The 57671-nt window shown below is 27.3% G+C and carries 44 protein-coding genes, 1 pseudogene, 1 riboswitch and 1 other annotated feature; of the genes and pseudogenes, 38 read left to right on the top strand and 7 right to left on the bottom strand.

From position 1 onward, the window contains the following. The first annotated feature begins 164 nt into the window (after positions 1–164). Together H9660_RS04810 and H9660_RS04805 are read left to right on the top strand one after the other, a co-directional pair. Complete coding sequence (locus H9660_RS04810) at positions 165–818, top strand: deoxynucleoside kinase (RefSeq protein ID WP_191749081.1); 654 nt, start codon at positions 165–167, stop codon at positions 816–818. A gap of 179 nt (positions 819–997) precedes the next feature. Further along, complete coding sequence (locus H9660_RS04805) at positions 998–1438, top strand: hypothetical protein (protein WP_191749079.1); 441 nt, start codon at positions 998–1000, stop codon at positions 1436–1438. 26 nt (positions 1439–1464) lie between these two features. On the opposite strand, the gene H9660_RS04800 is transcribed toward H9660_RS04805, so the two are convergent. Further along, positions 1465–1962, bottom strand: a complete 498-nt coding sequence (locus H9660_RS04800) for a flavodoxin family protein (RefSeq protein WP_191749077.1) — start codon at positions 1960–1962, stop codon at positions 1465–1467. Between the two features lie 269 nt (positions 1963–2231). Between H9660_RS04800 and H9660_RS04795 the strand changes: the two genes are divergently transcribed. The 15 genes from H9660_RS04795 to H9660_RS04725 all read left to right on the top strand — a co-directional run bounded on the left by H9660_RS04795 (position 2232) and on the right by H9660_RS04725 (position 25345). Then, positions 2232–3638 carry an MFS transporter gene (locus tag H9660_RS04795; RefSeq protein ID WP_191749075.1) on the top strand — a complete coding sequence of 469 codons (1407 nt, stop codon included), beginning with the start codon at positions 2232–2234 and terminating at the stop codon, positions 3636–3638. A 304-nt stretch (positions 3639–3942) separates the two neighbouring features. After that, positions 3943–5226: an MFS transporter gene (locus H9660_RS04790; protein WP_191749073.1), complete on the top strand. Its 1284-nt coding sequence runs from the start codon at positions 3943–3945 to the stop codon at positions 5224–5226. Between the two features lie 182 nt (positions 5227–5408). After that, the gene (locus H9660_RS04785; protein ID WP_191749071.1) at positions 5409–7511 is read left to right on the top strand and encodes an alpha-glucuronidase family glycosyl hydrolase; all 2103 of its coding nucleotides are present in this window, start codon (positions 5409–5411) and stop codon (positions 7509–7511) included. A gap of 142 nt (positions 7512–7653) precedes the next feature. Beyond that, positions 7654–9321: a type 2 periplasmic-binding domain-containing protein gene (locus H9660_RS04780; protein ID WP_207729412.1), complete on the top strand. Its 1668-nt coding sequence runs from the start codon at positions 7654–7656 to the stop codon at positions 9319–9321. Between the two features lie 71 nt (positions 9322–9392). After that, positions 9393–10352: an ABC transporter permease gene (locus tag H9660_RS04775; RefSeq protein ID WP_191749069.1), complete on the top strand. Its 960-nt coding sequence runs from the start codon at positions 9393–9395 to the stop codon at positions 10350–10352. A 12-nt stretch (positions 10353–10364) separates the two neighbouring features. Next, positions 10365–11270, top strand: coding sequence for a carbohydrate ABC transporter permease (locus tag H9660_RS04770; protein ID WP_191749067.1), 906 nt, complete (start codon positions 10365–10367; stop codon positions 11268–11270). After that, positions 11270–12388, top strand: coding sequence for a family 8 glycosyl hydrolase (locus H9660_RS04765; RefSeq protein ID WP_191749116.1), 1119 nt, complete (start codon positions 11270–11272; stop codon positions 12386–12388). The genes H9660_RS04770 and H9660_RS04765 overlap by 1 nt, the downstream gene beginning before the upstream one ends. 17 nt (positions 12389–12405) lie before the next feature. Beyond that, positions 12406–13953 (top strand): glycoside hydrolase family 43 protein, encoded by a 1548-nt coding sequence (locus H9660_RS04760; protein ID WP_207729411.1) that lies wholly within the window; start codon positions 12406–12408, stop codon positions 13951–13953. Positions 13954–13973: 20 nt separating this feature from the next. After that, entirely contained in the window at positions 13974–15842 is a 1869-nt protein-coding gene (locus H9660_RS04755; RefSeq protein ID WP_191749065.1) for a sialate O-acetylesterase, read from the top strand. 72 nt (positions 15843–15914) lie between these two features. Further along, a complete protein-coding gene (locus H9660_RS04750) occupies positions 15915–17708 on the top strand; it encodes a sensor histidine kinase (RefSeq protein ID WP_191749063.1) in 1794 nt (597 codons plus the stop codon). Next, positions 17701–19293, top strand: a complete 1593-nt coding sequence (locus H9660_RS04745; RefSeq protein WP_191749060.1) for a response regulator transcription factor — start codon at positions 17701–17703, stop codon at positions 19291–19293. Before H9660_RS04750 ends, H9660_RS04745 begins: the two co-directional genes overlap by 8 nt. A gap of 61 nt (positions 19294–19354) precedes the next feature. Continuing rightward, positions 19355–20410, top strand: coding sequence for an aldose epimerase family protein (locus H9660_RS04740; protein ID WP_191749058.1), 1056 nt, complete (start codon positions 19355–19357; stop codon positions 20408–20410). A 64-nt stretch (positions 20411–20474) separates the two neighbouring features. Next, entirely contained in the window at positions 20475–21554 is a 1080-nt protein-coding gene (uxuA, locus tag H9660_RS04735) for a mannonate dehydratase (protein WP_191749056.1), read from the top strand. Next, a complete protein-coding gene (locus H9660_RS04730; RefSeq protein WP_191749054.1) occupies positions 21541–23151 on the top strand; it encodes a mannitol dehydrogenase family protein in 1611 nt (536 codons plus the stop codon). Before uxuA ends, H9660_RS04730 begins: the two co-directional genes overlap by 14 nt. A gap of 67 nt (positions 23152–23218) precedes the next feature. Further along, positions 23219–25345 (top strand): glycoside hydrolase family 3 C-terminal domain-containing protein, encoded by a 2127-nt coding sequence (locus H9660_RS04725; RefSeq protein ID WP_191749052.1) that lies wholly within the window; start codon positions 23219–23221, stop codon positions 25343–25345. 186 nt (positions 25346–25531) lie between these two features. Here H9660_RS04725 and H9660_RS04720 read toward each other — a convergent pair whose 3' ends face one another. Continuing rightward, on the bottom strand, positions 25532–27436 hold the full coding sequence (locus H9660_RS04720; protein ID WP_191749050.1) for an NAD(+) synthase: 1905 nt from the start codon (positions 27434–27436) through the stop codon (positions 25532–25534). A 275-nt stretch (positions 27437–27711) separates the two neighbouring features. On the opposite strand from H9660_RS04720, the gene H9660_RS04715 reads away from it, so the two are divergent. The 7 genes from H9660_RS04715 to H9660_RS04685 all read left to right on the top strand — a co-directional run bounded on the left by H9660_RS04715 (position 27712) and on the right by H9660_RS04685 (position 34704). After that, positions 27712–28137: an NfeD family protein gene (locus H9660_RS04715; protein WP_191749048.1), complete on the top strand. Its 426-nt coding sequence runs from the start codon at positions 27712–27714 to the stop codon at positions 28135–28137. Positions 28138–28140: 3 nt separating this feature from the next. Continuing rightward, entirely contained in the window at positions 28141–29097 is a 957-nt protein-coding gene (locus H9660_RS04710) for an SPFH domain-containing protein (RefSeq protein WP_191749047.1), read from the top strand. A gap of 195 nt (positions 29098–29292) precedes the next feature. Further along, positions 29293–30231 carry an amidase domain-containing protein gene (locus H9660_RS04705; RefSeq protein ID WP_191749045.1) on the top strand — a complete coding sequence of 313 codons (939 nt, stop codon included), beginning with the start codon at positions 29293–29295 and terminating at the stop codon, positions 30229–30231. 368 nt (positions 30232–30599) lie between these two features. Continuing rightward, positions 30600–30752, top strand: coding sequence for a zinc-ribbon domain-containing protein (locus tag H9660_RS04700; RefSeq protein WP_191749112.1), 153 nt, complete (start codon positions 30600–30602; stop codon positions 30750–30752). 307 nt (positions 30753–31059) lie between these two features. Then, positions 31060–31209, top strand: a complete 150-nt coding sequence (locus H9660_RS04695) for a hypothetical protein (RefSeq protein ID WP_191749043.1) — start codon at positions 31060–31062, stop codon at positions 31207–31209. Positions 31210–31554: 345 nt separating this feature from the next. Beyond that, complete coding sequence (locus tag H9660_RS04690) at positions 31555–33459, top strand: acyl-CoA dehydrogenase family protein (protein ID WP_191749041.1); 1905 nt, start codon at positions 31555–31557, stop codon at positions 33457–33459. 45 nt (positions 33460–33504) lie between these two features. Further along, positions 33505–34704, top strand: a complete 1200-nt coding sequence (locus H9660_RS04685; protein WP_191749039.1) for an FprA family A-type flavoprotein — start codon at positions 33505–33507, stop codon at positions 34702–34704. 75 nt (positions 34705–34779) lie between these two features. Here H9660_RS04685 and H9660_RS04680 read toward each other — a convergent pair whose 3' ends face one another. Continuing rightward, positions 34780–36672, bottom strand: a complete 1893-nt coding sequence (locus H9660_RS04680) for an FAD-dependent oxidoreductase (RefSeq protein ID WP_191749037.1) — start codon at positions 36670–36672, stop codon at positions 34780–34782. 195 nt (positions 36673–36867) lie between these two features. On the opposite strand from H9660_RS04680, the gene H9660_RS04675 reads away from it, so the two are divergent. Further along, complete coding sequence (locus tag H9660_RS04675) at positions 36868–37746, top strand: helix-turn-helix domain-containing protein (protein ID WP_191749035.1); 879 nt, start codon at positions 36868–36870, stop codon at positions 37744–37746. A gap of 106 nt (positions 37747–37852) precedes the next feature. Continuing rightward, positions 37853–38869 (top strand): oxidoreductase, encoded by a 1017-nt coding sequence (locus H9660_RS04670; RefSeq protein WP_191749110.1) that lies wholly within the window; start codon positions 37853–37855, stop codon positions 38867–38869. A gap of 63 nt (positions 38870–38932) precedes the next feature. Here H9660_RS04670 and H9660_RS04665 read toward each other — a convergent pair whose 3' ends face one another. Both H9660_RS04665 and H9660_RS16185 read right to left on the bottom strand, forming a co-directional pair. After that, positions 38933–39397, bottom strand: coding sequence for a GreA/GreB family elongation factor (locus H9660_RS04665; RefSeq protein ID WP_191749033.1), 465 nt, complete (start codon positions 39395–39397; stop codon positions 38933–38935). A gap of 143 nt (positions 39398–39540) precedes the next feature. Further along, complete coding sequence (locus H9660_RS16185; protein ID WP_207729410.1) at positions 39541–41190, bottom strand: M20/M25/M40 family metallo-hydrolase; 1650 nt, start codon at positions 41188–41190, stop codon at positions 39541–39543. 228 nt (positions 41191–41418) lie between these two features. Here H9660_RS16185 and H9660_RS04650 point away from each other — a divergent pair, with 228 nt between their 5' ends. The 5 genes from H9660_RS04650 to H9660_RS04630 all read left to right on the top strand — a co-directional run bounded on the left by H9660_RS04650 (position 41419) and on the right by H9660_RS04630 (position 46226). Next, positions 41419–41961: a cysteine hydrolase family protein gene (locus tag H9660_RS04650; protein ID WP_191749031.1), complete on the top strand. Its 543-nt coding sequence runs from the start codon at positions 41419–41421 to the stop codon at positions 41959–41961. Positions 41962–42137: 176 nt separating this feature from the next. After that, the gene (locus H9660_RS04645; protein WP_191749029.1) at positions 42138–43109 is read left to right on the top strand and encodes an alpha/beta fold hydrolase; all 972 of its coding nucleotides are present in this window, start codon (positions 42138–42140) and stop codon (positions 43107–43109) included. 361 nt (positions 43110–43470) lie between these two features. Then, a complete protein-coding gene (locus tag H9660_RS04640) occupies positions 43471–43812 on the top strand; it encodes a zinc ribbon domain-containing protein YjdM (protein WP_191749027.1) in 342 nt (113 codons plus the stop codon). 47 nt (positions 43813–43859) lie between these two features. Next, positions 43860–44110: a binding site (T-box leader), on the top strand. Positions 44111–44162: 52 nt separating this feature from the next. Continuing rightward, positions 44163–45527, top strand: a complete 1365-nt coding sequence (gene brnQ, locus H9660_RS04635; protein ID WP_191749025.1) for a branched-chain amino acid transport system II carrier protein — start codon at positions 44163–44165, stop codon at positions 45525–45527. Between the two features lie 279 nt (positions 45528–45806). After that, positions 45807–46226, top strand: coding sequence for a PPC domain-containing DNA-binding protein (locus tag H9660_RS04630; RefSeq protein ID WP_191749022.1), 420 nt, complete (start codon positions 45807–45809; stop codon positions 46224–46226). Between the two features lie 289 nt (positions 46227–46515). Here the strand turns inward: H9660_RS04630 and H9660_RS04625 are convergent, their stop codons facing one another. Further along, positions 46516–47025, bottom strand: coding sequence for a flavin reductase (locus H9660_RS04625; RefSeq protein ID WP_191749020.1), 510 nt, complete (start codon positions 47023–47025; stop codon positions 46516–46518). Positions 47026–47074: 49 nt separating this feature from the next. After that, positions 47075–48115 (bottom strand): tRNA dihydrouridine(20/20a) synthase DusA, encoded by a 1041-nt coding sequence (dusA, locus tag H9660_RS04620; protein ID WP_191749018.1) that lies wholly within the window; start codon positions 48113–48115, stop codon positions 47075–47077. Between the two features lie 189 nt (positions 48116–48304). Between dusA and H9660_RS04615 the strand changes: the two genes are divergently transcribed. The 7 genes and pseudogenes from H9660_RS04615 to H9660_RS04585 all read left to right on the top strand — a co-directional run. Then, positions 48305–49729 (top strand): 6-phospho-beta-glucosidase, encoded by a 1425-nt coding sequence (locus H9660_RS04615; protein WP_191749016.1) that lies wholly within the window; start codon positions 48305–48307, stop codon positions 49727–49729. Positions 49730–50095: 366 nt separating this feature from the next. Next, on the top strand, positions 50096–50854 hold the full coding sequence (locus H9660_RS04610) for an SDR family NAD(P)-dependent oxidoreductase (protein WP_191749014.1): 759 nt from the start codon (positions 50096–50098) through the stop codon (positions 50852–50854). A gap of 145 nt (positions 50855–50999) precedes the next feature. Next, a complete protein-coding gene (locus tag H9660_RS04605; protein WP_191749012.1) occupies positions 51000–53009 on the top strand; it encodes a molybdopterin-dependent oxidoreductase in 2010 nt (669 codons plus the stop codon). 147 nt (positions 53010–53156) lie between these two features. Continuing rightward, complete coding sequence (locus H9660_RS04600) at positions 53157–54527, top strand: MATE family efflux transporter (RefSeq protein WP_191749010.1); 1371 nt, start codon at positions 53157–53159, stop codon at positions 54525–54527. Between the two features lie 107 nt (positions 54528–54634). After that, a riboswitch (purine riboswitch) is annotated at positions 54635–54736 on the top strand. Positions 54737–54838: 102 nt separating this feature from the next. Continuing rightward, positions 54839–56146 carry a nucleobase:cation symporter-2 family protein gene (locus H9660_RS04595; protein WP_423739000.1) on the top strand — a complete coding sequence of 436 codons (1308 nt, stop codon included), beginning with the start codon at positions 54839–54841 and terminating at the stop codon, positions 56144–56146. A gap of 113 nt (positions 56147–56259) precedes the next feature. Continuing rightward, on the top strand, positions 56260–57144 hold the full coding sequence (locus tag H9660_RS04590; protein WP_191749009.1) for a hypothetical protein: 885 nt from the start codon (positions 56260–56262) through the stop codon (positions 57142–57144). Between the two features lies 1 nt (position 57145). After that, positions 57146–57671, top strand: a pseudogene (locus H9660_RS04585) (hypothetical protein); the annotation flags it as partial.

Here is a 57671-nt window from a genome sequence, read left to right as displayed (position 1 = left end):
TGAATATTTTAATACATTTCAAAAATTTCAACAATTATACAATATATAGTGCAAAGAAAAATATTAATACAATATGTAGTGATGAAAGCAAAAGTCAAGACTTGAAAGTGATTTTTTTATTATGTAATATATATAAAGATAAAAAATTAAAGGATAGGTGAAGCATGTTGATAGTTGTTGGCGGAATGATTGGACTTGGTAAAAGTTCTGTTGCTGAAATATTAGGAGAGCATTTTAAATCAGATGTATTTTATGAAAGTGTAGATGATAATCCTATATTACCATTATTTTATAGTGAAAGCGAAGAAGAAATTCAAAAGAAGAGATATCCTTTTTTATTACAACTTTATTTTTTAAATACAAGATTTAAAAGTATAAAAGAAGCACTTGTTCATAATAATAATGTTTTAGATAGATCTATTTATGAGGATTGGTATTTTGCTAAAAAAAATATGGAACTTGGAAGAATTAACGAATTAGAAATGAAAACATATGAAGATCTTCTTCATAATATGTTAGAAGAATTAGAAGAACTTCCAAAGAAAGCTCCAGATATAATGGTTTATCTAAAAGGATCTTTTGAGACAGTTTTAAATAGAATAGCCTTAAGAGGTAGAGAATTTGAAATAGATGAAAGTCTAAAGGAATATTATCATTTCTTATGGAAGGATTATGATGCTTGGGTTGAAAATTATTATAATGCCTCTGAAGTATTAATTATAGATATGGACACAATGGATGTCGTAAATAATGAAGCTGATAAACTTAAACTTATAGAATTAGTTGAAGAAAAACTTAAGGAAGTAAGAAAAGCATAAAAATTTCCTTCAGTTTGCAAAGAGATAAACATTGTATGACGGTGACTTGGAGCGCATGCGACGGAACAAGGAATATAATGTTTATCTCTTTTTTTATTTAGAAAAATGTTAGAATTACTTAAAGGTATTTGTAAGATATTAATGGTATTATAAAGTAAAGATATACTAGGAGAGGTTTTATGGAAGAGAAATATAAAGAAAAATTAGAAATGAAAATTAAGAAAATAGCTTTAGTTGTAGTTATGATGGCAAATATATTTTTTTGTTTACTAATAAATTTTAGTGAAATTTTGAGTGGAGTATCTATTGGAAGTAAAAATATTATAGTATCTATAGTATATTTAGTAGTCTGGATTTTAATTATTTTATTATCTAGTTATTTAAAAAGTAAAAAGTTATTAAAGTTATTTTTAGGATATTGGATATTGAATTTAGTATTATATTTTTTTGTTACACTATTATTAAAATTTGAGATTTATATTTCTATTCTTGTTCTTTTGGTAGTAGTGTTTATTGGGCCTATGCAAGGAATTTATTTAAGTAATAGCTTGGTTATAATAAGTATAATAGGTGTTTTAATGAGTATTTTTATAGCTTATTTTATAAGAAAAACTCCGTAAGGAGTTTTTTTAGATTAAAGATTAAATTAAATATTCTTATTTAAAAATATTTCTTTTGTTTTTAAAGCTATACGTTCTCCAAATATCTCAAACATTTTTTTACTCTTCTCAAAATTTTCATCTATTGCAACAGGACCTAAATGAATAAATGGCTTGCCAAGAGCTGATCCTCCTGAATAAACAATCATTCCTTTAACCATTAAATGATTAATAAGAGTTAGTAGAGCAATGTCTCCTCCACCTTGCGCATAGTGAGCTGTAGAGAATACAGCACCTAGTTTTCCTTCTAAATTATATTTATTGCCTTCATCAAACCATTTCTTTAGTTGCCAACAAGTATTAGCCATATATGTAGGTGTTCCAAATATTACAGCTTTACTTTCTAGCAAAAAATCATCATCAATATTCTCAAGATCAAATATCCCCACTTCAAAATCAGAAACTTTTTTAATTCCTCTTGAAATTACATTAGCCATTTCTTTTGTATTTCCAGTTTTACTAAAATATAAAATTGATATTTTCATTGTATCTCCCCCATAATAAATATATAAATAGTATAGATTTTTTTAGATATTTTTACAAATAATAAAAATTATAGAAAAATAGTGATATTATATATATAAATACTCTAAAGAAAAATAAAAAAGAAATTTTAAGAAAATATGAACAAATTAAAGATAATTTAATAAAATTAATCAAAATTTAATTTTATCTTTCTTTTTATAGATTTCCAATTGAGAAAAATAGGGGTATTATATATAAATTAACGAAATTTTTACAAGGAGATGAAATTATGAAAAAAGAGTGGGCAATATTATTGGTAGTTTTACCTATGACATTTATGACAACGCTAGATAGTAGTATAGTAAATGTTGCCTTACCAACTATGGCTAGAGAGCTTGGAACAAGTATGGCTGGAATAGAGTGGATAGTAACAAGTTATCTTATAACAATTTGTGCATTAATTTTACTATTTGGTAGATTTGGAGATATAATTGGGAAAAGTAGAGTATTTAGGTTTGGAATAGCAGTATTTACAATAGGATCTTTACTTTGTGGATTATCTAATTCGCTTATAATGTTAATTATATCAAGAATAATTCAAGCAATAGGTGCAGCAGCAGCTATGGCTACAAACCAAGGAATAATTACAGAAACTTTTCCACCTTCAGAGAGGGGAAGAGCTTTAGGAATGACAGGAACAGCAGTTGCACTTGGAACTATGGTTGGTCCTACATTAGGAGGATTAATTGTATCTGTTGCTCCATGGGAATACATATTTTTAATAAATATACCTATAGGAATTATAGTTTATATTTCTGTATTAAAGACATTAAACTTCAAAAAGGTTGAGAATAAAATTCCTTTTGATTCTAAAGGAACAATTTTATTTATTATTTCAATTATATTACTTTTCTGTTCAATAAATTTTGGACAAAGTGTTGGATTTACTAATCCTATTATAGTAGGAGCATTTATTGTTTCAATTATATTATTAATTATTTTTGTTAAGGTTGAGGAAAAGATAAAATCTCCAATGTTAGATATTGATATATTTAAAAATAAGCTATTTTCTTTAAGTATATTTTGTGGATTTACATCCTTTGTCTCAATTGGAGCTATGAATATAATTTTACCTTTTTATCTTCAAGATGTACTAAAGCTTAGTCCGAGTTTTGCAGGTCTTATGATGACTGTTTCACCGATAGTTTTAGCAATAGTTGCACCTTTAAGTGGGTATTTATCTGATAAGATTGGAAGTGAAAAAATATCAGCATTAGGTTTAAGTATTATGACATTAGGATTATTTTCACTAGCTATTTTTAAGGAAAATACACCATTAGTTTTAGTTGCAATTCTTATAGGGTCAGTATCCCTTGGAAGTGGTATGTTCCAATCGCCTAATAATTCTTTAATAATGTCAACTGTAGATAGAAGTAAACTTGGAATTGCAGGAAGCATAAATGGATTAATAAGAAATTTGGGAATAACAACAGGTATAGCATTATCTACAAGTATTTTATATTCTATAATGAGTGGAAAGGCAGGATATAAAGTATCAGGATATATAGAAGGTAGAGCAGATATATTTATATTTGCCATGAGATTTGTATTTATAGGAATTGCTGCTATTTGTTTAGTTGGAGCCATACTTACTTTATTAAGAATTATAAGAAAACAAGACACAGTTAATAATTAATAATGAAGAATGTAAGGTAAAAACTGCTCCAAGCAGTTTTGAATAATTAAAGATTAAGAGGTTGTTTTAGACAATCTCTTAATTTTTTTGATATAAATTAATGATTTAAAATAATATTTGAATAAATATATTAACATTTATTGCTAAATTTTATTAAAATCTATTTACGTGTGTAACAATGTTATAATATAATAATACTATATTATGATTACTATCTATTTATTAAAGAATTAAACAAAACAATGTTTTATTTAAATGATAGTAAGAGTAAATAGAATTTATGATTAGTATAAAAGGGGGCAATATGAAATTTAATCTTTTAAAAGAAAAAAACTTTTCACTTTTAATGTTTGGAAAAATTACATCTTTAATTGGATCTTATATGCAGAGTTTTGCATTATCTTTATTTGTTTTAAGCACTACAGGATCAGCTACAAAATTTGCATCTATTCTTGCAGTATCTCTAATACCAACTTTGATTGTATCACCTATTTCTGGGGTTATTGTAGATTGGTTTTATAGAAAAAATATATTGATTTTTTTAGATTTAGCAAGTGGAATAGCAGTAAGTATATTTGCTATTATTTATTTTATTACAGGAGAAATGTCTTTAATTAATATTTACATTTTAGTTATAATACTTTCGTTAATTTCAACTCTAGATAATCCAACTCTTCAAACTATAATTCCAACTATAACTAAAAAGGAAGACTTAGTTGAAGCAAATGCATTAAATTCTTTATTAATGGCCATTGGAAATATAATTTCACCAGCTATTGCAGCTTTAGTTTATGGAAGTTTTGGATTAGAAGGTGTTTTTATAGTAAATGCTATTTCATTTTATATTTCTGCTATTTCAGAAGTTTTTCTAGTGATTCCGAAAAATATAAAATCAAAAGAAAAACTATCATTTAGTAAATTTACCTCAGAGTTTAAAGCTGGGATAAGTTTTATATTAAAGAAAAGAGATATTATAAATATTGTAAGTTTAGCTGTAATATTAAATTTTGCATTTGGATCATTTTCTATAGGATCAGCATATATTTGTAAAATTATTTTAAAGGTATCAGATTTTCAATATGGAATAGTTGATACTTTTGGTGTTATAGGAATGATTATATCAACATTCATTGTAGGGTGGTTTTCAAAAAAATATTCTTTAGGAAAAAATTTGTATATAAATTTGATGATAGCATCAGTACTTTTAGCTGGATATGCTATTGTAGCTTTAAAACCGTTAATAGCTAATGAAAATTTAACTTTTTATTTATATATACTAATGTTAATAATTACTTTATTTATGTGTCTATTTATTGGGATTTCAAATACATGTTTAAATGCTGGAATGCAATCTATAGTTCCATTAGAGTTCTTAGGAAGAGTATATACAGTTGTTTCAACAGGATGTATGATAGCATCACCATTAAGTAGTATGGTATATGGGTATCTTTTTGATAAAGTTAGTGTTTCAAGCATATTTTTAATTTCTTCAGGAGCAATGATAATAGCAATGTTATTATTTAAAAAATCTTTACTTGCGATTAATCTTGAGAAGGATGAAAATGAAGTTTTAATTGATATTCAGTAAATTTTAAATTAATAATATATTTAATTTTAAAATACTAATAATTTTACGAAACTAAAATTATTAGTATTTTTTTATATAAAATCGTTGATTGTAAATATAATACATAAATGTTAATGTTTATTGTAAGAAGTGTATAGTAATAATTTTTGATTTATTAAATATTTAATCAGGGAGGAATTTAAATGATAGATAAAAGTAATGATATGTATTTAGCTTGGCTAAATTATAAAAAAATCACAACATCTGGATGCAAGGAATACTTAAAAAATATATTTATAGCATTAGAATCAAAAAATAGTATTATAAAAAGTACATTATTAGAGTTAGAGAAGGCATTAAAGGAAAGTTATTATGAAGAAATTACTCAAAATTTATATGAGGATGAAAGTGATATAGAAGCTAATAAGTATATAAAATTAGAAGTTAAAAATATTAAATCACTGAAGAAAAATGGATATAAAATTGAACAAAAATTTTTAAAAGAAAATAAAAGCTTTATAAGTATTTCAGCAGGTGATGAAAATGGAATTTTATATGGAGTATTTCATTTATTAAGATTATTAGCCGAAAATGAGGAGATTAGTAACAAAACTATAATAGAAAATCCAGAAAGCGAATTAAGGCTTATAAATCAATGGGATAATATAGATGGAACTGTGGAAAGAGGATTTGCAGGAAGTTCTGTATTTTTTGAAAGTATAAGAAATAAAGATAAAGTAAAAGAGATAATGAGAGTTATAGGAATACCCGCTAGTAGTGATTTAATAAGAGAAGCATTTAATGATGGATATAGGATTTCAGAGGATTTAGATAGAATTAATGATTATGCGAGGCTTTTAGCATCTATAGGAATAAACGGTATAGTTATAAATAACACTAATGTTCATAAAGAAGAAACCTATTTTATTGATAATAAAATAGCTATGGTTAAAGTAATAAATGATATTATGACTAGATGGGGAATAAAGGTTTATCTTAGTATTAATTTTGCAGCGCCTATAACACTAGGAGAACTAGATACAGCAGATCCACTAGATATAAAGGTTATTAAATGGTGGGAAGAAAGAGTTAAATTTGTATATGATAATATAGTAAATTTAGGTGGATTTATGGTTAAAGCTGATTCAGAAGGAAGACCAGGGCCTTTTACTTATGGTAGAAATCATTCAGATGGAGCAAATATGTTAGGTAAGTCTTTAAAGCCTTATGGAGGAATTTTGATATGGAGGTGTTTTGTTTATAATTGTAAACAAGATTGGAGAGATTATTCAACAGATAGAGCTAAAGCAGCATTTGATTGTTTTAATCCACTTGATGGAGAATTTTTAGAAAATGTATTTTTACAAATTAAAAATGGTCCTATGGATTTTCAAGTAAGGGAGCCTATTTCACCTTTGTTTGGAGTAATGGATAAGACAAACAAGATATTAGAATTACAAATAACTCAAGAATATACAGGTCAACAAAAAGATGTTTGTTTTCTTATTCCATGGTGGAAAGAAGTTTTAGATTTTAAAATTTGTAATAATGTTGAGGCTTCAACTGTTAAAGATAGGATTAAAGGAGTAGCTGGAATTTCTAATATTGGAGCTGATTTAAATTGGACGGGAAATTTGTTAGCACAAGCAAATCTTTATGGATATGGAAGATTAATTTGGAATAGTAAGATAACTAGCGAAGAGATAGTAGATGAATGGATTAAACTTACTTTTGGTGATAATAAAATAGTTTTAAATAATATTAAATTTATTTTATTAAATTCATGGAAAGCTTATGAAAATTATACTGCACCATTAGGTATTGGTTGGATGGTTTCACCAGGACATCATTATGGACCAGATATTGATGGATATGAATATTCTCCATGGGGAACTTATAATAGAGCAAATTGTAATTCAATAGGAATTGATAGAACAATAAAAAGTGGGACAAGATATATAGAGCAATATAAATCGCCATTAAAAGAAATATATGAAGATATAAATAATTGCCCGGATGAATTATTACTATTTTTCCATAATGTAAAATATAATCATAAATTAAAGAATGGAAATACAGTTATTCAGCATATATATAATTCACATTTTGAAGGTTATGATTTAGTAGAGAGATTTTTATATAAATTAGATGAAATAAAGGCTCTTATAAATGAAGAAATTTATAATCATATTAATGATAAATTAAGAGAGCAATTATTAAATGCTAGGGAATGGAGAGATAGAGTAAATACGTATTTTTATAGAATTTCGGGAATAAAAGACGAAAAAAATAGAAAAATTTATTGACCTATACTTTTTGGTATTTTTAACTATAATTTAAAAGGTTGTAATTAAAAGTAATAGTGTTAATATTTAATTAATAGATTTAAATCTATAAAAATTACGCGCGTGCAATGTAAACGAAAACAATGGTGAGGGGATTTTAATAATGAAAAGAAAAAGGTTATTAAGCTTAGTTCTAACTTCAATGATGTCTTTAAGTATTTTTGCTGGATGCTCTAGCAAAGGAACAGATGAAAATCCTAATGTAAATAGTGAGGGAATAAAAGAATTTACAGCTTTTTTTGCAGTAGCAGGAAAAGAAATAACCGAAGATAATAGGGTAAAGGCTGCAATTGCAGAGAAAATTGGAGCAAAAGTTAATGAGCAATGGTTAACAGGACAAACAGCTAAAGAAAGAATTGGAGTAATGATAGCTGGTGGGGAATATCCAGATTTTATAGATGGTGGAGATGGAACACAAGCATTAGTTGATGCTGAAGCTCTTATTCCGTTAGAAGATTATTTTGATAAATATCCAAATATTAAAAACTTATGGTCTGAAGCAGATTGGAATAAAGTTAGAAAAGAAGATGGACATATTTACTATATACCTCAATTTTCAAATGTAAAAAGAAAAGATATGACTACAACACATAATGATGAAGCTTTCTGGATACAAAAAGCCGTTTTAGAATGGGCAAACTATCCAACTATAAAAACTTTAGATGAATATTTTGATTTAATTCAAAAGTATAAAGAAGCTAATCCTGAAATAAATGGACAACCTACTATAGGATTTGAAATATTATCAGATGATTGGAGATATTTCTGTTTAGAAAATCCACCACAATTCTTAGCTGGTTACCCTAATGATGGTAAAGCAGTTATAGATCCAGAAACTATAACTGCAACAGCTTATGAGACTATACCAGAAGCAAAACAATATTATGAAAAGCTTAATGATATGTATAGTAAGGGAATTATAGATCCAGAAACATTTACTTCATCTTATGATCAATATATATCTAAAATATCTACAGGTAGAGTATTAGGTATGATAGATCAACATTGGCAATTCCAAACAGCTGAAAGTTCATTAATCCAACAAGGTTTAGATGAAAGGACTTATGTACCACTAGGTTTAACAATAGATCCAAATGTAGAATCTCAATATAGATCTAAGCCGGCTATAAATGTAGGTGGTGGACTTGGAATAACAATAAGCTGTAAGGATGTTGAAGGTGCATTAAAGTTTATCAATGATTTATTAAGTGAAGAAGTTATGGTCTTAAGATATTGGGGAGAAAAGGACGTAGATTATCAAGTTGATGCAGATGGAATATTCTCTAGAACTCAAGAACAAAGAGATAATAATAAGATTGAAGAATGGAGAGCTAAGAATGTATGTAACTATAGCTACTTCCCACAATATACAGGATTATTAGAAGATAATAAAAATGCAGTTTTACCAGGACAACAACCAAAAGAATTCTATGATGGTTTAAATGATGTTGATAAGAAAATACTTGATGCATATGGATATGAAAAGTTTACAGACTTTTTACCAGAACCAGCAGAAAAGAATCAACCATGGTTCCCAATCTATTCTTTTGCAAGCACTTTAACAGCTGATTCAGAAGCGGGAATAGCTATGCAAAAAATGGATGAAATAAAGAAAAAATGGCTTCCTACAGTTATTATGACAGAACCAAGTAAATTTGAAGCTACATGGGATGAATATCAAACAATATTTAAAAATGAAGGTAATGTAAAAGCATACGAAGAAGCATTGACACAAGAAGCAAAAAGAAGAGCAGAATTATTCTCAGAATAATAAAAAAAAGAGGGGAGTCTTAATAGATTCCCCCTTATTTAAATAAAAATAAATGATAAGGAGACTTTTGTATGCAATTAGAAGCGAAAAGATCAAAAATTAACATAGAAAAAAAGCCCACTAAAGATTTATGGAAAAAAATAAAGAAGCAAAAGACATTAGTGTTAATGTCCATACCATTTTTAATATATATATTTATATTTTGTTATGCACCTCTAATAGGATGGCTTATGGCATTTCAAAACTTTAAACCAGCAAAAGGTTTATTTGATCAAACCTGGGTTGGGTTAAAACAATTCAAGTTTTTATTTTCAGATCCTACTTTTGTAAAAGTAATAAGAAATACCTTAGCTATGAGTTTAATTAACTTAACTTTAAGCTTTGTATGTTCTATAGGTTTTGCACTATTACTAAATGAAGTGAAAAATATACTTTCAAAGAAATTTGTACAAACTATATCATATTTACCTCACTTTTTATCATGGATAATTGTAACTGGAATAGTTGCACAAGTATTATCAACTGAAAATGGAATAGTAAATCAATTATTAATGTGGACCCATATTATAGATAGACCAATAAATTTCTTTGCAGAGACTAAGTATTTCTGGGGTATAGTTGGTGCAGCCAATGTCTGGAAGGAAGTAGGTTGGGGAAGTATAATTTATCTATCAGCTATTACAGCAATAAATCCAGATCTTTATGAAGCAGCAGAAATAGATGGTGCAGGTAGGCTTCAAAAAATGTGGAATATAACTCTACCGGGTATAAAACCTACAATATTTATATTATTAATAATAAATATTGGAAATATATTAAATGCTGGTTTTGAAGTTCAGTACTTATTAGGTAATGGATTAGTTCAAGACGTATCACAAACTATAGATATATTTGTATTAAAATATGGAATAAGTTTAGGAAATTACTCATTAGCTACAGCAGCAGGTATATTTAAGAGTATGATAAGTATAATATTGATTTTCTTAGCTAATAGATTTGCAAAATCCATGGGAGAAGAAAGATTATTTTAAGGGGGAGTTTTTATGCTAAATATACAATTAAAAAGAAAAAGCAAGGGAGATATTATATTTGAAGTATTTCTTACAATATTTATGATTTTATTTGTAATAGTAACCTTATATCCTATATTAAACACTTTAGCTATATCTTTTAATGATGGAATTGATGCAGTAAGAGGCGGAGTTTATTTATGGCCAAGAATGTTTACATTAAAAAACTATGAAACAGTTTTAAGTAATGCAAATTTAAAACAAGCAGCTTTTATATCAGTATCAAGAACAGTAATTGGAACAGTTACTCATGTGTTTTTAACAGCAATGTTAGCTTATATATTAAGTAGAAAAGAATTTGTATTTAAGAAACAACTTTCATTTATATATGTATTAACTATGTATGTAAGTGGAGGAATGATACCAGGATATATTTTAATAAAGAAATTAGGATTATTAAATAATTTCTTAGTTTATATTGTACCTGGATTAGTTAGTGCTTTTAATATGATAGTAATAAGAACATATATAAATGGATTACCAGATAGTTTAGTAGAGTCAGCAAAGATTGATGGAGCAGGTGAGTTTAGAATATTTATGCAAATAATACTTCCATTATGTAAACCTGTTTTAGCAACAGTTGCTTTATTCGTAGCTGTAGGTCAATGGAATTCATGGTTTGATGCAATGTTATATTGTTCAGCAAGTCCTAAACTTACAACACTACAATATGAATTAATGAAATTATTATCTTCAACTACAATGCAGGGTGGAGGTACAGGAACTATAGAAATGTTAAAGAATGGTGGAGGTATGGTTACGCCAGCATCTATAAGAGCAGCTATAACTATAGTAACTGCATTACCAATTGTTTGTTTATATCCATTCTTACAAAAATACTTTGTTTCTGGATTAACTATTGGAGGTGTTAAAGAATGATGAAAGAAAAAAATGAAGATAAATATACAAATTTATTTTTAGAATATGGGTATTCTTTAGATGAAATAGAAAGTAGATTAAATGAAATATATTATACGGTTTTTTATGATGAAAAAGAAAGGTTTTATCATATTTTAGATGAAGAGACTGCATGCTTTATAGATACTGGAAATAATGATGCAAGAACAGAAGGTATGTCCTATGGAATGATGATGTGTGTTCAAAGAGATATGAAGAAAGAGTTTGATTCATTATGGAATTTTTCTAAAAAGTATATGTATCTTGAAGATGGAATAAATGCAGGATATTTTGCATGGTCAGTAAGTCCAGAAGGGGTCAAGTACTCAGATGGTCCAGCACCAGATGGTGAAGAATATTTTGCAATGGCATTATTTTTTGCATCTCACAGATGGGGAGATGGGGAAGGCATATATAATTACTCAAAAGAAGCAAAGGATTTATTATATACTTGTGTTCACAAGGGAGAAAATAATGATGGATATCCTATGTGGGAACCTAAAAATAAGCTTATAAAATTTGTACCAGGTTGTAATTTTACTGATCCATCATATCATTTACCACATTTCTATGAATTATTTTCGCTTTGGTGTTATGAGGAAGATAAGGAATTTTGGAGGGAAGCAGCAAAAAATAGTAGAGATTATTTGAAGAAAGCTTGTCATCCTGTTACTGGGCTAGCACCTGAATATGCTCATTATAATGGAGAGCCATTTATGAGAGATAATAGACAAAGATATTATAGTGATTCATATAGAGTTGCAGCTAATTTAGGTTTAGATTATGAGTGGTTCAAATCATCAGAGTGGGAATCGGATTGTGCAGATAAAATTCAAAAATTCTTTTGTGAAACAGTAAAAGGACAAGATGATTTAGTTTATGAAATAGATGGAACAATTATAAATGAAAAAGCTATGCATCCAGTTGCTATTATAGCTACAAATGCAATGGCATCCTTAGCAAGCAAAGGAAAATATAAAAAAGAATGTGTAGATAGGTTTTGGAATACACCTTTAAGAAAAGGCGATAGAAGATATTACGATAACTGTTTATATTTATTTTCTTTTCTAGCTTTGAGTGGAAATTATAAAATTTGGTGATAATAGAGAGGTAAAAAATGTGTGCATTAATGAAAAATCCAATACTAAAGGGATTTTATCCGGATCCATCAATATGTGTAGTAGAAGATGAATTTTATATTGTGAATTCTACTTTTGCTTATTTTCCTGGGGTGCCAATTTTTAAGAGTAAGGATTTAGTAAATTGGAAACAAATAGGGAATGTACTGGATAGAAATTCTCAATTAAATTTAAATAATGTAGGACACTCACAAGGTATTTATGCTCCTACAATACGTTATAATAATGGAATATATTATTTGATAACCACAAATGTTTCTCATGGAGGAAATTTTATAGTAACAGCTAAAGATCCTAGTGGTCCATGGTCAGATCCATATATAATTGAAGGAGCAGAAGGAATTGATCCAAGTTTATTCTTTGATGAGGATGGAAAATCATATTATATAGGAACTAGGCCAAATAGGGATGGAGTTAAATATAATGGAGATTGGTATATTTGGGTTCAGGAAATAGATTTAGATAATATGAAGTTAATTGGTGAAAGTCATGATATATGGAATGGAGCCATGAAAAATGTTATTTGGCCAGAGGGACCTCATTTGTATAAAAAAGATGGATATTATTATTTAATGATAGCAGAAGGTGGAACAGGTCCAGATCATTGTATTACTGTTGCAAGAAGTAAAGGTATTTATGGGGAGTATGAAAATAATCCTAAAAATCCAATAATAACACATAGACATTTAGGGAAAGATTATTTTATTAAATATGTTGGACATGGTGATTTGGTAAAAACAAAAGATGATAATTGGTTTATTATAATGCTTGCTAGTAGACAATTAAATGGATACTGTAGTACTGGAAGGGAAACCTTTTTAGCGAAAGTAGATTGGGAAGATGGTTGGCCAATTATTAATAAGGGAAAAGGAATATTGCAATTAGAGCAAGAAATTTCAACTAAAGAATTAAAGTTAGAAGAAAAAGAAAAATGTTATCATTTTTACGGAGATAAATTAGATTATAGATTTTTATTCTTAAGAAATCCAAGTGATAATTTATATTCATTAAATGAAAGAAAAGGCGCATTAAGGTTATATCTAAAAGAAGAAAATTTAAATGGTTTGGGAAATCCTGCATATGTAGGTGTGAGACAAGAAGAATATAAATTTTTAGTATCTACAATGATTGAATTTAATCCTAAAAATCAATATGAGAGTTCAGGATTAGCAGTAATTCAAAGTAATACTTATAATTTAAGATTTGAGTATTCTTTAGCAAATACAGAGAAGGTTCTTAGAATTGTTTCATGTGTTGATGGTAAAGAAGAAACTATAAATGAAGTATTTTTAGATAGTGCTAATCTAGCTCTTAAGATAATTAATAATAATCAAAAGTTAGATTTTTATTACAGTACAGATGGAAATAAATATTATTTATTAGAAGAGGATTTTGATGCTAGATATTTAAGTACAGAAGTAGCAGGGGGATTTGTTGGATGTACTATAGGTATGTTTGCTACAAGTAATGGTAATAAAAGTAATAATTATGCTGATTTTTTATGGTTTGAATATAATAATATTTAATTTAGAAAGGATAAAGGGCTATGAGCGATATTAGATTATCTAGTATATTGAGCGACGGAATGGTTATTCAGCGGGGAGATAAAACTAAGATTTATGGAAAAGCAAAAGAAAATATAAAAATAGAAATAGAATTTTTAGGTGAAAATTATGAAACATATTCAGACGATGAAGGAAATTGGTCAGTTTTATTAGGACATTTAGATGCTGGTGGTCCTTATAATATGAAAATATCAGGAAATGATGAGTTAATAATTAAAAATATATTAATTGGTGATGTTTGGGTATGTAGTGGACAATCTAATATGGAGTTACCTATAGAAAGAGTATTAGAATTATATGAAGATGAAGTATTAGAATATTCAAATGATAATATAAGACAATTTTTTGCAAGTAAAAATTATAATTTTGACGGACCGCAAGAAAATTTAGAGAGTGGATTTTGGAAAGCATTAAATGAGAAAACAGCATTAGATTTTAGTGCTGTTGGATATTTTTTTGCTAAAGAATTATATGAAAGATATAAGGTACCAATAGGATTAATTGCAACAGCAGTTGGGGGAACTCCAATTGAGTCCTGGATTAGTGAGGAAAGTTTAAAAAATTTAAATAGATTTGACGAATTAATTTTAAATTGTAAGAATAAGGAATATGTTAGAGATAAACAGAAAGCAGATGAAAAAAGAATTAATGAGTGGTATAAGAATTTAGAGTTAAAGGACGTTGGATTAATAAATAAATGGTATATAGAAGATTTAGATGATTCTTCATGGGAAGAATTTGTTATTCCAGGGATGTTTAGAGATACAGTATTAGATAAAGTAAATGGAGCAGTTTGGTTTAGAAAAGAAGTTTTTATTCCTAAACATCTAATAGAATTTAGTTCTAAATTATACTTAGGAAGTATTGTAGATGCTGATCAGGTATATATAAATGGAGAATTAGTTGGAAGAACAGAATATAGGTATCCTCCAAGAAATTATTTGTTAAGAAAGAATTTGTTTAAAGAGGGAAAGAATATTATAACTATAAGAGTTATAAGTAATACAAGTATAGGTGGATTTATAAAAAATAAACCTTATAAAATAGTGTTTGATAATGAAGAAATAGAACTGTCTGGTGGATGGAAATATAAAATAGGATTCAAAACAAATAGATTTTATGACAGAACTTATTTTGAATACATGCCAACTGGATTCTATAATTCAATTATTTATCCATTAAGGAATTATAGTATATCTGGAGTAATATGGTATCAAGGAGAATCTAATACAGGTTATCCAGATGATTATGAGAAGTTATTTGAAATATTAGTTAAAGAATGGAGAGAAAATTGGAGTTTAGGTGATTTTCCATTTTTATATGTACAATTAGCTAATTATTCTGAGCCTTCAGAAGTTGGTAAACATTATGGTTGGGCAAGACTTAGAGAAGCACAGAGAAGAGGATTAAAAATTAATAATACTGGAATGGCTGTATCTGTAGATATTGGAGAAAAAAATGAATTACATCCATTTAATAAAAAGGAAGTAGGAAGAAGATTATCATTAATAGCAATTAATAAATTATATAATGAAGACATAGTTTTTAGCGGGCCTATATATAAAGAAATAAAAAAGGATAAAAATAAAATAAAAATATATTTTGATAATAATAAAAGTGAATTATTAAGTATAAAAGGAAATTTAAATAATTTTGATATATGTGGAGAAGATGATATATATTATAAGGCAAGTGCTAAGATAATAGATAATTATGTAGAGGTTTGGAGTAGAAAAGTAGAAAATCCTAAAAATGTAAGATATGCATGGGAAGATGCTCCTGAAGATATAAACTTTTATAATAAAGATGGATTACCAGCATCACCATTTACTACAGAAAGTTTCTTTTAAAGAGGTTTTTATATTATAATAGTATTAACAAATATTTACTTGTTAATTTTTTTAAGGGTAAAGGATAAAGAGATGAAATTTAAAAACTTTCTAAATTATTGTAGTATAAAATCTAAATTATTAATTATATTTATTTTTTGTGTATTAATTCCTATGTTTATTACTAATAGTTTAATGTTATATACAGTTAGAAATAATCAAAAAAAGGAACAAAAGATAAATATATACCATGTAATAGACAGAGTAACCTATAATTTAAATGGAGTTATTGAAGAGTGTATGATGCTTACAAATCATATAAATTCAGATGAAAATTTAAATAATATAATATCAACAGAGTATAATGCTCCAGTAAAATATTATGAAAAATATTTTGACCTTTTGGGAAATACTGCAATAAAAGATTATTATAATCCTCAACATATATACAAAATTACGGTCTATGTTGATAACGATAGCATAATAAATAGTGCTAATATTTCGAAAATAACACCAAAAGTAAGAGAGAGAGAATGGTACAAGCAGTATGTTGAAAATGGTGAAAGTACTACTATTACAATAGAATATGATAAAGATAGAGAGTTATTTGCTGATAATAATCCTTGTAGAGTTATAAGTATTGTAAGAAAATTAGATTATTATAAAGATAATAAAGAAAAAATAGTAAAAATAGATATAAATTACAATACATTATTAAGTAATATAATAAATGAGCAATTAGATGAAAGTTTATATATAGTAAATAAGGATTTAATATTATTAGCTAATAAAGGACTATATTTTCCAAAAGATGATTTTAAGAAAATAGATATAATAAACAAAAAAGATATATTAATAAAAGAAAAGTTGAAATTAAATCAATCAAAAAGTGATTGGGAAATTATTTTTACTGATAAGAATAATGGAATAATAAATGGTTTTAAAAATTCAAGTAAACTTTTTTTATATTTAACTTTATTTAACTTAGTATTACCAACTATAGTAATAAGTTTAATATCAAAATCTTTAATAAATAGAGTTAAAGTAATTAATAATTATTTAGATAAAGTTAAAAATGAAGAGTTTTACGAAATAGATAATATTGATGGAAATGATGAAATTGGTACTTTGATAAAAAGCTATAATTTAATGGTTTTAAAAATTAAAGAATTAATTGAAGTTGTTTTTAAAGAAGATGCAGAGAAGAAAATTCTTCAATTATCAAAAAAACAAGCAGAACTTAAAGCACTTCAAAGCCAAGTTAATCCGCATTTTATGTTTAATACTTTAGAAACAATAAGGATGAGAAGTATTATAAAAAAAGAAAATGAAACAGCAGAAATAATAGAAAAGTTATCTGTTTTACTTAGAACAACAATAAATTGGGGGAACGACAATATAACTATTGAGGAAGAAATGAAGTTTGTCAATAATTATATTGATATCCAAAGATATAGGTTTGGTGAAAAACTATCTTATAGTTCTTATATTATGGAGGACTGTAAGAACTATAAGATACCAAAATTATCATTGCTAACCTTTGTTGAAAATGCATGTATTCATGGAATAGAAAAAATATCATATAATGCGGGGATTAGTGTATCTATTTTTAAAAATGAAGAATATTTATGTATGGAAATTTCAGATACTGGAAAAGGGATTTCAGAGGATATTTTAGATACTATAAGAAAACGTATAGAAAAATTTAATTTTGAATCGTTAAATGAAGAAAAAAGTATAGGTATATTTAATGCATATATGAGAATGAAGATGTATTTCAATAATAATATAAGTTTTGAGATAGATAGTGAGCAAAATCAAGGAACAGACATTACGATAAAAATATATATGGAGGAGTTTAAAAAGGGAGAGGAATTTTATGATTAAAACTTTAATAGTAGATGATGAGCCATTTATCAGGCAGGGATTAAAGGTTTTAATTGATTGGGAAAAGTATGGGTATGAAATTATAGATGAATCTGAAAATGGAATAAGGGCTATGGAAATAATAAAGGAAAAAGAAATAGAACTTGTAATTACAGATATAAAAATGCCTCAAATGGATGGATTAGAACTTATAGAGTATGTATATAAAAATATAAGTAAAAAAATTAATTTTATAGTTTTAAGTGGGTTTTCTGAGTTTGAATATGCTAGAAAGGCAATGAAATATAATGTTAGAGATTATCTTTTAAAGCCTATACAAAGAGAAGAGCTTATCAATTCTTTAGTTAAAATACAGGAAAGACATAATAATATAATTTTGAAAAAAGAAGAAAAAGAAAATAATGAAAAACTTATTTATGATAAATATTTAAGTGAGTTAATATCAGGTAGATACGATGAAAAAAGTTTAAACTATATAAAAAATAGATTTAATCCGAGTTGTGAAATTAGATATATAAATATAGAAGTAAATTATAATAATGAAAGATATTTTAATATGACACATGAGGAAAAAAGATTAGGTCAGCATAATTTGTATAAGAGAATATTAGATTGGTTAGGAAAAGATTATTATAATGTTATATTTGATGTAATTAATGAAAAAGATTGTTATGATATAGGATTTATTTATGAAAAAAGATTATCAAGAGAAAAGTGCATTAGTGAAAAGGAATATATAAGAAATCTAATTGATTATGTAAAAGAAGGTTATAAATATGAATTCTATATTTATATAGGGCAACAGGTTAAATGTATTGAAGAACTTGAAATATCATATAAAACATCGATTATAGCTAAAATGTTTTCTAATTTTTCAATAGATAGCAAAATATCATATTATGATGACATAATGAATAATAGTGAAAGCTATAGCATTGAAAAAAAATATATGGATGATTTAATTAAAGCTATTGAAGAAAATGATAAAGAACAAATAATAGAATGTGTTGATAAGTTTTATAATAGTTTTAAAAATCATTTTATAGATTTAGATATTATAACAATAAATATAGATTACTTACTATGCAATCTTATAAATATAGCAAGAGGTATAGACGAAAAAGTAGATCAACAAAAAATTATTCAGTATATAAGTTTGGGAGTTTTTAAGGAGAATATAAGTAGAGGAAGCTCTAAGCATTTAAAGGAATTTTCTTTAGAATTTTCCAATTATTTAGTCCAAATAAGACAAAAAAATTCTCAAGGTATATTAGATCATATAGATAGAGAAATATCAGTACATTATATGGATAAGTTAAGCTTAAAATCATTAGGAGAAAAATATTATATTAATAGTGCATATTTAGGACAAATATTTAAAAAGAAATATAATATGTCATTTAAGGATTATTTAAACGTTTATAGAATTGATAGAGCAGAAGAAATATTAATGAATAGTGATGATAAGATATATAAAATTGCAGAGCAGGTTGGATATAATAATACAGATTATTTTATAAGTAAGTTTGTTCAATTGAAGGGGGAAACTCCATTGCAATATAGAAAAAAAATAAAGAGTAAATAATACACATATATATTAATATGTATGTTTTTTTATAAATTTAAAATAGGTGGTGAAGGTAATTATGACTATAGATGAAAAGTTTTTTGGAAAAACCAAAAGTGGTATTAAAGTTAAAAGTTATATTTTAACTAACAAAAATAAAATGGAAGTAAAAATTATAACTTATGGTGGAGCCATAGTAGAAATTAAGGTTCCAGATAAAGAAGGCAATTTTGATGATGTCATTTTAGGTTATGATACTATTGAAGGATATGAGAATGGTAAAAAGTTTCATGGGGCTTTAATTGGAAGATGTGCAAATAGAATAAAAAATAGTAGATTCAATATTAATGATAAAATATATGAATTAGAAGCAAATGATGGAGAAAATCATCTCCATGGAGGAAGGTTTGGTTTTGATAAAGTAGTATGGGATTCTGAAATATTAGATAATGAAAAAAATATATTGAAATTATCATATTTAAGTAAGGATATGGAAGAAGGATATCCTGGAAATCTAAAAGTGGATGTTATTTATCAGCTTACAGAATACAATAGTATAAAAATAGAATATAGAGCTATTAGTGATAAAGATACTGTTGTAAATCTTACAAATCATTCTTACTTTAATCTTAGAGGTCATTCTTCAGGGGATGTTTTAGAACAAAAATTAATGATTAATTCAAATAAATTTACGTTAAATAATAAATACTCAATTCCAACAGGAGAAATAAAAAATGTGGAAAATACACCTATGGACTTCAGAAAATTGAAAGCTATAGGAGAAAATATAAATGATTCAGATGAACAAATAGAATTTGGGCAAGGGTATGATCATAATTGGATATTAAATTCAAATGGAGATTTAAATGTATTATCAGCTAAACTTGTTGATGAATTAACAGGAAGAGTTATGGAAATGTATACAACTAATATTGGAGTTCAAATTTATAGTGGTAATTTTCTTGATGGAAATGAAATAGGTAAAGAAAATACAGCGTATAAAAGAAGAAGTGGTATATGTTTAGAAACACAGTTTGTACCAAATGCTATAAATGATGTAAGTTTTGAATCTACATTACTTAAGGCAAATGATGAATATAGACATACTACAATATATAAATTTAAAACTTTATAGAAACCTATAATAATCATATCAAAATAATTATTGTTTAAGTATAAAGAAAGGAGTGAGAGTTATTATGGAAATGACCTTAAGATGGTTTGGATCAAAGTTTGATACAGTTACACTGAAGCAGATTAGACAGATTCCTGGAGTTACTGGAGTAATAACAACTTTATATGATACAGTACCAGGAGATATATGGAGCAGTGAAAGTATTCGTGAGCTTAAGGCTGAAGTAGAAGAGGCAGGACTTAAAATAGCTGGTATTGAAAGTGTTAATATTCATGAGTCAATTAAAATTGGTTCTAATGATAGGGATATATATATTGATAATTATATAAAAACTTTAGAAAATTTAGGCAAAGAAGGTATTAAACTTGTTTGTTATAATTTTATGCCAGTATTTGATTGGACAAGAACAGAGCTTGATAGAGTAAGAAGTGATGGGTCAACTGTTCTAGCTTATAATCAAGAAACTATAGATTCAATAAATCCAGAAGAAATGTTTAATCATATTTCCAATCATACAAATGGTACAGTTATTCCAGGGTGGGAGCCTTATCGTATGGAAAAGATTAAAGATTTATTTGAAATGTATAAGGATGTTGATGAAGAAAGATTATTTGAAAACTTAAAATACTTCCTAGAAAAAATAATGCCTGTGTGTAATAAGTATGATATTAATATGGCAATACATCCAGATGATCCTGCTTGGAGCGTTTTTGGATTACCTCGCATAATAATTAATAAAAAAAATATTTTAAGAATGCTTAATATGGTAGATGATAGACATAATGGAATTACATTTTGTTCTGGATCTTATGGAACGAATCTTGAAAATGATATGCCAGATATGATTAGAGCTTTAAAGGGTAGAGTACATTTTGCTCATGTTAGAAACTTAAAGTTTAATTCTAAAGATGATTTTGAAGAAGCTGCACATCTTTCATCTGATGGATCTTTTGATATGTATGAAATAATGAAGGCATTATATGATATAGATTTTACAGGACCTATTCGTCCAGATCATGGGCGTATGATATGGGATGAAGTAGCAATGCCAGGATATGGTTTATATGATAGGGCTCTTGGAGCAACTTATTTAAATGGACTTTGGGAGGCAATTAAAAAAGGAGATAAGTATGAAGCTAAATGAAAAAGGGCTATCGAATAATAAGTATTGGAAAGATTTTGGTTATGATTTACCTAAGTATGATAGATCTACAGTTATAAAAAATACAAGTGAAAAGCCTAAGATGATACATTTTGGTGCTGGAAATATATTTCGTATTTTTTATGGGAATTTAGTACAAAACTTATTAAATGAAGGAATAATTGATTCTGGACTTATAGTTGCTGAAGGTTATGATTATGAAATTATAGAAAAAATTAATAATCCACACGATAATTATAGTATTGCTATTACGCTTAAAACAGATGGTTCTATTAGGAAAACTGTAATAGGAAGTATTGTAGAATCATTAATTTTAGATTCAGAAAATGAAAGTAATTTTAATAGGTTAAATGAGATATTTAGAAAAGACTCTCTTCAAATAGCAAGTTTTACAATTACAGAGAAAGGATACAGCTTAATAGATGGTGAAGGAAATTTGCTTCCATCAATATTGAGGGATATAAAAAATGGTCCTAATAAACCTGAAAGCTATATTGGTAAAATAACTTCACTATTATATACAAGATATCTTAGTTATGAAAAACCAATTGCTATGGTTAGTATGGATAATTGCTCAAAAAATGGAGATAAGCTTCATAATGCTGTAATAGAGATAGCTAAAAAATGGGTTGAAAATAATTTAGTTGAAAATGAATTTGTTAACTATATTAACGATAGTAATAAAGTATCATTTCCATTGACCATGATTGATAAAATTACTCCACGCCCATCTAAGGATATAGAAAAACTATTAAAAGAAGATGGAGTAGAAGAAATTGAAGCAATAGTTACAAAAAAAAGTACTTATGTTGCTCCTTTTGTAAATGCTGAGGAATGTGAATATTTAGTTATAGAAGATGTATTTCCTAATGGTAGGCCACTTTTAGAGAATGATGGTGTAATATTTACTACTAGAGAGAATGTAGAAAAAGTTGAAAAAATGAAGGTGTGTACATGCTTAAATCCAATTCATACAGCTCTTGCTATATTTGGATGTATTTTAAATTATGATTTAATCTCTGATGAAATGAAGGATAAAACACTAAGAAAATTAGCTTGGGGAATTGGATATAAAGAGGGGCTTCCTGTTGTAGTAGATCCAGGAATATTAGATCCGAAGGAATTTATAGATACAGTTTTAAATATAAGGCTTCCAAATATATTTATACCAGATTCACCTAAACGTATAGCAACAGATACATCACAGAAATTAGCTATTCGTTTTGGTGAGACAATTAAAGCTTATGATACTTCATTAAATTTAGATATATCTAACTTAAAACTAATACCTCTTGTATTTGCAGGATGGCTTAGATATCTTATGGGAATAGATGATAATGGAAAAAGATTTGAATTAAGTCAAGATCCAATGTTAAATTCATTAACATCAATTATGTCTTCTATTAATATTGGAGATGATAAGAACTTTGAAGAAGTATTAAGACCTATACTTGAAGATAAGAGAATATTTGGAGTAAATCTTTATGAAGTAAATATGGCAAAAACTGTGTGTAATTATTTTAAAGAAATGATATCTGAAAGAGGTGCAGTAAAAGTTACATTAGAAAAATATGTGTAAATTAAAAAAAGTTAAATTATGAAATTAAGTTTTATAGATTATTTATTAGAAGGGTATGAGGTTTATTATGAATAAAGATAATAGAATGAAGCATGAAGAGGCTTTAGCTAAAGCAAAAGAATTAGTATCTAAAATGACATTGCAAGAAAAGGCATCACAATTAACATATAATGCAGCACCTATAGAACACCTAAATATACCAAGATATAACTGGTGGAATGAGGGATTACATGGAGTTGCAAGAGCTGGTACAGCTACTGTATTTCCACAAGCAATTGCACTAGCAGCTATGTTTGATGATGATTTATTATATGAAGTTGCAAAGGTAATATCTACAGAAGCTCGTGCAAAATATAATGAAAATACAAAAAAGGATGATAGAGATATTTATAAAGGTATAACATTATGGTCTCCTAATATAAATATATTTAGAGATCCTAGATGGGGAAGAGGACATGAAACTTATGGAGAAGATCCATATTTAACATCTAAACTTGGAGTAGCTTTTGTTAATGGACTTCAAGGGGAAGGAAAGTATTTAAAGACGGCTGCTTGTGCAAAACATTTTGCTGTTCATAGTGGGCCAGAAAAATTAAGACATGAATTTGATGCAGTTGTAAGTAAAAAAGATTTATATGAAACTTATTTACCAGCCTTTGAAGCTTGTGTAAAGGAAGCAGATGTAGAAGCAGTAATGGGAGCGTATAATAGAACAAATGGCGAACCTTGTTGTGGAAGTAAAACTTTATTAAAGGATATTCTAAGAGGAAAATGGAATTTTAATGGACATGTAGTTTCTGATTGTTGGGCAATAGCAGATTTTCATTTATATCATCAAGTAACAAGCACTGCTACAGAATCAGCTGCTTTAGCTATAAAAAATGGATGTGATTTAAACTGTGGAAATGTATATCTTCAATTATTATTAGCATATAAGGAAGGACTTGTTTCAGAAGAGGATATAACAATTGCAGTAGAGCGATTAATGGCAACTAGAATAAGACTTGGAATGTTTGATGAAAATTGTGAATATAACAATATACCATATGAAGTAAATGATTGCAAAGAACATAGTGAATTAGCTTTAAGTGCTGCAAGAAAGTCTATTGTTTTATTAAGGAATAATGGAATATTACCATTAAATAAGGAAAAGTTAAAATCTATCGCAGTTATTGGACCAAATGCAAATAGTGAAATTATGCTTAAGGGAAATTATTCAGGTACAGCTTCGAAATATGTTACTATTTTAGAAGGTATTCATGAAGCTGTTGAAGATAATATTAGAGTTTATTATTCAGAGGGATGTCATTTATACAAAGATAGAATTCAAGGTTTAGCACAACCAGATGATAGATTACAAGAAGCAATATCTATAGCTGAAAGATCGGATGTTGCAATACTTTGTTTAGGGTTAGACTCTACTATTGAAGGTGAACAAGGAGATGCAGGAAATAGTGATGCAGCAGGAGATAAGATAGATTTAAATTTACCAGGAAATCAACAAGAATTATTAGAAAAAATTATAGAAACAGGAACTCCTGTTATTTTACTAGTTGGCGCAGGAAGTGCATTAACCTTTAATGGCGCAGAAGAAAAGTGTGAAGCTATCTTAGATGTATGGTATCCAGGAGGACTAGGTGGAAGAGCTATATCAGATTTATTGTTTGGTAAATATTCACCAAGTGGAAAGTTACCAGTAACCTTCTATAAAAATGAAGATGACCTTCCAGCCTTTGAAGATTATTCAATGAAAGGAAGAACCTATAGATATGTAGAATCAGAAGTACTATATCCATTTGGATATGGATTAACTTATTCTAATATTGAATTATCAAATTTAAGAGTATCAGAAGTTAACAAAGATTTTGAATACGTTGATGTAACTGTTAATGTAAAAAATATTGGAAACTTCGATACAGATGAAGTAATACAATGCTATATTAAAGATCTTGAATCAAAATACGCAGTACTAAATCATAGTTTAGCAGCTTTTAAAAGAGTTAAGCTTAATATTGGAGAAAGCTTAGATATAACTTTAAGATTAGATAAAAAATCCTTTGAAGTAGTGAATGATGATGGTGAAAGAGTTATTGATAGTACTAAATTTAAAATATATGTAGGAGTATCACAACCAGACAATAGAAGTGTTGAACTAACAGGAAAGTCTCCTTTAGAAACAATTATTCAACTTTAAAAATAAATAAAAAAATCACATTAATAGTGCAAACTATAATGTGATTTTTTTATAAATTTCTTTATCTAATTACAAAGTTCTTTTATTAATTTTTAAATAACTTTCAGTGTGAAAATAGATAAATATTATATGACGGCGACTTGGAGCGCATGCGACGGAGCAAGGAATATACTATTTATCTATTTTCTATTTAAAAGAATTAAAAGAAGCATCAGAAGGCATTCTCCAATCTCCTCGTGGACTTAAGGATATAGTACCAACCTTAGGACCATCAGGTAAAGCGCTTCTTTTAAATTGTTGTGTAAAGAATCTATATATAAATTTATCAAGCCATTTTGTTATTTCTTCTTCACTATAATCATCCTTAAAGGCATATTTTGCAAGAGTTTTAATTCTTTCCTTTGAAGAACCATTTTTTATAAAGTGATATAGGAAAAAGTCATGTAATTCATAAGGCCCAACTATATCTTCTGTTTTTTGTGTTATTTCACCCTTATCTCCCTTAGGTAATAACTCAGGGCTAACAGGTGTATCTAATATATCTAATAAGGTTTCAGCAACCTCCTTAGTAGATTCCTTTTCAGCTACATATTTAACTAAGTACCTAACTAAGGTCTTTGGAATTGAAGGATTTACAGAATACATACTCATATGATCTCCATTATAAGTACACCATCCAAGAGCAAGCTCTGAAAGATCGCCAGTTCCTATTAATAATCCACCTTCTTTATTAGCTAAATCCATAAGGATTTGAGTTCTTTCTCTTGCTTGAACATTTTCATAAGTAACATCATGGATATTTTTATCATGGCCTATATCTTCAAAGTGTTGAAGTGCCGCCTTTACTATATTTATTTCTCTTAAATCACAGCCAAGTTCTCTGCATAGAGTTAAAGCATTGTTATAAGTTCTATCTGTAGTACCAAAGCCTGGCATAGTAATAGTAACTATATTTTTATTATCTAAACCTAAAAGTTTAAAGGTTTTTGCTACAACTAGTAAAGCTAAAGTAGAGTCTAGACCGCCAGATATACCTATAACAGCTTTTTTAAGATTAGTATGCTCCATTCTTTTAGCTAAAGCAGCAGCTTGAATACTAAATATTTCTTTGCATCTTTCTTCTCTTAATTTTGTGTTTGATGGAACAAAAGGATGCTTATCTATGTGTCTATCAAAATCTATAATTTTATTTTCCTTATAATTAAAGTTTATTATTTTAGCATCAAAAGGAACAATTCTAGAAGCATCTCTATAGCTTATATTTTTAAGTCTTTCGGCATTAAGCTTAAATACATCTATATAAGAATAGATAACTTCATTGTCTCTTTGAAATCTATTGTTTTGTTTTAATATTGAACCATTTTCAGCTATAAGTAAGTGTCCACTAAATAATAAATCTGTAGTTGATTCATGAACTCCTGCAGATGAATAAATATAAGCAGACATACATCTAGCACTTTGATTAGAGATTAAAGCTTCTCTATAATCTTTTTTACTAACAAGTTCGTTAGAAGCTGATAAATTTCCAATGATATTTGCTCCTAAAAGTGAAAGATAAGAACTTGGGGGAATAGTAACCCAAAGGTCTTCGCAAACTTCAAATCCAAAAGTATAATCATTAGATTTAAAAATTAAGTTAGTGCCAAAAGGAACATCCTTTTGAAAGTCAAAATCTACTTTTTCATCAATTATTCCTAAGCCTTCACTAAACCAACGTTTTTCATAAAATTCACTATAATTTGGAATATAGGACTTTGGAACAATTCCAAGTAGTTTTCCGTTAAATATTATATAAGCACAATTAAAAAGAGTGTTCTTAAATACTAATGGAGCCCCAACTGCAATTAGCATATCTAAATTTAAACTCTTTTCAATTATTTTTTCTATAGCAATATTAGATTTTTCTATAAGAGTGTATTGCATAAATAAATCACCACAGCTATAAGATGTAATACATAGCTCTGGAAAAATTATTGCCTTTGCATTATTTTTACTTGCTTCATCTAAGCATTTAAATATATTTTCTAAGTTATATTCAACATCTGCAACTCGTGTTACGGGACATGCAGATGCAACTTTTATAAAATCCATAAAATCTCTCCTATCTATAAACTATATTTATATTTTAACTCTTTTTAAATATTAAATTCACAACTAACTATTTAAATAATAAAAGGAAAACTATAGAAAATCAATGATAATAGGAGAAAAGAAAACAAAAAAGAGATAAGGGTTATAAAATACTATATAAAAAGATATAGAAATACTTGTAAAATAATAAAATATATAATATAATAAAAATATCAAACAAATAAATTTTAAATTTTTGTCAGTAATGTTATAATATTAAAAAAGGAGGGGGAATAATGAGTGCAATAATATTTTGGATTATTATTGCTGGAATTGCAATTGCTATAGATATAGCTACAAGTAATTTTTTATTTGCATGGTTTGTAGTTGGTGCAGTTACAGCAATGGTAGCAGACTTCATAGGAATATCATTTGGAGTTCAAATTATAATTTTCCTAGTTATTAATTTAATTACTATTGCTATAGGTTATCCTTGGGCAAAGAAGAAATTTAAAAAATCAGTTAAAAGAATACCTTTAATGGAAGAAACCTATATAGGTAGGATTATGAAAGCAGAGGAAAATATAATAGATAGGGCTAGAGTTAAAGTAGATGGAGTCTATTGGACTGTGCAAAATACAGGAGAAGAAATTAAAATAGGTGAGAACTTTAAGATTATTGGTATTGAAGGTATTAAATTAAATATAAAAAAAGAGGTGTAGATAATGGATAGTTTAATAGGATTAGTTATTATAGGAGTAATAATACTTTTCATTTTAATTACAATTTTGTCATCAATAAAGATAGTAAATACAGGATATTTATACGTAGTAGAAAGATTTGGACAGTATCATAAAACTTTAGAACCTGGTTGGCACTTTATGATTCCTTTTGTAGACTTTGTTAGAAGAAAGGTTTCAACAAAACAACAAATTTTAGATGTACCACCACAATCAGTTATAACTAAAGACAATGTTAAAATTTCAGTTGATAATGTAATATTCTATAAACTTTTAAATGCAAAAGATGCAGTTTATAATATTGAAGATTATAGATCAGGTATAGTTTATTCAGCAACAACTAATATGAGAAATATTTTAGGTAATATGTCATTAGATGAAATATTATCAGGCAGAGATAAGATAAATCAAGATCTTTTAAGTATAATCGATGAAGTTACTGATGCTTATGGTATAAAAATTCTTTCAGTTGAGATTAAAAATATAATACCTCCAACAGAAATTCAAGAAGCTATGGAAAAGCAAATGAAAGCAGAAAGAAATAAGAGAGCTATGATTCTTGAAGCAGAAGGACAAAGACAATCTCAAATTGAAAAAGCAGAAGGTGAAAAGAGAGCTAAAATACTTGCTGCAGAAGCTGAAAAGGAAGCTAATATAAGAAGAGCAGAAGGTTTAAAGGAATCTCAATTGCTTGAAGCAGAAGGTAAGGCTAAGGCAATTGAAGAAATTTCAATTGCAGAAGCGGAAGCTATTAGAAAGGTTAACCAAGCTATTATTGAATCAGGAACTAATGAAACAGTTATAGCATTAAAGCAAGTTGAAGCTTTAAAAGAAATGGCTAATAATCCAGCTAATAAGCTTATACTACCAAATGAAACATTATCTTCTCTTGGAAGCATAGCAGCTATTGGAGAAATGTTAAAAGGTGGTAAAGAGAGTTAAAAATAGTCAAATTTAACTTGGAAAAATAAAAGATTAGGACTATTGCATTAATGATATTATATAAATATTAAAATTTCATGTGAATTTAATATTTATATAGTGGAATTTTATGCAAAGTCCTTTTTTTCGTAATAAATTTAGTTTTTATTTCAAAAGATATAAGTATACAAAATAAATATATTGGGAGAAATAAATATGAAGAATTTATTTAAAATAAAATTAAAATTGATAATATTATTAATTTTTATAATGTGTACCCTATTAATAAATATTAAAGTCTCAAAAGCAAAAAGTATAAATGATGGAATAAAAATAAATAATGAAAATATTAATTATAGTAGAGAAAAAGCTAGAGAGTATGCTATTAAATGGGCAATAAATCCTAATAAGGAATATTATAATTATGTAAATGATGGTGGAGATTGTACTAACTTTGTATCTCAAGTATTGAGAGCTGGTGGAATGGAGTTTATAGGAAGTAAAAATAGTGCAACTAATATTAACTCTTGGTTTTATTATTCGTCTAATCTACCCAATAGAACTGTTACTTGGACAGCAGCTAAGGCATTTAACTCACATTTTGGAAAAGAGCTCAAAAGAGTTTATAAATATAGAGAATTTAAAATCGAAGATGCCTTGATTAAGTGGGAGGAAATTTATAATAGCATATATATTGGAGATATTGTTCAATATTCAAGACCCAATAATATAGCTTTTCATTCTCAAGCAATAACAGATTTATTAGATAAAAAAACTATTTATTTTTCTCAACATTCAAATTCTATGGAGAATTTTTATAAGGATGGTAATTTGAAGTATTATTTATTAGGTAAGCCAGATGACTATAATTTTTTAATTTATAATATAAAAAAAGAAAATAATATAAATAGCTCAAGAGAAACTGTTATTTTAACAGAAGATGATTATAGAAAAGAATTAGTAGAAGCTATTGATATGATAAGAATTAGTATAGAAGATACTAGATTTGATAATAAAATCTATAAAAGTAGTGATACAGAAAAATTTATTTATGATATGGAAAAGAAGTTAGATAAAGTAGAGTATGAGCGATATTCTAGATCTAAATCATCAAAAGAACTTTTAGAATATTTAATGGATAGAAGTGATTTATAATATAAAATTTATAAATAAAGAATATAAAATAGTAAAATGGATAAAAATAATAATGACCCTAAGGGGTTACGTAGGTTTCTTTGCCGGTAGTATATACTACCGGTATTTTTTGAATTGAAATGTTTATTACAAATTATAAAATTAAATTATTTAGCCTTATAAAAAGTAAGAGAATTTAATGATCAAATTGGTAAAATTTTTATGTATAATTATTAAAAAAGTGTAGATTTTTTTTATTAAGTATGATATTATAATAAAGTAGTTAAAAGCTATAAAAAATAATTAGTTTAAAGATTTTGATAGATAATGATATTCTCCATAATAGAGATTAATATTACTATATGGTCTTTAAAGTGGAGGTTTTTATAATGGAAGATAAGAAAATAGTTTGTAAAGATTGCGGAAATGAATTTGTGTTCACAGTTGGAGAACAAGAATTCTACAAAGAAAAAGGATTCGATAACGATCCAGTTAGATGTCCTGATTGCAGAAGAGCAAGAAAGAACAACAACAGAAGATAGTAAATTAGACTGTAGGAGACTACAGTCTTTTTTCATGTATATGAACTTATAAAATGTTATTTGTATTAATAACATTTTATAAGTTCAATTAATTTATAGTGAAGTATTAAATAGCAGAAATATAATATTTTTTATATACAAAATAGGAAAAAGAAAATACAAATTATATAAAGATAAATAATTCTAAAATATATTGTAAAAATAATATAGGATTAATATAACAAAATACTTTTGTAATAAATAAACTTAATTCCTCTAATAATATAAATGAATACAAAATATATAAAATGAAAAGCTTGGAGGAAATATGAATAGAGAAAGTAAAAATGAAGCTTATTCTAGAGCAAAAGATATGTTAATAGCAGGAGAGTCTTGGGATAAAATAATGAATGAAACAAGACTTAGACAAAAAGATTTAAAGAGAATTCAATCAACAGAAATAAGTCCTAAATTTTAATTCAAAAGGTGTGATTAAGTTAATCACACCTTTTTATAATTTAAAAAAATTTATTAAAAAGTAGGGTATGGTTATTAAAAAATTATAATATACATTTTATATATTCATTTTGATATATTTAAGATTTGGAGTGAATAAATTTGCGAATTATGATAAAAGAAAGTGGCACAACTTCAAATATGTAAATATTTTCAGAATTGATTGACAATAAATATTATTAGTTTTAAAATAATAATTATTAATAGATAGAAAAAATTGGTATAATTAGTTGCAGTATTAGTTTTAGCTTTTATTATATGGTAAAGTGTTTAAAGTTTTTAACACTAAATAAAGGGAGGCATATTTATGTTTTTTAAGACTACAGAACAACACGAAGAATTTCGTGCTAAAATTAGAGAATTTTCAGAGGCTGAAATAAGACCACAAGCCTTTATGTGGGATAAGGAAAATATTTTTCCAACAGAAGTGGTTAAAAAATTAGGGGAAATGGGTGTACTTGGAACACCTTATCCAAAAGAATATGGTGGGTTAGGAAGAGATGTTATTAGTTATGCTATTGCTGTAGAAGAACTTTCTAGAGTTGATGGTGGAACAGGAGTAATATTGTCAGCTCATGTTTCATTAGGTAGTTATCCAATAGCTGCTTTTGGAACTGAGGAACAAAAACAAAAATATTTAGTTCCTTTAGCAAAGGGAGAAAAAATTGGAGCATTTGGATTAACAGAACCTAATGCAGGTAGTGATGCAGGTGGAACTGAGACAACTGCAGTATTAGAAGAAGATTATTATATTTTAAATGGTGGTAAGATATTTATAACAAATGCAGATAAGGCAGATACATATGTTGTATTTGCAGTAACTACTCCAGATATAGGAGTAAGAGGAATTAGTGCTTTTATAGTTGAAAAAGGATGGGAAGGTTTCACTTTTGGAGATCATTACGATAAAATGGGTATTCGTTCATCTTCAACTGCAGAATTAATATTTAATAATGTAAAAGTTCCTAAGGAAAATTTATTAGGAAAAGAAGGGGAAGGCTTTAAAATAGCTATGCAAACATTAGATGGTGGACGTATAGGAATAGCAGCCCAAGCTTTAGGAATAGCTCAAGGAGCTTATGAAAACGCTTTAGAATATTCTAAGGAAAGAGTTCAATTTGGAAAGCCTATATGCCAGCAACAAGTAATTTCTTTTAAGTTAGCAGACATGGCAACTAAATTAAGATGTGCTAGAATGTTAGTTTATAGTGCAGCAGAGCTTAAAGAAAATCATGAACCATATTCAATGGAAGCTGCTATGGCTAAGCAATATGCCTCTGATATATGTTTAGAAGTAGTTAATGATGCATTACAAATATTTGGTGGTTCAGGGTACTTAAAGGGAATGGAAGTAGAAAGAGCTTATAGAGATGCTAAGATTTGCACAATTTATGAAGGAACTAATGAAATTCAAAGAGTTGTTATAGCATCACATATTATAGGAAAGATGCCTAAGAAGGATTCTAAAGCAAAGAAGAAAGCTGACCCATTGACAGGGGCTCGTAAGAAGGTTATATTTAATGAAGGTACAGCTAAAGAAAAAGTGGATAAGCTTGTAGAAGCTTTAAAATCTGATGGATATGATTTTACTATAGGAATAGATATAAATACTCCAATACCAAAAGCAGAACGTGTAGTTAGTGTTGGTAGAGGAATTGGAGAAGAAAAAAATATGGAATTAGCAAGGGCATTAGCTGTCCAAGCTGGTGCAGCTATTGGTTCATCACGTCCTGTAGCTGAAACATTAAAATATTTACCTCTAAATCGTTATGTTGGAATGTCAGGCCAAAAGTTTAATGGAAATCTTTATATAGCATGTGGAATATCAGGTGCTGGACAACATCTGAAGGGGATAAAGGATGCTACAACTATAGTTGCTATTAATAATAATCCTAATGCACCAATATTTAAAAATACTGATTATGGTATAGTTGGTGATTTAATTGAAATAATGCCATTATTAACAGCTGCTTTAGATAATGGGGAACCTAAGAAGGATGCTCCTCCTATGAAAAAGATGAAGAGACATATTCCGAAAAAGATTAAACCTACATGGAAGACATATGTATGCACTGGTTGTGGATATGAATATGATCCTGAAATAGGTGATGAGGAGAATGAAATAGAGTCAGGAACTTTATTTGAAAAACTCCCAGAAGAATGGATATGTCCAGATTGTGGTGAAGAAAAATCTAATTTTATAGAAGCTTAATCTTTAGCTAATTTAAATTTTCATAGTCAAAAGGAGGATTAATTTATGTTTTGTGTTAGAAAAGTAACTGAAGACCTGTATTGGGTAGGTGGTAATGATAGACGTCTTGCTCTATTTGAAAATATTCACCCAATTCCAAGAGGTGTTTCATATAATTCATACTTATTATTAGATGAGAAAACAGTATTATTTGATACTGTAGATTGGTCAATATCTAGACAATTTTTAGAGAATATTGAAGCTGTTTTAAATGGTAGAAGTTTAGATTATTTAGTTATTAATCATATGGAACCAGATCACGGTGCTTCAATAGAGGAAATAATTATACGTTATCCAGATGTGAAAATAATAAGTACTGAAAAATCATTTTTATTAATGAGACAATTTGGTTTCAACGTAGATGGTAGAATAATAGAAGTAAAAGATGGAGATGTAAAATCTTTTGGTAAACATGAAATTAAGTTTATAAGTGCACCAATGGTACACTGGCCAGAAGTTATGGTTAGCTTTGATACTACAAATGGTGTTTTATTCTCAGCTGATGCCTTTGGTTCATTTGGAGCATTAGATGGAAAATTATTTAATGATGAAGTTAACTTTGAGCGTGATTGGATAGATGATGCCAGAAGATATTATACAAATATAGTTGGTAAATATGGTCCACAAGTACAATCACTTCTTAAGAAAGCAAGTAATCTTGATATTAAGATGATTTGTCCATTACATGGACCAGTTTGGAGAACAAACTTAGGTTATTTTATAGACAAGCATGATAAGTGGAGTAAGTATGAACCAGAAGAAGAAGCTGTAATGATAGTATATGCTTCAATGTATGGAAATACTGAATCAGCAGCTAATGCATTAGCAACTAAGTTTGTTGAAAAAGGAATAACAAATATAGTTATGTATGATGTGTCAAATACACATGTATCAACATTAATTGCTGAAACATTTAGAGTTAGCCATTTAGTTATAGCTTCTGTAACATATAACTTAGGTATATATCCTTTAATGCATAACTACTTAATGGATATGAAGGCTCTTAATGTTCAAAATAGAACTGTTGCATTAATTGAAAATGGTTCATGGGCAACTAAATCAGGACAATTAATGGAAAAATGTTTTGATGGAATGAAGAAGATGAATATACTAGATAATAAACTTTCTTTAGTTTCATCAATGAAGGAAGATAATGTTGTTGATATGGATGCACTTGTTGATAGTGTTATTGAATCTATGAAGTAGTTAATTATAACATTAAAATTGGTATAATAAATAAAAAATCTGCGATAAAATATCGCAGATTTTTTATTTATTAATTTATTTTATTGAATTTACATATTCAACAGCACTTGTTCCTGCTATTCTACCAGAAGTATAAGCAAATCCACAAGCTAAACCTTCATATGGAGGATATCCAACCCCTGTATAATATCCACCAGCTGTTGTTCCAGCAGCATATAAACCAGGAATTAATTCGAAATCAGTAGTCATAACTTGCATATTGTCATCTACTTTAACTCCACCAACTGTACCTAAGAATACTCCACGTACATCAAAGGCATAATAATCGCCAGATTCAACTTTATAAGCTAATGATGAGCTTGCTTTACCATAATCAGTATCTGAACCTTTTTCAACCATTGAATTATAACGTTCAACAGTAGCTTTTAAGTCATCAGCATTCATTCCAGTAGCTTCAGCTAATTCTTCAAGTGTACTTCCCTTAAATGCAGTACCAGCTTCAACAGATTGGTCTGCTAATTTAACAAAATCATCAAGATCCATCTTAGCTCCAGGACCAGCTTGAGATACAGTTAGAGATGTTCCTTTTGAAAAATCTTCTAATGTAGCTTTATCAACTATAATATAGTATTTTCCACCAACTGTATATGCAGCATTTGCCCAGAAAGCTGTATCATAAACAACATCCTCGTTAGTGAAACGACTACCAGTAATATCTACCCATAATAATGGACTGTTAAGTATTTGTGTTAAGCTTGTATCAGAGAATCCAGCAAGATTTTCACCAGCAGAATCCTGCTTAACTGTTGATTCAGCAAATTGACAAGCATGTAAAAGTGGAGTTCCATCTAAATCAAAGCCACCAATTGCTTCAATTGCTTCAATACCTTCACCATTATTTGGCATTCCAAGTGAATTAAATAAATTAGAATTTAAAGCAGCAGATGTTTTTTCTTCATTAGCACCAAAACCACCTGTACAAATAATAGTTGCATTTGCATTAACAGTTAATATACCACCATCTTCTTTTGTTGCAGTTATACCAGTTACAACACCATCACTATTTTTCATTATTGTATCTAAAGAAGTATTATAAACAACTTTAGCTCCCATATTTTCAAGATTAGTGTACATATTTTCAAAAGCTTGAGCTTGATCTACAAATTTATGATATGTTTTCCATTTATAAGGATCATCTTCATGAGCAGCTTGAGTAGTTGTTTCAGGAAGATAGAATTCAACTCCATATCCTTGTAACCATTCAACTGTATCAGCAGCGTTTTCAACAATTTTTCTTACAATAGTACCGTTGGATAAATATTGATTAAATTCCATTAAATCTTGAACTGCTTTATCTACAGAAAGATTAAGACCTTCGCTTTTTTGTAATTCAGTACCAATTGCAAAGAAACCTGAAGCTATTTTTGAGTTACCACCAGCTGAAGGATTTTTTTCAACTATTAACACGTTAAGTCCAGCTTCAGTAGCAGCTAGAGCAGCAGCTGTACCAGAACCACCAGCACCTACAACGACTACATCAACATTAACTTCTTCATTTTCTCCATTTTTAGAAATTTCATTATTCTTAAAAGCATCTATATCTGCACCTGCTTCAGTTAATGCAGCAGTAACTGCATTTATAACTGCAGTACTAGTATAAGTAGCTCCACTTACAGTATCTATAGCTAAACTTTGAGTATCAACTATAGTTTTGGCTAATTTTGGAGCTGCTTCACCTCCGATAGTAGGAGTTTCAGAGTCAGCATTAACATCTATTGAAGATATTTTACCATCTTCTGATATTGTTAAATTTACTGTAACATCTCCGCCAAAGCCTTTTTCAGTTGCTGTATAAGTTCCAGCTTTAGCAACAGAGTTACTTTTAGATTCGCATCCTATTAGTAAGCTAGTTGATAATGCGAAAGCTAAAGTAGTTGAGATTAACTTACGTAAAAAATTCTTTTTCATATTTCCCCCTAATTGATTGTTATTTTTTTAACCGATAAGAAGTATAACAGATATGATTTTTTATGTTAAGATGCTATAATTTGTGTAAAAAGTGGTTTATTTTTATATTATATTGCATTTTATATAAAATTATATAAAATAATTAATAGAATAGAAAATAAACTTTGTTAAAAAATATGAAAGAGAATCAGACAATTGGATAAAAATTTAATTTTAGAACAAATAAGTAAGATGATTGACAAAAATATTGATGGATATTACAGTTTGAATTTATTGAAAAATGGAAAGGGAACACTTATTTCTGAAGAAAAATATATATCACTTATAATTGTTTATGGAATTGTAAGCATTGAAATAAATTCAAAGATTATTAATTTGGTAGAAGGAAATATTGTTTTAGTAAAATATGCATCTAATATTAAGTACGTAAATAATGAAAAAAATTCAAAGATATGTGTAGTTAATTTTAAAGAGGAGTTTTTTGATTCTAATTTAAAATATCAAATGGCAGATTGTCCAATATTCTATGACTTTATTAGATTAGATAATAAAAAGTTAGAGTATTTAGTATTTGATATTACAACTTATAATATAATAAAAAAATATTTAAATATTTTTTTATATGAGGTAAGTACTATTAGTGAAAATAATGAAAAGTTAGTTAAAGCAGCATTAGTATTATTTTTATCTAATCTACATAATTTTCATAAGGATTCATTAATTATTAGCGAGTCTAGTATGATGGAAAATTATGATATAGGTAGATGGTTGAAATATATGGTAGATAATTATTCCACAGTAACATTAAATAGTATGGCAAAGGATTTTAATTTTAACCCAACTTATTTTTCTATGCGTTTTAAAAATTTAGCAAAGGACAGTTTTTCGAATAAATTAAGAGAAATAAAATTAGAAAAATCTAAATGGCTACTTATTACTACTGATTTGTCAGTGCAAAATATTTCTGAAATAATAGGATTTAAAGAAAAAAGTTATTTTTTTAGGATATTTAAAAAGCGATATGGAATGACCCCTCTTAAATATAGAAAGTTTAGTAGAGATTTAAGAAATTAATAAATTAGTTAATAAAAATATGTTCCTTTACATATATAGATTTTTATTTTTTTATCAATAAGAGTATAATTAATGTGCTAGTATTAAAATGAAAGCGGGGAATGTTATGCTTACTATAGGATATATAGGTAATGGAAAAAGTACAAATAGATATCATTTACCTTTTGTTATGCAAAGAAAAAATATAAAAGTAAAAACTATTTATCAAAGAAATCCTAATAATGAAGCTTGGGATAGAATTGAGGGAGTTAAATACACATCAAATTTAGATGAACTTTTAAAAGATGAAGATATTCAATTGATAGTTGTTTGTACAAAACAAGATAGTCATTATGATTACGCAAAATTAGTTTTAGAAAATAACAAACACTGTTTAGTAGAAAAGCCATTTACCGAAACATATGTAGAAGCAAAAGAATTGTTTGAATTAGCAAATTCAAAAGGATTAATAGTTCAAGCTTATCAAAATAGAAGGTTCGATAGTGACTTTTTAACAGTTCAAAAAGTTATAGAAGACGGAAAGATTGGAGATATATTTGAACTTGAAATGAATTTTGATTATTTTAGGCCAGAAATTCCTGAAAAAACATCGCAATTTTCTCCCTATGAATCTTTTTTATATACACATGCATGTCATACTTTAGATCAAGTAATTAGTTATTTTGGAAAACCAGATAATATTAATTATGATGTAAGACAATTATTAGGTAGAGGGAGAATGAATGATTATTTTGATTTAGATCTATATTATGGAAATCTAAAAGTATCGGTTAAATCTAGCTATTTTAGAATAAAACCAAGGCCAAGCTTTATAGTATATGGGAAAAAGGGATGCTTTGTAAAGGAAACAAAAGATAGACAAGAAGAGCATTTAAAGATGTTCTATATGCCAGATAAAAATGATTTTGGCGTAGATACTTTAGAACATTATGGAACATTAACTTATATTGATGAATCAGGAATTTTGCATGAAGAAAAAGTTAAATCAGTAAATGGAGATTATGGAAGGGTATATGATGATTTATATGAAGTTATTATAAATAATAAGAATAAGACTATTAAAGATGAAGAAACTTTATTGCAATTAAAGATATTAGAGGAAGGTATTAAAAATTTGAAATAATATTAAGATATAAAAGGCAAATTCTAAAGTGAATTTGCCTTTTATAAATAGATTTGAAAGTAATTATAATATTTCTAAGATTTCAACTGTATATTTATCTTCAGGTGCAATTACTTCAACTATATCTCCAACTTTTTTGCCTTTTATAGCTAGACCTAAATCAGATTCTATACTAATGCACATATTTTCAGGATCAGAATCCATAACTGTTACTAAAGTTATAACATCCTCAAAATCATCCTCAATAAATCTAATTTTAGCTTTGCTATTGATATCAAGAGAAGATTTATCTATTTCATCCTCTGATATAACTGTAGCAGTAGAAATCATAGTCATAAGATATTGTATTCTATTATCATTTTCTCTATAGTTAGCACAAGCTTCTTTATATTCAGCATTTTCTGATCTATCACCATGAGCTGCAGCTATTGCTTTTTCTTTAGCTATTTCTGCTCTTTTCACAGTCAATCTATATTCTAATTCTTCTTGCAACTTTTTTATGTTTTCTTCAGTAAGCGTATTATTCATATAAATTAATCACCTCTTAAAATTATAATAAGAATATTATATATAATATATATTAAATATTCTATATATAACTTAATTTCTTTCAAATAAAAATAATAACTCTAGTTTAAATAGAGCTATTATTTTTATTTATTGTTAATATTCTAATATGTATTTATTCCTTTAATAAAAATACTACTTGAAATTATAGATATAAATCCAATCATAACAAATAATATATTTGCACAAAGACCACCTAGCGTTAAGGCAGCATTAAATAGATATACAGTTGGAACAAATAATAAAGTGATTAATGCAATTGGAATAAGCATTATACAAGAAAGATTATATTTATCCTTTAAAGCTTTTGTAATAACTGAAGTTATAGAAATTAAAACTCCAGGGAAAACAGTTATATAGCTAGCACCAGGCAATGATAAAGTTAGAATTATAGATAATAGCAATAATAGTACTAATGAGCCTATCAAATATTCATTTTTTTCTTTTAAATTATGAGTAAATTTTTTTATTGTAAATATATATCCAATAAAAGTAATTAATATAAATAGTATTAAAATAGTAGATTCATATTTTATAAGTGGTAAATAAGTTATTTTAAATTGTCTACCATTTATGATAGCTAATACTCTAGTAAGAAAATAAGCTATTCCCATACTGATTACGGTATATACTAGATTTATAAATGTATATTTAAATACTTTTATTAAATTTTTAGATTTTAAGTTCATATAAAGATATATTATACAAATTAATATTAAAGAGATTAGTATATAGTTAGTAGCTTTTGAATATTTAATAAATAGATTTCCAAGACTAAAGAATATACTATCATCATTACTAATAAGAGCAGATGAATCGGAGTATTTACTATTGGATACAAACTCTGTAACTATAGGTAAAACTTGATCACCATAATGTTGCATAGATTCATAACTTAAATTATTAGGATTATCATTAGGGGTATGATAATTTTCCATACCATCTAATACACTTATATTGATGCCAGGAATTTTGTTTTCAAGGAATACAGTAAAATCTGTTCCATTTGGTAAAAGTCTATATATTTCAGGTGTTATTGAATATGAAAAAGCCTTATCAGTTGAACTATATAAATCGACTATAGCTGAATTGTTAGGACTTGTTTCAAACATTACAGCTGGTCCGCTAGTACCTCTAGCTTCAAGATTTATTAAATAATTTACTCCATTAAAAATTTCAGCCTCATTGACAGCTTCTTTAGCTCCTAAAAGTCCAGCTTCTTCTCCATCAGTAAATAAGATTTTTATACCATTTTCAAGTTCTATATTATTTTCTTTTATAACTCTTAGAGTTTCAAGAATTGTAGATAGACCATATCCTGCATCGGCAGCCCCATGAGAACCATCTTTTTCAGCATAACGTTCAGCTTTAGCACGAGAACTATCATAGTGAGTTACTAGCATGATGTAAGAATCAGATTTACCTTTAATTTCAGCATAAATATTTTGAAGATCTTCATAACTATCACTTCTTTTTACATAAACATCATTATATTCATATATTTTTGGAGAAGCTCCTAATTTATTTAGTTCTGAAGTCAAATAATCTCTAACTTTTCCTTTAGCTTCTACATCATAAATTGAATGTGGTTCTTTTGCAATTTGACTTATATGAGTCATTAGATTATTGACATTAATTTTTGATAAATCATCGTAATTAGGTTTTGAAGGATTAAGTGAATTAAGTCCTAAAATACCAAATAGACAAATTATAAAAAATAATATAATATAGCTTGTACTTTTATTTTTATTCATAAAAAACTCCTTTGTTTAATAATAAATTATGTAAAAATATTATCAGATATCAAATAGTTTGTAAATCAAATATTTTTGTGGTAAGAAAATGTGTTAAATATGTATGAGGTTTATAATATTTTTTAGAAATTAATATATTAGGTTATGAAAGCTTATACAAAATAAAAAAATAAGTATATAATTAAGCTTATAGATAAGTGGTTATATTTTTAAATTTAGGAGGATAAAATGAAAAAGTTATTAGTAGTTATTGATTATCAAAAGGATTTTGTTAATGGAGCATTAGGTTTTGAAAAGGCTACTACTTTAGAAGATGGAATTTATAATAAGGTAAATGAATATATAAAAGATGGAAATAAGGTGTTATTTACTTATGATACCCATGAAGAAAATTATTTAGAAAGTAGAGAGGGAAAAAATTTACCTATAGTTCATTGTATTAAAGGGACTGAAGGGCATAATTTATACGGTAGATTAAAAGAGTTTAAAGAAAATAAAAATACTATTCATATTAATAAATACGGATTTGGAATTTCTCCACAAGATATGAGCAAAATATCAAAGGAACTTGGAGAAGATATAGATTTAATAGAAATAGTAGGAGTTGTTACTAACATATGTGTAATAAGTAACTTTGTAATGTTTCAATCTCAATATAGAAATGCAGAAATAGTTGTAGATGCAAGTCTTTGTGCGAGTTTTGATGAAAACTTACATTTAAAAACTTTAGAGGTTATTGAAGGGTTACAAGGAGTAGTTATAAACAAATAAAATATGAAATTATAATAAAGTCGAATCTATGGATAACTTTATTTATAGTAGCAAAAATCAGATTCTAATAAGTGCATTTTCATAACATTTAATGTAATTATCTTACAAAATAAATTGACAATCAAAGTATTTGAATATAAAATAATAAAACATAAATGACGATTAGGAGGACATATATGAATAAGAAATTTATAATTTCAATTTCAGCTTCAATATTCTTATTGATTATTTTGGGGCTAGGTTTTGTAGGAAATTATTTTTTTAATTATGCACTTGTTAGACAAGAAGGAATAGTAACTCAGGCTAATGTAGATCCAAATGCACCACAATCAATAGAAAGTGATATAGAAAAAATTAATAAAGAAAAATCCAAGGAAGATGTTTTAAATTGGTTAAAGAATGTTAAAACAGAAGATACAACTATACAATCAGAAGATGGTCTAAATCTTTGGGGAAAACTATATTTTCAAGATGAAAAAAGTGATAAATGGGTAATTATAGCCCATGGATATACTTCTAGTCATGAAGATGTACAACCTATTGCATTAAACTTTTATAATAAAGGTTATAATGTATTAACTCCTGATATGAGAGCGCATGGAAATAGCGATGGGAAATATATAGGTATGGGATGGTTAGATAGAAAGGATATGTTACTTTGGATAGATTATATATTATCTTTAGATAATAATTCACAGATAGTGCTTTATGGGGAATCTATGGGAGGAGCTACAGTAATGATGACTTCTGGAGAAAATTTACCAAGCAATGTTAAAGCTATAGTTGAGGATTGTGGTTATACATCTGTAGAAGAGATGTTTGGAGCACAATTATATGAGAGATTTGGATTACCAAAGTTTCCAATTTTAAATGCAGCAGAAATAGTAACTAGTATTAAAGCTAAGTATAATTTCCATGAGGCTTCAGCATTAGAGCAAGTTAAAAAATCCAAAACTCCAATTTTATTTACTCACGGGGGAAATGATACATATGTACCTACAGAAATGGTATATAGATTATATGAAGCAGCTAATTGCGAAAAGGATATTTTAATAATTGATGGAGCAGGTCATGGTTCCGCGCCGGATGTAGATCCAAAAACTTATTATGATAAGGTATTTAGTTTTTTAGATAAATACATTCAATAATAGATAGGAATATAATAAAAAATTAAAATATAATATTGAAATAAAATTATATTAAAAGGACTTCAATCAATAACTTGAAGTCCTTTTAATTATTTAAACTTATCAGGAAATTGTTTTATAAATCATATTTAGTTTTATTTAGAGGTAAATCTTCCTATGTGTATATATTATAATTTTAGTATGATCATATATAAATTTACTTATGAAAATTTTGAATACCAATAAATTCAATTATAGATAATAATAATTGATATATAGGAATAAAGTAGTTAAGTATTTGTAAAAATATTATGTATATGATAGTATAAAGAAATGTAAGGAAAGGCTTATATATTATATTGAAATAATGGAGGAATAACTAATGCTAAATTTACCAAATTGTCCAAAATGTAATTCAGAATATACATATGAAGATGGAAGTATTTTAATATGCCCAGAATGTGCTTATGAATGGACTTTAGGTTCAGAAAATGAAAGTAATGATGATGAATTAATAGTAAAAGATTCTAATGGAAATATATTAAAAGATGGAGATTCAGTTACTATAATTAAGGATTTAAAAGTTAAAGGAAGTTCAGCTCCATTAAAGCAAGGAACTAAAGTTAAGAATATAAAATTAGTTGAAGGTGATCATAACATAGATTGTAAAATTGATGGTTTTGGTGCTATGAAATTAAAATCTGAATTTGTAAAAAAAATATAATATTGACATATAAATAAAATAGATGTAATATTAAGGTAAATAATTTAATAAATTCTATGAAGAGAAAAAGTAAGTTGTTATTTTGTTCAACAGAGAGTTGGTATTTGCTGAAAGCCAATGTTCAAGAAACGATTGAAAATCATCTCTGAGAAGCAATGCTGAAAAGTATAGTAAGCATTGACGGAAGCTTTCACCGTTAAAAGATAAGCGTATTGATAGATACGTAACTGAGTGCTATAAATATATTTTTAATTATTTATAGAATTAGGGTGGTAACGCGGATATTTCCGTCCCTTGTTTTCAAGGGACGGTTTTTTTATTTTATTTTTTAATAAACAGGGGGTTATGAAATGAACAATTTATCAAAAGAAAATCTATCTAAAAAGGACTTAGTATTAATAGGATTAATGCTTTTTTCACTATTTTTTGGAGCTGGTAACTTAATTTTTCCACCATTTATGGGAGAAGCAGCAGGAGAAAAAACTTGGATAGTATTATTAGGATTCTTTATTACAGCAGTTGGGTTCCCGGTACTCGGAGTTATAGCTGTAGCAAAGTCTGGTGGATTAACTAATTTAGCTAAAAGGGTAAATCCAGTTTTTGCAACTGTATTTACAGTTTTAATATATTTATCTATTGGACCTGGACTTGGTATTCCAAGAGCAGGAAGTTTACCTTTTGAAATGGCGGTTGCACCTTACTTACCTGAAAGTGTTTCATTAAAATTAGCATTATTTTTATATACACTTGTATTTTTCTCAGTAGCATATTGGTTATCTTTATCACCTAGTAAATTAGTCGATCGTATGGGAAAAATATTAACACCAGCATTATTAGCTTTAATTTTAATTATGGTTGCAGGATCTTTTGTAAAACCTTTAGGAAGTTATGAAGTAGCTGTAAATGGTTATGAAACATCTTCATTTTTTAAAGGATTTTTAGATGGCTATTTAACTATGGATACTATTGCAGCATTAAACTTTGGAATTGTTATAGCACTAGCAATTAAATCAAAGGGAGTAACAGATGAGAAAAAAGTTGTGAAATTATCTATAAAAGCTGGAGTTATGGCAGGTGGATTACTTGCTGTTATATATGCTATGTTAGCTCATTTAGGTGCAACAAGTAGAGGTATGTTTGGAGTAAGTGAAAATGGAGCTCAAACATTAACTAATGTAACTACGTACATATTTGGAAAACCAGGAGCTGTATTATTAGCTTTAATTTTCACTTTAGCATGTTTAACAACTTGCATTGGACTTATAACTTCATGTAGCCAATATTTTACCACTTTAAGTGAAAAAATATCCTATGAAAAATGGGTAGCAATATTATCTGTTTTTAGCTTACTATCTGCTAATATGGGATTAACTAAAATTCTTAGCATATCAGTACCAATATTAAATGCTATATATCCAATTGCAATAATGCTTATAGTATTAGCTATGTTAGATTTTATATTTAAAGGTAGTAAATACATATATGGTCTTACTATATTATTAACAGGAGTTGTCAGTGTAATTGATTCATTAGGACAAGTTGGAATGAAAATAGATATTTTAACTAATATGATAGCAGTATTACCACTTTATAAAGAAGGATTATCATGGCTTGCACCAGCTATTTTAGGAATTGTTTTGGGATTAATATTGAAATTTATAAAAGATGAAAATATATCAACAAATAGAGATTTTGAAGGACAAATGAGTAATTAGACCTTGGGCAATAAGATTTAATAATGAGTACTTATTAGAACAAAAGATATTTGAAAGATTCCCTATAGAGTTAATAGAAGTTACTGATTCAGGTAAGGGAGTATAAAATTTGTAGGTTAAGAATTAGAGCTTTTATAATTTCCATCCTTCAGTTTTGAAGTGTTAAAGTATCATAGCAAGGTGACTTGGAGCGTATGCGACGGAACCTGGATATGATACTTTAACACTTCCTTATTTTTATGGTAAAATAAATATAAAATATTTTTAGGAGGGAAGAGAATGGAATATAGAATTTTTGACCAAACAGTTGTATTAAGATTAGAAAAAGGTGACGAAGTTATTGAAGCAATAACAGAACTTTGTAAAAAGGAAGATATAAAGTTAGGTTCAATTTTAGGTCTTGGAGCAGCAAATTATGTAACTGTTGGGTTATTTAAAATAGATGAAAAGAAATATTACTCAAATACTTTTGAAGAGGATTTTGAAATAACTAATTTAACAGGAAACATTTCTAGAATGAATGGAGAAGTTTATCTTCATATACATGGAACTTTTGCAAATATACAAGGAATTTGTATTGGTGGACATTTAAATAAGGCTATTATAAGCGCAACTTCAGAAATAATAATAAATATAATTAATGGAGAAGTAGATAGAGAGTTTAGTGATGAAATAGGATTAAATTTAATCAAATTTTAGTTTTAAAATATATTAAATAAGTTTATATTTTAAACTAATTAAATTTTAAAAAAGTAAATAGTAAGAAAAGAAAAAATATATATATATTGACAATAGCATAAAATGGATGTATTATACAAATAGCTAATGAAAATCATTATCATTTACAAGGTAATGAAATATAGTAAATTTCTCATAGTGTTTGTTTGATTTTTTCATAAAAAGAATCCTAATTTTTAGGATTCTTTTTAATTATAAAGATATTTAGAAATATAATTAATATAAAGAGATTTTTAAAATTGTTTTTAAATTATTCTTTAATTAATACCTTCTCAATTTCAGCTACATAAACAGTGTGATAATCCTTATTAGGATAGCATTTATCAGCTAAATCTTTATCTATAAAGCAATTAGGATCTAAATCTTGAGCATAAAGCTTCCTACATAGAATAGTAAGTTTTGCCTCATTAAATACTGGAATATTTTCAATATAGCTTACATTAAGTTTTGTTTTTGAAATTTTATCCTCGTCTCTTCCTGATACGGTTCCTAAATAGCTTAAATCTTTTTTGAAACTTTCATCAAAGAAGGTTAAAGAAAATTTATCAGATGCATCTACAAATTCTTTAGTGTATCTTTGAGGTCTAATAAAAATATAGGCAACATTTTTATTCCAAAGAACACCAAGACCTCCCCAAGAAGCTGTCATTGTATTAATAGCTTCATCTTTAGCAGCAGTAATAAGCATCCAATCAGATCCAATTAACTTAAAAGTATTTTCATTTAATTCTTTAGGATTAATTTCTTTATAATTGATCATAATATATCCCCCTTTTATATTAAAAATAATTTATTAATAATAAACAATATTAATTCCAAAGTATATCTTCTGGCATAGTTTCAAGTATTGTATTTAATATATCTAATATACTATCTTTTTTTACATTAGATGAAGATAATAATTGTTTATATTTTTTACTTCCTTTTTGACCTTGGAACAAGCTATGAAGAGGAGAAACTAAAGAATGAACACTATTTCCATTTTCAAGCTCTTCAATTATATAAGGTATATAGGCTTTAATTGCATCACCTCTAGAAATAGGTTTGATATTTTCATTTCCATTATAAAGTTTATAAAAATTAGCTAAAAGATAACAATCTTCATAGGCAGCTCTTCCTATCATAACGCCATCAACTTTAGTTAAAGCATCTTTGATGGATTCAATAGTTTTAAATCCACCATTTATTTCTATATTTAGATAGTCAAATTCCTTTTTAAGGTTATAAACCATATTATAATCTAAAGGTGGAATTTCTCTGTTATCTTTTGGGCTTAATCCTTTTAATATAGCTGAGCGGGCATGAATAGTATATCTATCAGGTTTAGCCTTAGATATTGTGTTTAAAAAATCTAAAAGGTCATTATAACCTTCCATTATAATTTTATTGCTAGTATTATCTAATACTCCTGTTCCATCAATACCTATTCTATGCTTTATAGTAATAGGTTTATTAGTAGCTTCCTTCATTGCACATAAAATTTCATATACTAAATCTTTTGAAGACATTAATGCGGCCCCCATTAAATTACCTGATACTCTATCAGACGGACAGCCACAATTTAAATTTATTTCACTATATCCATAATCATTAGATAGTTTAACTGCTTTATAAGCATCTTCTGGATTTGAAGCTGCAATTTGAAGAGCAACAGGACCTTCTTCTTTTCTAAAACTTAATATTTTATCTCTATCTCCATGAATGATAGATTGAGCAGTAATCATTTCTGTATATAAAAGAGCATCTTTAGTTAAAATTCTTGAAAAATATCTAAAGTGTCTATGAGTTTTATCCACCATTGGAGCTATGCTTACCTTTGGAGTTTCAACATTTGAAAAATATTTTTCCATCTTTTGTACCTTCCTAAATTTTAATATTTTTAATAATTATATCATATAAAATTTGAATATATAAAAAAAATAAATTATACAAAAAATCTACATATATTAAAAATTTTCAAATTTTGAAAATTTAAAATACTAAAAGTTATATAGAATATAAATATAGAAACATAGTTTTAAATTGAGGGAGGATATACAATGGGATTTAGAGAAGATTTCTTATGGGGAGGAGCAACAGCTGCAAACCAATGTGAAGGTGGATATAATGAAGGTGGAAGAGGTTTAGCTAACGTAGACGTAGTTCCAATAGGTAAAGATAGATTTCCTATAATAGCAGGAGAAATGAAGATGTTTGAATTTGATAACGAACATTTTTATCCAGCTAAAGAAGCTATAGATATGTATCATAATTATAAAGAAGATATAAAATTATTTGGTGAAATGGGCTTTAAAACATATAGATGTTCAATTGCTTGGAGCAGAATTTTCCCAAATGGAGATGATGAAACTCCAAATGAAGAAGGATTAAAATTCTATGAAGATTTATTTAAAGAGTGTCATAAGTATGGTATTGAGCCATTGGTTACAATTACACACTTTGATTGCCCAATGAATCTTATTAAAAAGTATGGTGCTTGGAGAAGTAGAAAGATGATAGAATTCTATGAACGTCTTTGCACAGTTATTTTTAATAGATATAAAGGACTTGTTAAGTATTGGTTAACATTTAATGAAATAAATATGATATTACATGCACCATTTATGGGAGCAGGAATATGCTTTGAAGAAGGCGAAAACAAAGAACAAGTTAAGTATCAAGCGGCACATCATGAATTAGTTGCAAGTGCAATAGCTACTAAAATTGCACATGAAGTTGATCCAAATAATATGGTTGGATGTATGCTTGCAGCTGGAGATACTTATGCTTATACTTGTAAGCCAGATGATGTTTTTGAAGCTATGACTAAAAATAGAGAAAACTATTTCTTTATAGATGTTCAATCAAGAGGAGAATATCCAGCATATGCTACTAAGGAAATGGAAAGAAAGGGAATTAAGATTGATATAGAAGAAGGAGATTTAGAAATCTTGAAGAAATATACAGTAGATTTCATATCATTCTCGTACTATTCATCAAGATGTGCAAGTGCAGATCCAGAAGTTAATAAACTAACACAAGGAAATATATTTGCATCACTTAAAAATCCACACTTAAGTGAAAGTGAATGGGGATGGCAAATAGATCCATTAGGTCTTAGAATAACACTTAACACTCTATATGATAGATATCAAAAACCATTATTTATAGTTGAAAATGGTCTTGGAGCTGTTGATACTCCAGATGAAAATGGATATGTTGAAGATGATTATAGAATTGAATATCTTAGAGAACATATAAAGGCTATGAAGGATGCTGTTGATATAGATGGTGTTGATTTACTTGGATATACAACATGGGGATGTATCGATTTAGTAAGTGCAGGAACTGGAGAAATGAAGAAGAGATATGGTTTCATTTACGTAGATCGTGATAATGATGGAAATGGAACATTAAAGAGAAGTAAGAAAAAGAGCTTTGATTGGTATAAAAAAGTTATTGCTTCAAATGGAGAAGAACTTTAATTAAAATTTTATAATATAATAATGGGATACTTAAATTAATTTTGAGTATCCTATTATTATATTAATTATGCTTTTATTATTATAAATATATAGTTTTATTTAAAGGAGCCTTAATAGTATAAAATTATTAATTTTATAAAAGTAAATATATATATATTAAATATTGACAATAATATAACAATATAATAAACTTAAGGTAATCATTTACATGGAGTTCATTAAATAAAATACGTTTTGATAATCCTAATGGATTCATATACATACCTATAAAAAATAGTGAACACAAGAAAAAATTAAACTTAATATTAATTTTTATATAAGTAAAAAATAAATTTAATAATTTATTATATTTAGGAGGTATTTTATATGAAACTTTTAGGTAAAGTTGCTGTAGTTACAGGTGCAAGTTCTGGTATGGGAAAATCCATAGCTCTTCTTTATGCAAAAGAAGGAGCTTCTGTTGTTGTAGTTGCTAGAAGAAAAGAAAAACTTGATGAGTTAGTTGAAATATCAAAAAATTATCCGGGAAAGATAATTGCAATGCAAGGGGATGTTTCAATAAAAGAAGACAATGAAAGAATGATTAATCTTGCTGTTGAAAATTTTGGAAGAGTTGATATTTTAGTTAATAACGCAGGAGTAATGGATGAAATGATGCCTGTAGGTGAAGTTGAAGATGAACTATGGCAAAATGTAATGAACGTTAATTTAAATGGGCCGTTTTATGCATGTAGAAAGGCTGTAAACTTAATGGTTAAGCAAGGTGGAGGAAATATAATTAATGTTGGTTCTATAGGAGGGTTAAATGGTTGCAGAGCAGGTGTTTCTTATACTGCTTCTAAATATGCTTTATTAGGATTAACAAAAAATATTGGCTTTATGTATGCTAATAAGGGTATAAGATGTAATATTATTTGTCCTGGTGGAGTTGATTCAGAAATTGGAGTAGGTACAAGTCATCCTAGTGAATTTGGATTTTCAAGAATTAAGTTAGGGTTAGGAAATGTACCAAGAACGGGATTACCGGAAGAAATAGCTACAATAGCTTTATTCCTAGCAAGTGATGATTCTAGTTTAATTAATGGTGCAGAAATAATTGCAGATGCAGGTTGGACAGCATTTTAAAAAAGGTTAAAAATTAATGATTTAAAAAATAATAATATTTTAATAGACTACTGAAATTCATTTTGAGTAGTCTATTATTATTTTAAATAAAGATATATAATAAGTAGTACAAAGAATAGTTAATTTTGTTTATAAGGGGGTAAAAATGGAAAAATTAAGTCATGGTTGTACGTTAGATTGTTTTGATTGTTGTAAATTTAATGTATATGTAGAAGATAATAAGATATTAAAAATTGAAGGTGATAAAAGTCATCCTTTCACTAAAGGCTTTATATGTAAAAAAGGTTTAGCTCATTTAGATAGATTAAATCATAAGAATAGAATATATAGTCCAATGATAAAGGTTAATGGGAGCTTTAAAAAAATATCTTTTGATGAAGCATTAAAGATAGTAGCTGAGAAATTATCCTATTATAAAGAAAATTATTCTTCAAAATCTATATTATATTATGAACAATATGGAAATGGTGCATTACTGAAGAGTATTGGAGATTTATTTTTTAACTTTTATGGAGGAGTAAGTAAATCAAAAGGTGGACCTTGTTGGAGTGCTGGAATTAAGGCACAAACTTTAAACTTTGGAGATGTAAGAAGTCATTCTTTAGAGGATATGTTAAATAGTAAATCAATATTTATTTGGGGAAAGAATCCAGCTTTTACATCAATACATACTAGTCAATCTATAAAAAGAGCAAAAATAAATGGAAGTAAAATTGTTGTTATTGACCCTATATATACTAAAACTGCAGAAATGGCAGATTTATATATTAGAGTTAAACCAAATGGTGATGGAGCTTTAGCTCTTGCTATGGGAAAGATAATTATAGAAAATAAATTATATGATGAAGAATTTATAAAAAATTATGTTAATGGATTTGATTTATATAAAGAATATATTAGCTCCTTAAATTTAGAGGATTTAATAGAAATTTCAGGAGTAAGTAAAGAAAAAATAGAAGAGTTAGTATCACTATATACAAATAAATATTCAACTATATTACTTGGATATGGAATGCAAAAGTATAAAAATGGTGGTAATACTATAAGTTTAATTGATACATTAGGAGCAATAACTGGACAAATTGGTTATAGTGGAGGAGGAATAAATTACGCTAATAAGCTTTATCCAAATGTAATAAATTCAGATCCCTATAATAGCGAGGAGTTAGCTGAAAATAGGCTCTTTTATGTTAGTGAAATGTCTGATTTTATAAAGGCTTCAATAGATGGAAAAGATAAATATGATGAGGAAAATATTTTTATAAAAGATGATATAAATAGAGGAAGTAATGAATCACTTAAAGCTCCGGTAAAAATGGCTATAATAACTAAATCTAATCTTTTAAATCAACTTGCAAATTTAAATGAATTAAAAGATTCTTTTGCTAAAGTAGAATTTAAGGTTTGCTTTGATATGTTTATGACAGATACAGCAAAGGAATGTGATTTATTTATACCAACAACTAGTACTTTAGAAAGTGAAGATTTAATTTACAGTTCTATGACCAATCCTTATATTATCTATAATGAAAAATTAGTGGAACCTAAAGAAAGATTAATGGATGAATATGAATTTTATAAAGAACTTGCAAAGCTTCTTAATATAAAAGAATATCCAGATGTAGATAAATATGAGTATTTAGAAAAGGTTATAGAACCATTAAAGAAATATAATGAAAAGGTAAGTATTGAATATTTAAAAAATAATCACTTTACAATTCACAAGCTAGTAGCGTGGGAAGATAAGAATTTTGAAACTTCCTCAGGAAAATTTGAAATATTTTTCAAGGATAAGCTTTATATAGATTATAAAAAAAATAATGAAGAATTCATACTATTAACAAATCATGCAAGAGATAGTTTGTCTAGTCAACATCTGATGGATACTGAAGGGACTTCTTATGCTTTTATTAATAAAAGTATGGCTGAGAAATTAAATATAAATAGTGGGGATATAGTTTCTTTAAAGAATAAAAATGGTGAAATTAAAGCAAAGATTAAAGTGGATGAAAGTATATCAGATAAGGTTATTTTAATGTATGCAGGTTGGTGGACAAAACATGGAAATCCAAACTATTTAACTGATTCTGGAATATCAGATATTGGAGGACAAGTAACTTATAATGAAACAAGAGTAAAAATAGAAAAAGTCTAAGAAATTAAAGCGTAATTTCTAGAAAGTTTTATTGATTTTATGATATAATTCTAAAAGCAATTTTGTGAAAATGAAGTATATAAATATTTAAATATGAAAGTGTATCATTTTGATGCACTTTTTATAATGACAATTTAAGGAGGCTTTATGGGGAGTATATATTTAAAAAGCGTATTTGAAGATAGGAAGTTTTTAAGAAGAATAATAGCTATAGGAGTTCCTATTACCATACAAATGATGCTAAATACTATTTTAAACCTTGTAGATAACATGATGATAGGAAGCTTAGGAGAAAGTTCTATTGCAGCAGTTGGGCTAGCTAATAAGGTGTTTTTTGTATTTACATTATTATTGTTTGGTGTAGTTAGTGGATCATCAATATTAACAGCTCAATACTTTGGGAAAAGAGATATAAGAAATATTAGAAGAGTACTTGGAATGTCCCTTATAATAGGACTTTCAGGAGCTATTTTATTTATGTTTGCAGGTTTATTTATTCCTAAAGCAGTAATGAGAATTTTTACTCCAAGTGAAGGAACTATATCAATAGGAGCTTCTTATTTGATGATAGTAGCTATAAGTTATCCAATAACAGCTATAACTAATTGCTACATAGCACTACTCAGAGCAACTAATAAAGTTAAAGCACCAGTTTTTATAAGCTTAGTTTCTATATTAGTTAATGTAGTCTTAAATTATACATTTATATTTGGTAATTTTGGAGCCCAAAAGCTAGGAGTTCAAGGTGCAGCTATAGCTACAGTAATTGCAAGAGTTGTTGAATGTGTTTCTATTTTATCAATAGTTTATATAAGCAATGGGGAAGCAGCTGCTAAGTTAAGGGAATTAATTGAATTTGATAAAGAATTTATAAAAAAATATTTTATTACAGTTTCTCCTGTTATAGCTAACGAATTTATGTGGGGACTTGGTGTAACTATGTATTCATTAGTTTATGGAAGAATGGGAGATTCAGCTGTTGCAGCTATTACTATAACACAAAATGTTGAGCAAATTTGTATAGTAATATTCCAAGGCTTAAGTTCAGCAACTGCTGTTATATTAGGTAATGAACTTGGAGCAAATAAACTTAAAGATGCTGAAAAACATGCGAAGAGTTTTTTTGTACTTCAATTAATGTTAACTATAGTTATGGGGATTGTGTGTATATTAATTAGAAGACCTTTAATAGAATTATTTTCAGTAGAACCAAATGTTGCAAGTGATATTACAAGGTGCTTAACAGTATTTGTATGTTATTTACCATTTAGAATGTTTAATTTAATAAATATAGTTGGAGTTTTAAGAAGTGGTGGAGATACTAAAGCATCATTATTACTAGATATAACTGGGGTTTGGTTTGTTGGAATACCTTTTGCCTTTTTAGGTGGAATAGTACTCGGACTACCTATTTATTATGTGTATGCTATGATAACAATTGAAGAGGTTTATAAATTTATTTTAGGATTTAAAAGATATAAACAAAAGAAATGGCTTAGAAATATTGTTGAAGCATAGATAAGAAAAAATATATACACGAATATAAAGATGGAAATGGTAATACAAAATTCTAATATAAAACAAACTATTTTATCTTGCAATCATATTAATATTCGTATATAATATAATTAAATTAAAAAGAAACTCGTATATAATCGGTAATATGGTCCGAAAGTTTCTACCTGCTAACCGTAAATATGCAGACTACGAGGTACTAGACTTAATATAAAAGTGAAGTTTTTATTTTATAAATTTTTCTTGTATTTTTAAGACAAGCACCTCGATATAGAGGTGCTTTTTAATTTCATTAAAAACTGGAGGATGAAATTATGAAAAATTTAAAAATAAAAGATGGTATAAATTTAACTTATGGTGTTGATGATAATCCATCGATTTCAGAAAAAATATTATTTGGAATACAACATATTTTTGCTGCTTTTGGAGGAATTATAGTAGTTCCTTTAGTTTTAGCTAGTGCATTAGGATTTGATGCTAAGACTAGTACTGCTTTAATTAGTGCATCTATACTTGCAGCTGGAATAGCAACAATAATACAAGCAAAAGGAGTTGGACCGGTAGGAGCTAAAGTTGCCTGTATTATGGGAACTGATTTTACATTTGTTTCTCCGTCAATTTCAGTTGGATCAGTTTTAGGGCTTCCAGGAATTATAGGAGCAACGATATTAGGAGCATTTTTTGAAGTTATTCTTAGTTATTTTATAAAACCTTTAATGAAGCTTTTTCCACCACTAGTTACAGGAACAGTAGTATGTTTAATTGGTTTAACATTATTACCAGTATCAATTGACTGGGCAGCTGGTGGAAGTGGTGCTGCTGATTATGGTAGCTTAAAAAATATTTCAATTGCTATGTCTGTACTAATGGGAACTTTACTATTAAATCGTTATGGAAAAGGTATGCTTAGTAGTGCATCAGTACTTATAGGAATGGTAGTAGGATATATTGTTTGTATTCCATTAGGATTAGTAGACTTTACAGCCGTTAAGGAAGCAAGTTGGATTTCATTCCCTAAAATATTTGAATATGGAGTAAAATTTGATTTAAAAGCTCTTTTAGCATTTATACCAGCATATTTTGTTACTGCCATTGAAACAGTAGGATGTTTAAAGGCAGTAGGAGAAGTTTCGGAAATTGAAATGGATGAAAAACGTATAGGAGCAGGTGTTTTATCAGACGGTATTGGGAGTATGATAGGTGGATTAGTTGGAACATTACCAAATACTACTTTTAGCCAAAATGTAGGATTAATTCCTTTGACTAAGGTTGCTAGTAGATTTGTTGCAGTTATGGCAGGAATTATATTAGTTATATTAGGTTTTTTACCAAAGCTTGCAGCTATAGTTAATGGTATCCCACAACCTGTTTTAGGTGGAGTTGGAATAGTTATGTTTGGAACAGTAGCTGCTGCAGGAATTAAAACATTAAGTAAGGTAAAAATAAATGAACGAAATCTTTTAATAATAGCGACATCAATAGGCTTAGGTCTTGGTGTAACTTTTAGACCAGAGTTTATTTCACAATTACCAGAAGCATTAAAAATGATATTTACTTCAGGTATATCCACAGGTACAATTACAGCTTTATTATTAAATATAATATTAAAGGAAGAAAAATAAAAATATTAAGAATGGGATTTTAAGAATTCCATTCCTTTTTTCTATCTAGGATAATTATTCCAAATATGATATTATAAATAATAGGAGTAATTATTATATTAAGGGAGAGGAAAATGAGAAATATAAAGACTGCTTTAAGAATTTTGGGAGTAATGCTCTTAGTATCTTTTATATTAAGTATAGCAAGTATAAATTATTTGAAGCTATCTAAACCTGTATTTTTAAAGAGTTATGTTGAGACTGATATAGCAGAGGGAGAAGATAGATATAAGCTATTAAATTTTGATATAGAGTTAAAATATATTTCTAATATAGAAGATAAAAGAAAGGTAGTAGGAATACTATTTGATGAAGCACCGGAAATAAACTTTAAAGCTAGTGAAACTGAATTTGAATTTGCTAGATTTTATAATTATAGTAATGATAATATAGAAAGCCATGGAAGGTATGGGATACATACTGTATTTTTAAATGTAGACATATCAGAACAGAAAATAGAAATAGATGATAAATTAATATTAAGTGAAGCAACTGTGGTCTTTGATGATGGAGTTAATATTAAAGTTGATTTGGGTAAAATAGTATTAAATAGAAATAATATATCTGAAACTCCATTAGAGAATTCAGGAGTAGAAGGTTCTAATTATGGATATAGCAAAAGTATATTTTGGACTAAGGATTATATACAAGTAGATAATATATATTCTGTGTTATTTGAAGATACTAGAGATTTATTTGATTTTAATATAAATAAAACTGGAGATATAAAAGATAGGAGTTTAATTTATAATAAAAATGAAAATTTATATTTTGTAGCAGAATTTCATTCCATTGAGGATTCTATTAGGAAAATGTATATGTATGATATACAACCTAAAATATATTTTAAAGATAGAAATGGAAAGGAATATGAAAAAAGAGTATATAATATAACGTATTATCCAACCTTTAAATTTTTTGATATATATAAATATCTAAGAGAATTGGGGGAATTGTAGAATGATTAAAGGATATAAAAAAGTTTTCTTTGGGATGTTATTTAATACTTTTCATATTAATTTAGGAGCAATACAACTTTTACCGGATTTTATTGCAATAATAATTATTTGCTCAGGTATTAAAGAAATATTAGAGGTTTATGATAATAATTCACTAAATATAGCATTAAAATTATTTAATATAAAGATGATTATTGCAGTTATAACATTTATATTACCCATTATAGGAATAGAAAGTATATTTGGGAATAATATGATTTTAAATATAACCTGGTTTAATATAGTAAATGTTTTAGAAGTTTTAAGTATAGTAAAGCTTTTACAAGGAACTTCAGAAATATTAAAAGAAAACTTTAATACTTATTTAAGTGATAAATATAAAAATAAAACAATAAATTATATTTACTTATATTCAATACTTATTGTTTTAGCAAATATAAATTTTATATTTATGTCAAATATGCTAGCAGTTATAATAGGAGTTTATGGATTAATAGTTAGATTATATGTAATCGGTAGTATTAAAC

Source organism: Clostridium gallinarum (genome assembly GCF_014836325.1).
GTDB classification, from domain to species: domain Bacteria; phylum Bacillota; class Clostridia; order Clostridiales; family Clostridiaceae; genus Clostridium; species Clostridium gallinarum.
This window is presented reverse-complemented; position numbering and strand designations above follow the sequence as displayed.

Coding starts and splice junctions, on each gene's coding strand:
- H9660_RS04810 (WP_191749081.1), top strand. CDS start 165: ATGTTGATAGTTGTTGGCGGAATGATTGGACTTGGTAAAAGTTCTGTT.
- H9660_RS04805 (WP_191749079.1), top strand. CDS start 998: ATGGAAGAGAAATATAAAGAAAAATTAGAAATGAAAATTAAGAAAATA.
- H9660_RS04800 (WP_191749077.1), bottom strand. CDS start 1,962: ATGAAAATATCAATTTTATATTTTAGTAAAACTGGAAATACAAAAGAA.
- H9660_RS04795 (WP_191749075.1), top strand. CDS start 2,232: ATGAAAAAAGAGTGGGCAATATTATTGGTAGTTTTACCTATGACATTT.
- H9660_RS04790 (WP_191749073.1), top strand. CDS start 3,943: ATGAAATTTAATCTTTTAAAAGAAAAAAACTTTTCACTTTTAATGTTT.
- H9660_RS04785 (WP_191749071.1), top strand. CDS start 5,409: ATGATAGATAAAAGTAATGATATGTATTTAGCTTGGCTAAATTATAAA.
- H9660_RS04780 (WP_207729412.1), top strand. CDS start 7,654: ATGAAAAGAAAAAGGTTATTAAGCTTAGTTCTAACTTCAATGATGTCT.
- H9660_RS04775 (WP_191749069.1), top strand. CDS start 9,393: ATGCAATTAGAAGCGAAAAGATCAAAAATTAACATAGAAAAAAAGCCC.
- H9660_RS04770 (WP_191749067.1), top strand. CDS start 10,365: ATGCTAAATATACAATTAAAAAGAAAAAGCAAGGGAGATATTATATTT.
- H9660_RS04765 (WP_191749116.1), top strand. CDS start 11,270: ATGAAAGAAAAAAATGAAGATAAATATACAAATTTATTTTTAGAATAT.
- H9660_RS04760 (WP_207729411.1), top strand. CDS start 12,406: ATGTGTGCATTAATGAAAAATCCAATACTAAAGGGATTTTATCCGGAT.
- H9660_RS04755 (WP_191749065.1), top strand. CDS start 13,974: ATGAGCGATATTAGATTATCTAGTATATTGAGCGACGGAATGGTTATT.
- H9660_RS04750 (WP_191749063.1), top strand. CDS start 15,915: ATGAAATTTAAAAACTTTCTAAATTATTGTAGTATAAAATCTAAATTA.
- H9660_RS04745 (WP_191749060.1), top strand. CDS start 17,701: ATGATTAAAACTTTAATAGTAGATGATGAGCCATTTATCAGGCAGGGA.
- H9660_RS04740 (WP_191749058.1), top strand. CDS start 19,355: ATGACTATAGATGAAAAGTTTTTTGGAAAAACCAAAAGTGGTATTAAA.
- uxuA (WP_191749056.1), top strand. CDS start 20,475: ATGGAAATGACCTTAAGATGGTTTGGATCAAAGTTTGATACAGTTACA.
- H9660_RS04730 (WP_191749054.1), top strand. CDS start 21,541: ATGAAGCTAAATGAAAAAGGGCTATCGAATAATAAGTATTGGAAAGAT.
- H9660_RS04725 (WP_191749052.1), top strand. CDS start 23,219: ATGAATAAAGATAATAGAATGAAGCATGAAGAGGCTTTAGCTAAAGCA.
- H9660_RS04720 (WP_191749050.1), bottom strand. CDS start 27,436: ATGGATTTTATAAAAGTTGCATCTGCATGTCCCGTAACACGAGTTGCA.
- H9660_RS04715 (WP_191749048.1), top strand. CDS start 27,712: ATGAGTGCAATAATATTTTGGATTATTATTGCTGGAATTGCAATTGCT.
- H9660_RS04710 (WP_191749047.1), top strand. CDS start 28,141: ATGGATAGTTTAATAGGATTAGTTATTATAGGAGTAATAATACTTTTC.
- H9660_RS04705 (WP_191749045.1), top strand. CDS start 29,293: ATGAAGAATTTATTTAAAATAAAATTAAAATTGATAATATTATTAATT.
- H9660_RS04700 (WP_191749112.1), top strand. CDS start 30,600: ATGGAAGATAAGAAAATAGTTTGTAAAGATTGCGGAAATGAATTTGTG.
- H9660_RS04695 (WP_191749043.1), top strand. CDS start 31,060: ATGAATAGAGAAAGTAAAAATGAAGCTTATTCTAGAGCAAAAGATATG.
- H9660_RS04690 (WP_191749041.1), top strand. CDS start 31,555: ATGTTTTTTAAGACTACAGAACAACACGAAGAATTTCGTGCTAAAATT.
- H9660_RS04685 (WP_191749039.1), top strand. CDS start 33,505: ATGTTTTGTGTTAGAAAAGTAACTGAAGACCTGTATTGGGTAGGTGGT.
- H9660_RS04680 (WP_191749037.1), bottom strand. CDS start 36,672: ATGAAAAAGAATTTTTTACGTAAGTTAATCTCAACTACTTTAGCTTTC.
- H9660_RS04670 (WP_191749110.1), top strand. CDS start 37,853: ATGCTTACTATAGGATATATAGGTAATGGAAAAAGTACAAATAGATAT.
- H9660_RS04665 (WP_191749033.1), bottom strand. CDS start 39,397: ATGAATAATACGCTTACTGAAGAAAACATAAAAAAGTTGCAAGAAGAA.
- H9660_RS16185 (WP_207729410.1), bottom strand. CDS start 41,190: ATGAATAAAAATAAAAGTACAAGCTATATTATATTATTTTTTATAATT.
- H9660_RS04650 (WP_191749031.1), top strand. CDS start 41,419: ATGAAAAAGTTATTAGTAGTTATTGATTATCAAAAGGATTTTGTTAAT.
- H9660_RS04645 (WP_191749029.1), top strand. CDS start 42,138: ATGAATAAGAAATTTATAATTTCAATTTCAGCTTCAATATTCTTATTG.
- H9660_RS04640 (WP_191749027.1), top strand. CDS start 43,471: ATGCTAAATTTACCAAATTGTCCAAAATGTAATTCAGAATATACATAT.
- brnQ (WP_191749025.1), top strand. CDS start 44,163: ATGAACAATTTATCAAAAGAAAATCTATCTAAAAAGGACTTAGTATTA.
- H9660_RS04630 (WP_191749022.1), top strand. CDS start 45,807: ATGGAATATAGAATTTTTGACCAAACAGTTGTATTAAGATTAGAAAAA.
- H9660_RS04625 (WP_191749020.1), bottom strand. CDS start 47,025: ATGATCAATTATAAAGAAATTAATCCTAAAGAATTAAATGAAAATACT.
- dusA (WP_191749018.1), bottom strand. CDS start 48,115: ATGGAAAAATATTTTTCAAATGTTGAAACTCCAAAGGTAAGCATAGCT.
- H9660_RS04615 (WP_191749016.1), top strand. CDS start 48,305: ATGGGATTTAGAGAAGATTTCTTATGGGGAGGAGCAACAGCTGCAAAC.
- H9660_RS04610 (WP_191749014.1), top strand. CDS start 50,096: ATGAAACTTTTAGGTAAAGTTGCTGTAGTTACAGGTGCAAGTTCTGGT.
- H9660_RS04605 (WP_191749012.1), top strand. CDS start 51,000: ATGGAAAAATTAAGTCATGGTTGTACGTTAGATTGTTTTGATTGTTGT.
- H9660_RS04600 (WP_191749010.1), top strand. CDS start 53,157: ATGGGGAGTATATATTTAAAAAGCGTATTTGAAGATAGGAAGTTTTTA.
- H9660_RS04595 (WP_423739000.1), top strand. CDS start 54,839: ATGAAAAATTTAAAAATAAAAGATGGTATAAATTTAACTTATGGTGTT.
- H9660_RS04590 (WP_191749009.1), top strand. CDS start 56,260: ATGAGAAATATAAAGACTGCTTTAAGAATTTTGGGAGTAATGCTCTTA.